The sequence below is a fragment of the Komagataeibacter saccharivorans genome (assembly GCF_004348195.1).
In the GTDB taxonomy this organism is placed as follows: Bacteria; Pseudomonadota; Alphaproteobacteria; order Acetobacterales; family Acetobacteraceae; genus Komagataeibacter; species Komagataeibacter saccharivorans.
On record NZ_CP036404.1, the window covers coordinates 65,001 to 122,671 of the forward strand.

General features: G+C 57.4%; 31 protein-coding genes, 1 tRNA gene, 2 rRNA genes, 12 pseudogenes and 1 other annotated feature (2 of these 47 cut by a window edge). Of the genes and pseudogenes, 31 read left to right on the top strand and 15 right to left on the bottom strand.

Annotation, left to right across the window (positions count from 1 at the left end; genetic code table 11):
* The 3 genes from KSAC_RS00300 to KSAC_RS00310 form a co-directional block, all read left to right on the top strand.
* Positions 1 to 2,127 (top strand): 23S ribosomal RNA (locus KSAC_RS00300) (it extends 612 nt beyond the left edge of the window).
* Between the two features lie 113 nt (positions 2,128 to 2,240).
* A 5S ribosomal RNA gene (gene rrf, locus KSAC_RS00305) occupies positions 2,241 to 2,356 on the top strand.
* 21 nt (positions 2,357 to 2,377) lie between these two features.
* Positions 2,378 to 2,454: transfer RNA gene (locus KSAC_RS00310), tRNA-Met, on the top strand.
* A 173-nt stretch (positions 2,455 to 2,627) separates the two neighbouring features.
* On the opposite strand, the gene KSAC_RS00315 is transcribed toward KSAC_RS00310, so the two are convergent.
* Positions 2,628 to 3,323: an O-methyltransferase gene (locus tag KSAC_RS00315; RefSeq protein ID WP_132303468.1), complete on the bottom strand. Its 696-nt coding sequence runs from the start codon at positions 3,321 to 3,323 to the stop codon at positions 2,628 to 2,630.
* On the opposite strand from KSAC_RS00315, the gene KSAC_RS00320 reads away from it, so the two are divergent.
* The 3 genes and pseudogenes from KSAC_RS00320 (at position 3,322) to KSAC_RS00330 (ending at position 6,065) form a co-directional block, all read left to right on the top strand.
* Positions 3,322 to 4,005 (top strand): TetR/AcrR family transcriptional regulator, encoded by a 684-nt coding sequence (locus KSAC_RS00320; protein ID WP_132303470.1) that lies wholly within the window; start codon positions 3,322 to 3,324, stop codon positions 4,003 to 4,005. The two genes, KSAC_RS00315 and KSAC_RS00320, sit on opposite strands and share 2 nt — an antisense overlap.
* 188 nt (positions 4,006 to 4,193) lie before the next feature.
* Positions 4,194 to 5,380 (top strand): annotated as a pseudogene (locus tag KSAC_RS00325) (IS3 family transposase).
* Between the two features lie 304 nt (positions 5,381 to 5,684).
* The gene (locus KSAC_RS00330) at positions 5,685 to 6,065 is read left to right on the top strand and encodes a hypothetical protein (RefSeq protein WP_132303472.1); all 381 of its coding nucleotides are present in this window, start codon (positions 5,685 to 5,687) and stop codon (positions 6,063 to 6,065) included.
* 529 nt (positions 6,066 to 6,594) lie between these two features.
* Here KSAC_RS00330 and KSAC_RS00335 read toward each other — a convergent pair.
* Complete coding sequence (locus KSAC_RS00335; protein ID WP_132303474.1) at positions 6,595 to 7,785, bottom strand: PDDEXK family nuclease; 1,191 nt, start codon at positions 7,783 to 7,785, stop codon at positions 6,595 to 6,597.
* Between the two features lie 155 nt (positions 7,786 to 7,940).
* On the opposite strand from KSAC_RS00335, the gene KSAC_RS00340 reads away from it, so the two are divergent.
* From KSAC_RS00340 to KSAC_RS00355, 4 genes are all read left to right on the top strand, one after another.
* Positions 7,941 to 8,753, top strand: a complete 813-nt coding sequence (locus KSAC_RS00340; protein WP_132303476.1) for an IS5 family transposase — start codon at positions 7,941 to 7,943, stop codon at positions 8,751 to 8,753.
* Between the two features lie 156 nt (positions 8,754 to 8,909).
* Positions 8,910 to 9,239 carry a hypothetical protein gene (locus KSAC_RS00345; RefSeq protein WP_132303478.1) on the top strand — a complete coding sequence of 110 codons (330 nt, stop codon included), beginning with the start codon at positions 8,910 to 8,912 and terminating at the stop codon, positions 9,237 to 9,239.
* Positions 9,239 to 10,096: a hypothetical protein gene (locus KSAC_RS00350; RefSeq protein ID WP_132303480.1), complete on the top strand. Its 858-nt coding sequence runs from the start codon at positions 9,239 to 9,241 to the stop codon at positions 10,094 to 10,096. The genes KSAC_RS00345 and KSAC_RS00350 overlap by 1 nt, the downstream gene beginning before the upstream one ends.
* Positions 10,097 to 10,140: 44 nt before the next feature.
* Complete coding sequence (locus tag KSAC_RS00355; protein WP_132303482.1) at positions 10,141 to 11,523, top strand: tetratricopeptide repeat protein; 1,383 nt, start codon at positions 10,141 to 10,143, stop codon at positions 11,521 to 11,523.
* Between the two features lie 375 nt (positions 11,524 to 11,898).
* Here the strand turns inward: KSAC_RS00355 and KSAC_RS00360 are convergent.
* A pseudogene (locus KSAC_RS00360) lies at positions 11,899 to 13,085 on the bottom strand (IS3 family transposase).
* A gap of 47 nt (positions 13,086 to 13,132) precedes the next feature.
* Here KSAC_RS00360 and KSAC_RS00365 point away from each other — a divergent pair.
* From KSAC_RS00365 to KSAC_RS00410, 9 genes and pseudogenes are all read left to right on the top strand, one after another.
* Positions 13,133 to 13,810 (top strand): annotated as a pseudogene (locus KSAC_RS00365) (IS5 family transposase); the annotation flags it as partial.
* A gap of 10 nt (positions 13,811 to 13,820) precedes the next feature.
* A pseudogene (locus tag KSAC_RS00370) lies at positions 13,821 to 14,117 on the top strand (transposase); the annotation flags it as partial.
* Positions 14,118 to 14,172: 55 nt separating this feature from the next.
* Positions 14,173 to 14,608, top strand: a pseudogene (locus KSAC_RS00375) (transposase); the annotation flags it as partial.
* 366 nt (positions 14,609 to 14,974) lie between these two features.
* Positions 14,975 to 15,835 carry a WYL domain-containing protein gene (locus tag KSAC_RS00385; protein ID WP_132303486.1) on the top strand — a complete coding sequence of 287 codons (861 nt, stop codon included), beginning with the start codon at positions 14,975 to 14,977 and terminating at the stop codon, positions 15,833 to 15,835.
* A complete protein-coding gene (locus tag KSAC_RS00390; protein ID WP_165927254.1) occupies positions 15,819 to 17,993 on the top strand; it encodes a sigma-70 family RNA polymerase sigma factor in 2,175 nt (724 codons plus the stop codon). Before KSAC_RS00385 ends, KSAC_RS00390 begins: the two co-directional genes overlap by 17 nt.
* Before the next feature lie 40 nt (positions 17,994 to 18,033).
* Positions 18,034 to 19,500, top strand: a complete 1,467-nt coding sequence (locus KSAC_RS00395; RefSeq protein ID WP_207918715.1) for an ATP-binding protein — start codon at positions 18,034 to 18,036, stop codon at positions 19,498 to 19,500.
* Positions 19,497 to 22,364: a Z1 domain-containing protein gene (locus tag KSAC_RS00400; protein ID WP_132303492.1), complete on the top strand. Its 2,868-nt coding sequence runs from the start codon at positions 19,497 to 19,499 to the stop codon at positions 22,362 to 22,364. The genes KSAC_RS00395 and KSAC_RS00400 overlap by 4 nt, the downstream gene beginning before the upstream one ends.
* Entirely contained in the window at positions 22,348 to 23,352 is a 1,005-nt protein-coding gene (locus tag KSAC_RS00405) for a PD-(D/E)XK motif protein (protein WP_132303494.1), read from the top strand. Before KSAC_RS00400 ends, KSAC_RS00405 begins: the two co-directional genes overlap by 17 nt.
* Position 23,353: 1 nt before the next feature.
* Positions 23,354 to 25,159 carry an AIPR family protein gene (locus tag KSAC_RS00410; protein WP_165927255.1) on the top strand — a complete coding sequence of 602 codons (1,806 nt, stop codon included), beginning with the start codon at positions 23,354 to 23,356 and terminating at the stop codon, positions 25,157 to 25,159.
* Positions 25,160 to 25,220: 61 nt separating this feature from the next.
* Here KSAC_RS00410 and KSAC_RS00415 read toward each other — a convergent pair whose 3' ends face one another.
* Complete coding sequence (locus KSAC_RS00415; protein WP_132303498.1) at positions 25,221 to 26,756, bottom strand: DNA cytosine methyltransferase; 1,536 nt, start codon at positions 26,754 to 26,756, stop codon at positions 25,221 to 25,223.
* Between the two features lie 125 nt (positions 26,757 to 26,881).
* On the opposite strand from KSAC_RS00415, the pseudogene KSAC_RS00420 reads away from it, so the two are divergent.
* Positions 26,882 to 28,068 (top strand): annotated as a pseudogene (locus KSAC_RS00420) (IS3 family transposase).
* 67 nt (positions 28,069 to 28,135) lie between these two features.
* Positions 28,136 to 28,890: pseudogene (locus KSAC_RS00425) on the top strand (IS5 family transposase).
* Here the strand turns inward: KSAC_RS00425 and KSAC_RS00430 are convergent.
* A pseudogene (locus KSAC_RS00430) lies at positions 28,883 to 29,655 on the bottom strand (IS3 family transposase); the annotation flags it as partial. The pseudogenes KSAC_RS00425 and KSAC_RS00430 sit on opposite strands and share 8 nt — an antisense overlap.
* 64 nt (positions 29,656 to 29,719) lie before the next feature.
* On the opposite strand from KSAC_RS00430, the gene KSAC_RS00435 reads away from it, so the two are divergent.
* Positions 29,720 to 30,532 (top strand): IS5 family transposase, encoded by an 813-nt coding sequence (locus KSAC_RS00435; protein ID WP_132303502.1) that lies wholly within the window; start codon positions 29,720 to 29,722, stop codon positions 30,530 to 30,532.
* A gap of 32 nt (positions 30,533 to 30,564) precedes the next feature.
* Positions 30,565 to 30,681: a sequence feature (AL1L pseudoknot), on the bottom strand.
* Here the strand turns inward: KSAC_RS00435 and KSAC_RS00440 are convergent.
* Positions 30,666 to 30,959: a transposase gene (locus KSAC_RS00440; protein ID WP_132303504.1), complete on the bottom strand. Its 294-nt coding sequence runs from the start codon at positions 30,957 to 30,959 to the stop codon at positions 30,666 to 30,668. It overlaps the preceding feature by 16 nt.
* 631 nt (positions 30,960 to 31,590) lie before the next feature.
* Here KSAC_RS00440 and KSAC_RS00450 point away from each other — a divergent pair.
* The 6 genes from KSAC_RS00450 to KSAC_RS00475 are packed head-to-tail and all read left to right on the top strand — an operon-like array spanning position 31,591 to position 39,411.
* The gene (locus tag KSAC_RS00450) at positions 31,591 to 31,818 is read left to right on the top strand and encodes an AbrB/MazE/SpoVT family DNA-binding domain-containing protein (protein WP_132303506.1); all 228 of its coding nucleotides are present in this window, start codon (positions 31,591 to 31,593) and stop codon (positions 31,816 to 31,818) included.
* Positions 31,818 to 32,216, top strand: coding sequence for a type II toxin-antitoxin system death-on-curing family toxin (locus KSAC_RS00455; protein ID WP_132305994.1), 399 nt, complete (start codon positions 31,818 to 31,820; stop codon positions 32,214 to 32,216). Before KSAC_RS00450 ends, KSAC_RS00455 begins: the two co-directional genes overlap by 1 nt.
* 34 nt (positions 32,217 to 32,250) lie before the next feature.
* Positions 32,251 to 34,098 (top strand): type I restriction-modification system subunit M, encoded by a 1,848-nt coding sequence (locus KSAC_RS00460; protein WP_243705237.1) that lies wholly within the window; start codon positions 32,251 to 32,253, stop codon positions 34,096 to 34,098.
* The gene (locus tag KSAC_RS00465) at positions 34,095 to 35,402 is read left to right on the top strand and encodes a restriction endonuclease subunit S (protein ID WP_132303508.1); all 1,308 of its coding nucleotides are present in this window, start codon (positions 34,095 to 34,097) and stop codon (positions 35,400 to 35,402) included. Before KSAC_RS00460 ends, KSAC_RS00465 begins: the two co-directional genes overlap by 4 nt.
* Positions 35,399 to 36,346, top strand: a complete 948-nt coding sequence (locus KSAC_RS00470) for a GIY-YIG nuclease family protein (RefSeq protein WP_132303510.1) — start codon at positions 35,399 to 35,401, stop codon at positions 36,344 to 36,346. The genes KSAC_RS00465 and KSAC_RS00470 overlap by 4 nt, the downstream gene beginning before the upstream one ends.
* A 23-nt stretch (positions 36,347 to 36,369) precedes the next feature.
* Positions 36,370 to 39,411 (top strand): type I restriction endonuclease subunit R, encoded by a 3,042-nt coding sequence (locus tag KSAC_RS00475; protein WP_243705238.1) that lies wholly within the window; start codon positions 36,370 to 36,372, stop codon positions 39,409 to 39,411.
* 204 nt (positions 39,412 to 39,615) lie between these two features.
* Here KSAC_RS00475 and KSAC_RS00480 read toward each other — a convergent pair whose 3' ends face one another.
* A complete protein-coding gene (locus KSAC_RS00480) occupies positions 39,616 to 40,518 on the bottom strand; it encodes a ketopantoate reductase family protein (RefSeq protein WP_132303514.1) in 903 nt (300 codons plus the stop codon).
* Positions 40,519 to 40,663: 145 nt separating this feature from the next.
* Between KSAC_RS00480 and KSAC_RS00485 the strand changes: the two are divergent.
* Positions 40,664 to 41,050 (top strand): annotated as a pseudogene (locus tag KSAC_RS00485) (helix-turn-helix domain-containing protein); the annotation flags it as partial.
* 55 nt (positions 41,051 to 41,105) lie between these two features.
* On the opposite strand, the pseudogene KSAC_RS00490 reads toward KSAC_RS00485, so the two are convergent.
* The 5 genes and pseudogenes from KSAC_RS00490 to KSAC_RS17465 form a co-directional block, all read right to left on the bottom strand.
* Positions 41,106 to 42,448: pseudogene (locus KSAC_RS00490) on the bottom strand (IS1182 family transposase).
* A gap of 66 nt (positions 42,449 to 42,514) precedes the next feature.
* A protein-coding gene (locus tag KSAC_RS00495; RefSeq protein WP_132303518.1) for an IS5 family transposase occupies positions 42,515 to 43,269 on the bottom strand; the annotation gives its coding sequence in 2 pieces (ribosomal slippage) (positions 42,515 to 42,930 and positions 42,930 to 43,269; 756 coding nt in all).
* Positions 43,270 to 43,445: 176 nt separating this feature from the next.
* Entirely contained in the window at positions 43,446 to 45,386 is a 1,941-nt protein-coding gene (locus KSAC_RS00500; RefSeq protein ID WP_132303520.1) for a transglycosylase domain-containing protein, read from the bottom strand.
* Positions 45,387 to 45,460: 74 nt separating this feature from the next.
* On the bottom strand, positions 45,461 to 50,521 hold the full coding sequence (locus KSAC_RS00505) for an alpha-2-macroglobulin family protein (protein ID WP_132303522.1): 5,061 nt from the start codon (positions 50,519 to 50,521) through the stop codon (positions 45,461 to 45,463).
* Between the two features lie 79 nt (positions 50,522 to 50,600).
* Positions 50,601 to 50,768: pseudogene (locus tag KSAC_RS17465) on the bottom strand (IS3 family transposase); the annotation flags it as partial.
* A 146-nt stretch (positions 50,769 to 50,914) separates the two neighbouring features.
* Here KSAC_RS17465 and KSAC_RS00510 point away from each other — a divergent pair.
* Both KSAC_RS00510 and KSAC_RS00515 read left to right on the top strand, forming a co-directional pair.
* Positions 50,915 to 51,727: an IS5 family transposase gene (locus KSAC_RS00510; protein WP_132303502.1), complete on the top strand. Its 813-nt coding sequence runs from the start codon at positions 50,915 to 50,917 to the stop codon at positions 51,725 to 51,727.
* Between the two features lie 10 nt (positions 51,728 to 51,737).
* A pseudogene (locus KSAC_RS00515) lies at positions 51,738 to 52,019 on the top strand (transposase); the annotation flags it as partial.
* A gap of 116 nt (positions 52,020 to 52,135) precedes the next feature.
* Here the strand turns inward: KSAC_RS00515 and KSAC_RS00520 are convergent.
* The 3 genes in view from KSAC_RS00520 to KSAC_RS00530 are tightly spaced (at most 50 nt apart) and all read right to left on the bottom strand, a layout consistent with a single transcriptional unit that may run on beyond the window.
* Positions 52,136 to 53,383 carry a haloacid dehalogenase-like hydrolase gene (locus tag KSAC_RS00520; RefSeq protein ID WP_132303524.1) on the bottom strand — a complete coding sequence of 416 codons (1,248 nt, stop codon included), beginning with the start codon at positions 53,381 to 53,383 and terminating at the stop codon, positions 52,136 to 52,138.
* The gene (locus KSAC_RS00525; protein ID WP_132303526.1) at positions 53,380 to 55,404 is read right to left on the bottom strand and encodes a phosphocholine-specific phospholipase C; all 2,025 of its coding nucleotides are present in this window, start codon (positions 55,402 to 55,404) and stop codon (positions 53,380 to 53,382) included. Before KSAC_RS00525 ends, KSAC_RS00520 begins: the two co-directional genes overlap by 4 nt.
* 50 nt (positions 55,405 to 55,454) lie before the next feature.
* Positions 55,455 to 57,671, bottom strand: the 3' portion of a protein-coding gene (locus KSAC_RS00530) for a TonB-dependent receptor (RefSeq protein WP_408884567.1). 129 nt of this gene lie beyond the right edge of the window; 2,217 of the gene's 2,346 nt are visible here — the last part of the coding sequence; the start codon falls outside the window, past its right edge; the stop codon is at positions 55,455 to 55,457.

The window sequence follows — 57,671 nt, forward strand, 5'->3', positions numbered from 1 at the left end:
AAAGCGAGTCTGAATAGGGCGACGAGTTGCTGGCAGAAGACCCGAAACCGAGTGATCTAGCCATGGCCAGGCTGAAGGTGCGGTAACACGCACTGGAGGGCCGAACCCACGCCTGTTGAAAAAGTCGGGGATGAGCTGTGGCTAGGGGTGAAAGGCCAATCAAACTCGGAAATAGCTGGTTCTCCGCGAAATCTATTGAGGTAGACCGTCGAGTATTACCCCGGGGGGTAGAGCACTGGATGGGCTAGGGGGGCCCAAAGCCTTACCAAACCTAACCAAACTCCGAATACCCGGAAGTATGAGCTCGGCAGACAGACAGTGGGTGCTAAGGTCCATTGTCGAGAGGGAAACAGCCCAGACCACCAGCTAAGGCCCCTAAATCGTGGCTAAGTGGGAAAGGATGTGGGGATTCCAAAACAACCAGGAGGTTGGCTTAGAAGCAGCCATCCTTTAAAGAAAGCGTAATAGCTCACTGGTCTAATAGAAACCCTGCGCCGAAAATGTAACGGGGCTCAAGCCACGTGCCGAAGCTGTGGGTGCATTCTTTGAATGCGCGGTAGCGGAGCGTTCCGTAGGTCTGTGAAGGAGACGGGGTGACCCTCTCTGGAGATATCGGAAGTGCGAATGCTGACATGAGTAGCGACAAACAGTGCGAGAAACACTGTCGCCGAAAGTCCAAGGGTTCCTGCGCAAGGTTAATCCGCGCAGGGTGAGCCGGCCCCTAAGGCGAGGGCGAAAGCCGTAGTCGATGGAAACCGGGCAAATATTCCCGGGCCTGCCAGAAGTGACGAATACAATATGTTGTCGGGTCTTATCGGATTGATCCGGCTTTTGGAGTATTCCAGGAAATAGCTCTGGCATATAGACCGTACCCGAAACCGACACAGGTGGACTGGTAGAGAATACCAAGGCGCTTGAGAGAACGATGCTGAAGGAACTAGGCAAATTACTTGCGTAACTTCGGGATAAGCAAGACCCGTCAGTGGGCAACCATCGGCGGGTGGCACAGACCAGGGGGTAGCGACTGTTTAGTAAAAACACAGGGCTGTGCGAAGTCGAGAGACGACGTATACGGCCTGACGCCTGCCCGGTGCCGGAAGGTTAAGAGGAGGTGTGCAAGCACCGAATTGAAGCCCCGGTAAACGGCGGCCGTAACTATAACGGTCCTAAGGTAGCGAAATTCCTTGTCGGGTAAGTTCCGACCTGCACGAATGGCGTAACGACTTCCCCGCTGTCTCCAGCATCGGCTCAGCGAAATTGAATTCCCCGTGAAGATGCGGGGTACCCGCGGTCAGACGGAAAGACCCTATGAACCTTTACTGCAGCTTTGCAGTGGCATCAGAGACATTCTGTGTAGGATAGGTGGGAGGCTTTGAAACCGGGGCGCCAGTTCCGGTGGAGCCATCCTTGAAATACCACCCTGACTGTTTCTGATGTCTAACCGAGGCCTGTTAGCCAGGTCCGGGACCCTGCATGGTGGGCAGTTTGACTGGGGCGGTCGCCTCCCAAAGTGTAACGGAGGCGCGCGATGGTGGGCTCAGGCCGGTCGGAAACCGGCTGTCGAGTGCAATGGCATAAGCCCGCCTGACTGTGAGAGTGACAGCTCGATCAGAGACGAAAGTCGGCCATAGTGATCCGGTGGTCCCGCGTGGAAGGGCCATCGCTCAACGGATAAAAGGTACTCTAGGGATAACAGGCTGATCTCCCCCAAGAGTCCACATCGACGGGGAGGTTTGGCACCTCGATGTCGGCTCATCACATCCTGGGGCTGGAGCAGGTCCCAAGGGTTCGGCTGTTCGCCGATTAAAGTGGTACGTGAGCTGGGTTTAGAACGTCGTGAGACAGTTCGGTCCCTATCTGCCGTGGGTGTTGGAGACTTGAGAGGATTTGTCCCTAGTACGAGAGGACCGGGATGAACATACCTCTGGTGCACCGGTTGTCGCGCCAGCGGCACAGCCGGGTAGCTAAGTGTGGACGGGATAACCGCTGAAAGCATCTAAGCGGGAAACCCACCTCAAAACAAGGTCTCCCCAAGGGCCGTGATAGACCATCACGTCAATAGGCCAGGTGTGGAAGCGCAGTAATGCGTGCAGCTAACTGGTCCTAATCGCCCAATAGGCTCATTCCATCGCCCCCTCAAAAGGGCAACACACATGCACAGCAGTCATCCACTCTTCAACACAATAACAAAAACGCACCAACCCATCACATCCTCTCCCCATACCGGGGAGACTGGATGACCTGGTGGCTATGGCGGGGAATGATCCACCCGATCCCATCCCGAACTCGGCCGTGAAATGCCCCAGCGCCTATGATACTGTGCCTTAAGGCACGGGAAAGTCGGTCGCCGCCAGGTCTTCCAGTCTCCCCAAACAACCGCGGGGTGGAGCAGCCCGGTAGCTCGTCAGGCTCATAACCTGAAGGTCATAGGTTCAAATCCTATCCCCGCAACCATACGTATCCGTCTGAAAAGACTAAAGAAAAGCCACCCTTACGGGTGGCTTTTTTTGTGCCTGAATCACTCCGCAGGATGCACATAGGATGCAAATGGGAGTGAAAGCGCAGCGTAGGTTGGGCTGATTTCACGTGTGCGTGAACGTGGGAGCGAGGTTCTTTAGGCGGTCCGGTCAGACTCGAACCGCAATGTCGTGAGCAAAGTTTTGGCCAAGAGCTTCAGTTGTGATCGACGCCATACGATATCCGTTCGCCGGGTTGCTCAGATAGGCAAGGTAGGCACCGGCACAGCCGCCATCGCTCCCATCAAGATCGGCGCGATCGCTCACGACGAGGCCTCGTTGTCTTAGACCCGGTTCGAGCAGGCGAAGGATATCCAGATAGAGCCCTTTCGAGGCATCAAGCAGGATCAGGTCGATTGGCTGCGGCACATCGCGGGCAAGCGTAATCATGGCATCTCCGATGCGGATATCGACCAGATCAGCCAGCCCGGCCTCGTGCAGATTGGCTGCTGCGCTTGCGGCTTTCTGTGCGACAAACTCTGTTGTCACCAGCCGCCCGCCGCCGTTATCTCTTAGGGCGGCTGCCAGGAAGAGTGTTGAAACCCCGAACGACGTGCCAAACTCAACAATATGTCGGACACCGCTGCTGCGTGCCAGCACATAAAGCAGGGCGCCAAACTCAGGTGTGACTGGCATTCTGGCCTCAGCCATGGCCTGATAAAATCCGTGTTCTCCATCATGGTTCAGTCCTGCGGACTGCGCTTCTGCACGTCGAAAGGGATCCTGTTCAATGGTCTCGGAATAGAGACGTTCAAGAACCCGCTGGATAGCTGGTGTGAATTGTGGACGAAAGAGGTGATCGGTCATGGTAACTCCACAGACAAGACTGGATGCAGATAAAAATAATCCGTCGTTTTGTGCTGGCGTTACTCGCATTTTCACTGAAGATACCGACCTCGCTCTGGCTCCACGGAAATGGCCGCGTCAGGCACGTTCGCGAGCGACGATGGACGCCATTCTGGAAGCGACTGCTCTGCTTCTGGAGGAAGGCAAATCCTGCAGCACTAACGCTATTGCGGAGCGTGCGGGTGTTGGAATTGCTACCCTCTACCAGTATTTCGATGGCAGGGACGGGGTCATCGCGGCGCTCAGCCGTCAGGTGCGGGCAAGGCTGGCGCACACTGTCACCTCAGCGTTGGAGACTGCGTGCGACCAGTCATTGCGCGAGGGAGTGCGCTCTCTGGTTCTCGCCGCAGTTCAGGCTGACCGGGAGCGTCCGCTTCTCGCTTCGCGCTTGGATGAAATTGAAGCGAAACTGCCTCTCGAGACAGACCATCGCCGTATCATGACTGAACTCTGTACAGCGATAACGACGTTTCTTGAGCACCAGAATGTTGCTTATGGGGTGAAGGCGGAGACTCTTGCCGCTGATCTCTGCACAATCGCAGGAGCGCTTATCGACGCGGCACGGGAGCGCTCCGGGACGATAGAGGTTGATCAGCTTGCTCGTATCACAGGCCAGCTGTTGGCGATCATTCATGCTGAGTAGCCGGAGTAATAATTTCGTTTACGGTTAAGCGTTATGGCAATTCTTGCAGCAACCTGCCTGAAAGCATAGCAGAAACAGAGCGGATAGGCAGCAGTCGCCTTCATTTCAGACGCGCAGAAGGCAGAGGAGGCCCCGGAAAATCGGACAGGGTGATAAGCTATCCCCGGCCTGGATAAGGACAGGGACTGATGGGCAAGGTTACGAGGAAACGGTATTCGTGTGAGTTCAAGTCTCGTGTGGCTCTTGAGGCGATCCGTGGCGAGCAGACGTTGTCGGAACTGGCGTCGAAGCACGGTGTGCATCAGACGATGATTGCCCAGTGGAAGCGTCAGGCGATCGAGGGCATGGCAGCGACCTTTTCGGGCAAGGCCGTTGCGGAGCCTGCGACGAGTGCGGCCGAGGTTGAGAAGCTTCATGCGAAGATCGGCCAGCTTTTGGTGGAACGGGATTTTTTGCGGGATGCCTCTGTTCGCTTGGGCGTGACCAGAGGCGGGAAATGATCGACCCGCAACGTCCCCGCTTGCCGATTGTCAGGCAATGCACCTTGCTGAGGCTCAACCGATCTGGGGTATATTATCAGCCTGCGCCCGAAAACGCGTTCAACCTGATGCTGATGCGGTTGATCGACGAACAGTTCATGGAAACGCCGTATTATGGCGCCCGGCAGATGGCGCGGCACCTTCGCCGTCTGGGCCATGAGGTAGGCCGCAAGCGGATCGGACGGCTGATGGCCCGGATGGGGCTGGTTGCGATCTACCAGAAACCCAGGACGACGGTGCCCCACCCGGAGCATCGCACATATCCTTATCTCCTGCGGGACCTGACGATCGACAGGCCCAACCAGGTCTGGTGTTCGGATATCACCTACATTCCGATGCGCCGGGGTTTTCTGTATCTGACGGCGATCATGGACTGGGCGACGCGCAAGGTTCTGGCCTGGCGCCTGTCCAATACCATGGATGCGGACTTCTGCATCGAGGCCTTGTAGGAGGCGTTGGCCCGCTACGGGACGCCGGAGATTTTCAACACGGATCAGGGCCGCCAATTCACCACGCCGCGCTTCACCGAAGTGCTACAGGGCCGGCAGATCCGCATCAGCATGGACGGGCGCGGCCGCTGGATGGACAATGTCTTCATCGAACGGCTCTGGCGGTCATTGAAATATGAATGCGTGTATCTCCACGCTTTCGAGACCGGCTCGGAACTTCGTGCCGGCCTGGCGAAATGGATTGGTCATTATAATTCGCGGCGCCCACACTCGGCGCTCGCTGGACGCACGCCCGATGAGGTGTATCATGGATCCGCTCCGACACCGCTGCCGGGGTTAACCCCGGCAGCGGTGTCGGTCAGCAACAACGAGAAATTGGCGGCATAGCAACATCGGGCGATAGCTTATTCAACCCGCAAATCTGTCCGAACAAATGGGGCCACCTCTGGCTGCTCGGCCATTCGGTAAGCGGACTATGATCACAAGGAATAAATTATAGTTACCGTGTAGCTTCATGTCTTGGCTATTCAACTATCGTCGCTTGAGAGTAATTATGGTGATTAATACATGGTGATTGAAGATAGGATTCTGCAATGTCAGACAGTATAGCGTCTGCTATAATTGGTTTAGTTGGTGCGGTTGTGGGTGGGGTATATCCGCTTTAACTAATTATCTAATATCAAAGAATACATTGAGTCAGTATAAACAAGAGAAATCTTGGGAAGTCCGCAGGGAAGCTTATTCCACCATTATTAATGGTCTAACATTATCCAAAAACCAAGCCTTGAATATTCTTGAGGGTTATGACCCACACCAAGATGATTGGTGCGGATCTGATAGATATAACGAAACCAAAAGAAAAATGTTTGAGAATCTCAAAATCAGTTATGATGCGTTTCAGAAAAACCGCTTATTCCTTTCCAATGATTTCATCAAAAAATATGAAGCGATGCGAGACAAGATGAATGATGATACGAACCTATTTCCGCCAGACATTGACGAAAACATTTCCAATACACTTCAGAAGAATGTTCCGCTTTTAGAAGCGCTGGCGCAAGCCGGTATTCAGTAACGGCTTCTTATATATGCGTGACGCACGGTAGGACTTTGGTTCCGCCTTGTATCTCCATGTGCGCGGGAGGGGGAGGGATCGTGCGATCAGAAAAAGTCGACACAGAGGCCAGCAATCGCTGTTAAACCCTGCTTGTAGAAGCCCTCTCAGAGGCGTCTTTTTCCGGCGATGCCGTCAGCCAGCCAATACTCCGTCACAAAGGCTTAGAATGATGGCTTCGCCTGCAACCTTGACTCTCACAACGGGTCCGTTCCCTATTTGTCCCAAGCCCGATGGAGATACCATAATGGCTTACGCAGGAGACCGAATCATGGGCTTGGCCTGCACCCCTCCTTCGGTCGTCCCATCACATTATATTAAGGACATGGCCGAAGCCGTCGCCAGCTTTGCCGTCATCACGGTCGAAACTCAAGCGTCGCCGGCCCATCGAAAGCGGACATTCGAATCAACGTCGGCGACGGTAGCTTTCTGGTTCGTAGCTGACAAGCAGTCATCCTTATGGACACCAAAGTAGAAAGATAGAGGGTAGTTAAAATGATGCTTTCCACAGATGAAATTCTAGCCATTTTGCTTCTTCGAAAGCGCACAATGGAATTCCGCTACGAATTCCACGCACGATCCTCCGAATGATGCTTGGCACTGCATAACCAAATTGCACTGGGTTAAAAAGTTCTGTCATCGTCTCCACATCAAGATTTGGATACTTGGCTTTTAAATCAAAAGAATATCGGACCATTTCTGAGTGTTCATGTTTCGATATGAATACAGGAATGTCGCTTCCCGCTGGGTCAGGCAATGCCTGCGGGGCAATCAACCGAATTTTTTCCTTACCGGCAATGTCACATAGGTCCGGATCAATTTGCTGCTCGATAAATGAGCGAATTAGAAGTGGCGAATGCTTTTCCCAAACTATCCGGACATATTCACTTATGTCGGGATGGCCCAGGAGAAGCTTCAAGCCCGTGATGGTGCTCTCTTCATCCTCTGTGTGGATGTAAAGCTCTTCTCTATGCTTCACCACCATCTTGCGCCGTTCAAGCGATCGCGACGCCCCGGCTTGCAGTTTGCATATTTTCAGAAGTAGGTCGTCGGATTCCTGTTTGCGGAACGCAATGCGCCCCGCTGGAAACTCGCGGAAATCGTAAACTAATTCTCTAATCGCTACTGCAAGCTCAGCATCGTCTAACAGTAGTTTTGCTCCTGACGCTCGCCAGCTCGCTAGAAGCGGATTCGGTTGACCCGCTGAATATGCCCCAAAATGTTTTGCAGCGATACGCGGGTGCCGAGTGGCCCGACGCACTAGTTCACTCCAGCCGATAACATTTACAGTGAATAAGCCTGAAGAATTATGCTCGATAGTAAGATCGCGAGCATAATTCTGAATATTTTCATCATCAGGGCTAGTTGATACGAGGTAAAAGGCCTTGAGCGCCGGCTTAAAATTCTTGGCTTTTTCAACCTCGCTCTTAAGGTCTTTGCGGGATAATGTCTTAACAGGCCAAACAGATTTCTTCTTGCATTGGATACCGACGGGCCAGAGAGCGCCGTCGCGTCCGACTATGTCGACGCCATCCTGTGGCTGGCCGGCTCGGCCATGTCTAACTAGACCGGAATCACGCCATTCCTCCTGAAATACGTCGGCGCAAAGTTCTTCAAAATGATCCCAACTTCTAGGAGGCGCTTGCTCAAAGTGGACAAACTGCACGGGTTTATCTTCCAATCATTGTGACGTAATGAGAAAATCATCCAACTGATACTATGCTGTTAAGTTGAACGCTATTGTCTTCTCTCATTCATCCTTGGGCTGGTTTGCAAGTCGCTTTCAACTTAGAGGGTGTTATGTACTTTTTTGTGTAATTGTTGCAGAATATGTGGATGAATACTGCTCGCAAACCGTATCCGTCTGATATCAGTGACGAAGAGTGGTCTCTGATTGTTCCCTATCTCCTTCTGATGAAAGAGGATGCAGAGCAGCGACATCATGATCTGAGAGAGTTGTTCAACGGCCTGCGGTATGTGATCCGTTACGGTATAGCATGGCGCGCGATGCCGAACGATCTGCCACCGTGGACTGCGGTTTATCAGCAATCCCGGCGCTGGATGGACGCAGGATGTTTCGAGGTTGTCGTCCACGATCTCCGGGCCGTGCTGCGTCTGGCTGCAGGAAAGCAGGCCGAGCCGACAACGGCGATTATCGACAGCCGGACACTGCGCTCAACCCCTGAGAGTGGTTCACGCGCCGGGTATGATGGCGCGAAAAGAAAAAAGGGATCGAAGCTGCACATGGCGGTCGACACCCTAGGGCATCTTCTGGCCCTGCACGTCACCCCGGCAGACAGAGATGATCGGGCAGAAGTCGCTCCGCTCGCGCAAGCCATTCAGCAGGCAACAGACGGTAGCGTTGAACTGGCATGGGCTGATCAGGGCTATACCGGATCAAAACCGGCGAAAGCTGCCAGAGAGCAGGATATCACCCTCGAAATCGTCAGGCTGCCTCAGGCAAAGCGGGGTTTTGTGCTGCTGCCCCGACGATGGATCGTGGAGAGATCGTTCGCATGGGCGACACGGTGCAGAAGGCTCGTAAAAGACTACGAGCGCTGCGCCTCAACCCTCGCCGCAATGCACACCATCGCCTTCGCTGGCTTCATGCTCAGAAATGCCGCTCAACTGCTCGCCCAAAGTGTATAACACTCTCTAGGTGCTGGTCAAACAGGCTTGCCAGATACGCAACGGCGCAATACCCGACGAAAATTCAACGGAGAACGCCGTATTGACAGAAATTGCCCGATTTTGTACCGAAAAGAAAAATATGTATTTTAATATTTGGATAGAAAAGATAATAGAATGAGCGTTATTGCTGACTTACTTATCGGACTGGCATCAGCATTCCTTTTTGCCCTGCTGGAGCCCTATCTGTTGGGATTAGAGCCGCAGTGGAAGTGGGCTTCCGCTGTGGCAGTGCTTATTGGCGCTGGTGTAATTGCTCACCTGCTCAGGCGAGCCAAGCCGGATTCTCTCAAAAAAGCACGGAAGATTCTCACAGGGAATGACGCTGGGGAAGATATGGAGATCACCGCAAATAACGTAGACGCGACTGGCAGCCAAGGGGCCGTTCTTGCCGAAAACAAGGCTAAAGGTAACGTCAAGATTGATATTTCGGACAGCAAGTTTTGATGTTTCCTGTGGCAAGTGTCTTTCGTGTCGATTGGGCGGCTGAGTTCAATAGATTGCGTCCCTTTCTCGAAGGAAGAGGAGGGGTTATTCAGATCAATTTTACCTCAGAGGATGCAGCCCCCTCAAAATTCAATTATATTCTGAAGGAAGATTTTGGAGCACCTGACAATGGGAATTACCTGTCGCTCCGCGTAGATGATGCATGGAGCACGACATATACGGTCGACGACCAGATCGACGCATTCGCGAGGAAGCTGGCCGAAGGAGGGGTTGTTGTCGATTTTCCCGAGGTTACGCCCTATAGTGGAAAGGTTTTATCAGAAAATAGCGCAGGTGGCGATCTTACAATCAGCGTAACTGGACTGACGATTGTAAACGGATTCGATCAATCCCCTTACGCCCGAGGAAAAAGAATAGAGGCCGTCTGTGATGGGGTGCGTCACTTTGTGAATGGCGGTGGCCATTTCATGGTGGTGGTGAACGATATGACGCAGGACGAACAGGCGAGGTTCTGGAAACAGTTCTGGTATGGCGGACTAGAAAGGGCGGGCGAGCAAAGGCTGCTTCTCGTTTATTTTGTTGGCCCGAAATGTGGCAATCGTCCACACGCTGATGCACCGCCTCCAAACTTGTGTCTGACACTGCCGACGGCAATCGAAGGTGACGAGTTCAGAGAGAACTGTGTGTATGATGACATTCTTGATCTGTTCGAAAAGGCCGGATACATGCCGGATCAAGTGGCCGTGGCCGCAGATGGCATAATCTCGAGTCACGGCCACTCGGTTCTGGCTGTCCAAGAAGGACTCGCAAAGCTGTTCTTGAGGCTGCAAGCCAAGTCAAACAGGGCGCAGACTTGAGCCGCCTATCCTCCTTTCTCGATGGAGCGCCGGAAGGAACAGCGATGACGCTCGCTGCACTCGCCTGTGCCGAGAGTCTGACCGATGTCGTGGCGTTTGCCATCTATCAGAAGGTTCCTGTTCCAAGTCTAAGCGCTGAAGAGTTTATTGCGGGTTTCAAGTATTCCGGCCTGACCGAGCCTCGAAACAGTGAATGGAACCTCTTACCGGCGCTGAGAGAAGAGCTTGTCGGAAACAAGAGACTTCTGCCGAAAGCCGCAAGCGAGGAGATTCATAAGGAACTGCTTGCCCTCGGACAGTTCGAGGCAAATCGGCAGCGGGCAGGTGCAGAGATACCCTCTTATTTGTTTACCGAGGCAGGACAGGCCTATCATCTTGCCGGGACAGGCGCAGTTCAGACCGCCCTTGAACATTATAGTGCAGCATCAAGGGGACCATTCAATGGTGCTCAATGGCTTGGCGCGAAGCTGGCGGCAGAGCAGGAGCGTAATCATGTTATTCCCGAAGGCGCAGTGGAGACTACTTTCCTCCGAGCTTTGGTAATGCTGCGCGAAGGACACAAGCGTGATGCCATGCCGCTGTTCCGCCGGGTTGCGGCGACTAACCGTGAGATGCGGGAAGTGGCGATTTCATTGCATATCATTGGAAACGATAACAATCGCGGCCAGAGGCGCGAAGCCGAGCGCGAACTCCATCGCAGCATCGAGATCGGTAAAAAACTTCACCACGATTTTCATGTCGCCCAGACCCTGCACAGCCTAGCCAACCTTCTGGGTAGGCAGAACGGCCGGTTCAAAGAGGCCGAGGACGCCTATAGGGAAAGCATCGAGATCGGTAAAAAACTTCACCACGATTTTCATGTCGCCCAGACCCTGCACAGCTTAGCCAACCTTCTGGGTAGGCAGAACGGCCGGTTCAAAGAGGCCGAGGACGCCTATAGGGAAAGCATCGAGATCCTTAAAAAGCTAGGCAACGAGTTCGGTGTCGCCCAGACCCTGCACAGCCTAGCCAACCTTCTGGGTAGGCAGAACGGCCGGTTCAAAGAGGCCGAGGACGCCTATAGGGAAAGCATCGAGATCGACAAAAAGCTAGGCAACGAGTTCGGTGTTGCCCAGACCCTGCACAGCCTAGCCAACCTTCTGGGCAGGCAGAGCGGCCGGTTCAAAGAGGCCGAGGACGCCTATAGGGAAAGCATCAACCTAGGCAAGAAGCTTCGCAACGATAATCACATGGCGCAGGTTCTACGAAGCTACGGTCTAGCGATCGAACAGCATTCGCCAGATGAGGCGCTGCTGCTGCTGCTGCAGTCGCTCAGAATCAATCGGCGGCACAGGAAATGGGAATTTGTCAGGCGGCTAGAGAGAGACATCCGCAATGTGGAAGCACGGACCACGAGTCGACTTCCGCCCCCCCCCCGCCAATCCTGAATTCAGACCTAGCTGATAATGCTAGCGCTACTCAATCTACCTCTGCGGACGATTACGTTACAAATTAGGCGAATGGGATTTTGATGCACCTGTCCTGTTATTACTCTTCGACCATAACCGGCGACTGCTTTTGCAGCGATCGCCGAGAGATCACCAATTGGCAGCCTTTGGTAAATTTCCACTACGGCGTGTCGTCAGTTAAGCTCTGAATATGGCATGTGAGGGTTGTACTTTGTGTCTGCGTGTGCTGACTGTTTTCCCGTTTTTTGAGGGAGACAGACAGATGCGGCGCTATAGTTTACGCGATGACCAGTGAGAGGTGGCCCCATTTGTTCGGACAGATTTGCGGGTTGAATAAGCTATCGCCCGATGTTGCTATGCCGCCAATTTCTCGTTGTTGCTGACCGACACCGCTGCCGGGGTTAACCCCGGCAGCGGTGTCGGAGCGGATCCATGATACGCCTCATCGGGCGTGCGTCCAGCGAGCGCCGAGTGTGGGCGCCGCGAATTATAATGACCAATCCATTTCGCCAGGCCGGCACGAAGTTCCGAGCCGGTCTCGAAAGCGTGGAGATACACGCATTCATATTTCAATGACCGCCAGAGCCGTTCGATGAAGACATTGTCCATCCAGCGGCCGCGCCCGTCCATGCTGATGCGGATCTGCCGGCCCTGCAGCACTTCGGTGAAGCGCGGCGTGGTGAATTGGCTGCCCTGATCCGTGTTGAAAATCTCCGGCGTCCCGTAGCGGGCCAACGCCTCCTACAAGGCCTCGATGCAGAAGTCCGCATCCATGGTATTGGACAGGCGCCAGGCCAGAACCTTGCGCGTCGCCCAGTCCATGATCGCCGTCAGATACAGAAAACCCCGGCGCATCGGAATGTAGGTGATATCCGAACACCAGACCTGGTTGGGCCTGTCGATCGTCAGGTCCCGCAGGAGATAAGGATATGTGCGATGCTCCGGGTGGGGCACCGTCGTCCTGGGTTTCTGGTAGATCGCAACCAGCCCCATCCGGGCCATCAGCCGTCCGATCCGCTTGCGGCCTACCTCATGGCCCAGACGGCGAAGGTGCCGCGCCATCTGCCGGGCGCCATAATACGGCGTTTCCATGAACTGTTCGTCGATCAACCGCATCAGCATCAGGTTGAACGCGTTTTCGGGCGCAGGCTGATAATATACCCCAGATCGGTTGAGCCTCAGCAAGGTGCATTGCCTGACAATCGGCAAGCGGGGACGTTGCGGGTCGATCATTTCCCGCCTCTGGTCACGCCCAAGCGAACAGAGGCATCCCGCAAAAAATCCCGTTCCACCAAAAGCTGGCCGATCTTCGCATGAAGCTTCTCAACCTCGGCCGCACTCGTCGCAGGCTCCGCAACGGCCTTGCCCGAAAAGGTCGCTGCCATGCCCTCGATCGCCTGACGCTTCCACTGGGCAATCATCGTCTGATGCACACCGTGCTTCGACGCCAGTTCCGACAACGTCTGCTCGCCACGGATCGCCTCAAGAGCCACACGAGACTTGAACTCACACGAATACCGTTTCCTCGTAACTTTGCCCATCAGTCCCTGTCCTTATCCAGGCCGGGGATAGCTTATCACCCTGTCCGATTTTCCGGGGCCTCCTCTGTATAGCATGGCGCGCGATGCCGAACGATCTGCCACCGTGGACTGCGGTTTATCAGCAATCCCGGCGCTGGATGGACGCAGGATGTTTCGAGGTTGTCGTCCACGATCTCCGGGCCGTGCTGCGTCTGGCTGCAGGAAAGCAGGCCGAGCCGACAACGGCGATTATCGACAGCCGGACACTGCGCTCAACCCCTGAGAGTGGTTCACGCGCCGGGTATGATGGCGCGAAAAGAAAAAAGGGATCGAAGCTGCACATGGCGGTCGACACCCTAGGGCATCTTCTGGCCCTGCACGTCACCCCGGCAGACAGAGATGATCGGGCAGAAGTCGCTCCGCTCGCGCAAGCCATTCAGCAGGCAACAGACGGTAGCGTTGAACTGGCATGGGCTGATCAGGGCTATACCGGATCAAAACCGGCGAAAGCTGCCAGAGAGCAGGATATCACCCTCGAAATCGTCAGGCTGCCTCAGGCAAAGCGGGGTTTTGTGCTGCTGCCCCGACGATGGATCGTGGAGAGATCGTTCGCATGGGCGACACGGTGCAGAAGGCTCGTAAAAGACTACGAGCGCTGCGCCTCAACCCTCGCCGCAATGCACACCATCGCCTTCGCTGGCTTCATGCTCAGAAATGCCGCTCAACTGCTCGCCCAAAGTGCATAACACCCTCTAGGCGGAACCGCTTCTGGAAAACATCGACCCAGATGCTTTCCTCGCTGACAAGGCGTATGACGCGGACAGGTTGATCGATCGGCTGATACAGCGCGGGATTACCTCGGTCATCCCGCCAAAACGCAACAGAACGACACGACGGAAAACCGATTTTTCTCCCTACCGCGAACGGAACCTTGTTGAGAGGTTCTTCAATAAACTCAAGCAGTTTCGCGCTATCGCAACCCGCTACGATAAACTGAAATCGACCTTCCTCGCTGCCGTGCAGTTCGCCTCAATCATCATCCTGCTTAACTGACGACACGCCGTAAGAGCCTGTTTGGAAAATCGGTCTGATGTGATTCAAGCGCTGGATGTGGACGCCAGAGCAGAGGGGCCGGATGGCTAGGATCAACCGCAAGACGAAACGCTACCCATCTGACATGACAGACGAGGAATGAGAGCGGATTGCGCCATTGATGCCAAGCCTTGGGCGTCGTGGCCGTCCACGGGAGGTCGAATTCCGTGAGGTGATCAACGCGGTGCGCTATCTTGTTCGTTCAGGCTGCTGTTGGCGGCATGCTGCCGATCCATTTCGGACACTGGCGCACGGTCTATGGCTGGTTTCGGGAACTGGCGCGACGGTTCCTGTTCCAGACCATTCATGACGTTGAACTGATGCTCGACCGGGAGCAGACAGGCCGTGAGGCCAGTCCGATAGCGGCGGTAATCGACAGCCAGAGCATCAAGGCGCCTCATGCAAAGACAAGGGGTTACGATGCCGGTAAGAAGGTCGTCGGACGCAAGCGCTGACAGCTAGCCGTCGACTCGGATCTGGGCCGGATGCTGCAGTGGGCAGAGTCACGGTTGGCCGAGCTTGACCGTCAAACCGGACTGGATGCTGCGAAATCCCTTGCGGGCGAAGGCGATCTGTTCCCGGTAGTCGACGAGCTTGAAGATCCGCTTGGCGATCCCCCCCCATCAGCTCTGGCTGGGGCTACTGAGTGCTTCTCCTCTGCCCAAAGCCTTTTATGGCCGCTGTTCGCTTAGGTCGAGATTGATGCTGCAAGGAGAAGCATTTCCATTGCCAGATCATCATCCCTTGGCTAGCCTCACGACAGCCCAGAAAATGGGCGCGCATAGTTACCATGCGCATCAGAGGGCTGGGAGGCCACGGTGGACAACAAGAGGTCCGAACTTCGCTGGGGCGTCGAGCAGCGTCTCGAGTTCATAGAGTTCCGCGTGTTCTGGGAGGGACATGTGAACCGCAGCGACCTGATGGACCAGTTCGGGGTCTCGGTGAACCAAGCGTCCACCGATCTAAACCGCTACATCGGCTTCGCGCCCGACAACATGATCTACGACAAGAGCGCGCGGGCCTACCTCCGTGGCCCCGAGTTCAAGCCCCGGTTCCTCGAACCCGACGCAAGCCGCTACCTCGCCCAGCTTCGGTCGGTGGCGGACGGGATCCTCGACCGCGAGGACTCGTGGATCGCCGATCTCCCACCCTACGCCTCAGCTCCGCCCCCTGTGCGCGGCGTCAATCCGGTGACGCTCCGCTCCGTGGTCGGCGCCATACGCCGGTCCGAGGCGATTGAGGTGAAGTACCAGTCCCTGTCCAGTCCGGAGCCGCGCTGGCGCTGGATCGCTCCGCACGCCATCGGGTTCGACGGGTTCCGCTGGCACACACGGGCGTTCTGCCTGACCGACGAAGCATTCAAAGACTTCCTGCTCTCGCGAATGCTCGAGATTCGAGAGTGTCGGGAAAGTGATGTGTCCGCGACGGACGACCGCGACTGGAATACTGAAGCCACTCTGGAAATCGGGCTCCACCCCGCCCTTCCTGAAACCCAGGCCAAGGTCATCGCGCTCGACTACGGGATGCGTGGCGGCAAGGCGAAGATCAAGGTCCGGCGCGCGCTCCTGTACTATGCGCTCAGGCGTCTGGGGCTTGATACTGATCCCGGCGCGAGGAAGCCGCAGGACCAGCAGATCGTGCTTCTCAACAGGGAGGTCATTCATGAAGATCATGGATAGACTGTCCCGCATCCTCGGCAGTTGCGACCAAACGGCGAGCGAACCGCAAAGCCATGTTCTTGCGCCTTTCGAGATCCGGATGATCGCCGAAGGGAAGCTCGAGAGGCTTGCCGAATTTGCGGAATCTTCTCGCCTCCACGCTGCCGACCCGAAAGGAGACACACCACTCCACCTTGCCGCGCGCATGGGCAATCTGGCCGTCTGCGATCTCTTCATTCGGTCGGGTGCCGACCCCGGCGCACTGAACCACGACCGACAGACACCTGCGGATGTGGCATTTGCCGAAGGTCACGGTCTCGCCGCGCAGCTTCTGTCTTCGCTTGTTACGGGGTCTCCGGAGACGGTTGGCGAGCGCGAGGTTTCACTTGTGGTCGAGGATGTCGTCACCGGGCCCGATGGAGTTCCTGAGTATCGTGTCGCCGTTTTTCAGGAGACGGAGCCAACCGATAGGACCGACGACCTAGATGACCTGCTGGCTTTCGAAGCTGAGGTAGAACCAGAGGAATTCTTCGATCAGTACGCGGACGATACGGCATCGGGGGCATTCGTAGCGCTCATAAGCTCGTCACCAGTGGTTTCGGATAACGAGGACGGGGATTGGGATCTCGACCTTTCAGCTGCGCCGATTGCTGGGGAAGGCATCGGCTCCAGTGCCGCGGTGACGGCCGACCATGGGGCAGAGAATGACTTCCTGAAAGTCCGGACCCGCGGCCGGCAATCGGTCAAACGCGCTGTCGTCCAGACCGGCACGCGGATGTCGATCGACCCGGAGTTCTGCTTCACTTGGGCAGAGGAGATTCTGGCAAAGGGTCGGTGCTCCCTCGACGATATCGACCACCTAGTCGTCCATTGCGAAGGGAATGGGGACCTCGAGGAACTGCGCATCAATCTCCAGCGCAACCTAGAAGCAGCGGGTTTCGATTTCACTCAGGCGACGGGGCATGATGCCGACCTCTGGGACGCCGTCTCGGACACATCGTCCGATGACCTTTCTGACGCGATAGAGGCAGCCCTTACGCGTCGGACGCGGCTTCCCGGCACACAGCGCTTCGTCATGGATAAATCAGAAGAGCTGCAGTTGCTGGAGCCCATGATGCGGGCCAAGCAGGAACTCCAGCTGGGCATCCTAGCCTCCGAGACCGCCGTCGAAACAATCCTCGACGTCATGGACCGCATCCGCGACGGTTCACGAGACCCCGGCTCGGTCTCCCTGAGAACGATCATTCCTTCACGCCCGGGTCATGCGGAGACGTCTGAAGTAATGGCCGCCGCAGACACCCTGAGGTCGTGGCACACTACTGGCCGGGTGATGGACGGCAAACGGCGAAGAGAGGCACTTGCTGCGCTCGAGGCATTGGATCTCTCGCTCGCATTTCACAAGGAGTTGGTCCGTAGACTGGAACAGTTCCCAGCGTGCCAAGCCGAGGCCAGTCAGCTGGAAGCCGAAATACTGATTTCCGAATCCGCTACCGAGCACCTAATCCGCGAGCATCTGCCTTACGTGCGGCGGTTTGCCTCGCGGAATGTGGAGGAAGGCGAGGATCCAGAGGATGTGTTCCAAGTGGCGGTCATGGGTCTGCAGCGTTCCACAAGGCGATTTGATCCCGAGCGTGGTTATCGGTTCCTCGTCTACGCTACCTACTGGATGCGACAGGCCATTACGCGATGGCGTTCTGATGAAGGCGCGGCGATCCGCATCCCCGTGCATCGGAACGAGAAAGTCACCAAGCTCGACTGCGCCCTCGAAAGGCTGGACGTTCGGGTCGGTGGTGCCGTCTCCGACATCGAACTCGCCGAAGAGCTCGAATGGACAGTCGAAGAGGTCAGACAGTTCCGTGGCATCCCGCGCGAAGCCGAATATCCCGCAAGCCTTGACGACTGGGACAACCTGCTGCCCGAGCCTTCAGAAGTGGATGTCTTCGACCAGGCAGAAACCGAAAGTATCGTGACGGACACACTGGCTGATCTGCCGGAACGTCAGGCTGATGTGATCCGGATGCGCTTTGGTATCGGGCGCGATTCTGACATGACCCTCGAGGAAATCGGTCAGATCTACGGCGTGACGCGCGAGCGCATTCGTCAGATCGAAGCGAAAGGCCTCGATCGTCTTTCCCATCCGGGTCGCAAGCGTCGGCTCCAAGAATTACTGTGGTTGTGACGGGATGGGTGTAAGAAATGCTCCTCCTCACGCCGGATCGATGCTCGAGTCCCTTCGAGGACTCGGCTACGCGCCTCCCACCGCACTTGCCGATCTGGTCGACAATTCCATCGCCGCAAAAGCGCGCGATGTCGCCGTTCATCTTGAGTGGGCCGGTCCAGAGAGCTGGGTAAGAATCGTCGATGACGGCGAAGGCATGGACGACGCGGCTCTGGAGGCTGGCATGCGCCTTGGCGCTCGCGATCCGAGGGCTGAACGCGCCGCCACCGACCTCGGACGCTTCGGGCTGGGCCTGAAGACGGCCAGCTTCTCTCAGGCTCGTCGCCTCACCGTCGCCAGTCGGAAGGAAGGTGGATCGGTCGTCTGCCTGCGCTGGGACCTCGATCTCATTGGTCAGGAATCCGGGGCTGATTGGCCGCTCTTCGAGGCGCCGGCGCCGGGATCAGAGCATCTGCTCGCGCCGCTGGACCAGATGGCCCACGGCACCGTCGTACTCTGGGAGAAACTGGACCGTATCGTGACCGATGGCTTCGCGGCCACCGACATGATCGAGCTCGCGGATCGCGTGGAGGCGCATCTTGCGATGACCTTCCATCGCCTCATCGATGGCCAACTGCCCATGCTGCGCCTCTCGCTCAATGGCAGAGGATTGAAGCCTTGGGATCCGTTCCTCATCGGTCATCCCGGCAAGGCGCTGGAAAGCCTCGAGTATCGGATCCTCCACACCATTGGTGTGACCGTGCAATGCCACGTCCTTCCGCATCGCGACATGCTCAAGACTGCCGAACAGGAAGCGGCGGCGGGGCCCGGAGGATGGACGCAGCAGGAGGGCTTCTACGTTTACCGCAACAGGCGTCTCCTTCTCGCTGGGGGTTGGCTTGGCCTCGGCGATGGCGGCAAGCCATGGCCGCGCGATGAAGCTCACAGGCTCGCTCGTATCCGACTCGACATACCGAACAGCGCGGATGCCGATTGGAAGATCAATGTCCTGAAATCCACGGCCAGCCCCCCGGTGCGCCTGCGATCCCAGCTTCATCGTCTCGCAACAGAAACACGCGACACGGCGCGGCGGGTCTTCGCCCACCGGGGACACGTGACCCCGGCCTCAGGCACACGCCCGAACGCGGTCGCTGAAGCCTGGCAAGTGCGGCGCTCGGCACAGGGAACGTCTTACCGGATCGCTCGTGACCATGATCTTGTCGCCTCGATCCTCGATCGCGCAGGCCCACTCAAGCCCGACATTCTCGCTCTTCTGAGGCTGATCGAAGAGACAGTGCCCGTGCAGCGTATCTGGCTGGATACGGCGGAAGACAAGGAGACGCCGAGAACTGGTTTCAGCGGAGCGACCGACAACGAGGTGACGGAGACCCTGTCCTCGATGTTTGAAGCGCTGGTGAAGTTCCGCGGGCTCAGCCCGACTGAGGCGTGGGAGCGGCTCGGTCGCACGCCCCCATTCGACCAGCACCTCGACCTGGTTGCAGCCCTTGAAGCGAAAGACACGCAATGACGATTTCAAACCAGAAGGCCTTCGATTCAATCCTTTCCATGGCCCAGAACATGCTCCGCCTTGCTGCGGAACGCGCTCAAAGCCCTGTCACTCCGGAAATGATCGAGAAGGAGCTGACCAAGCTGTCGATCATGATGGAGGACGATTTCGCATTTGTTGATCGGGACGCGCTGGTTGACGAACTGATCCGCCGTTCAAGCCGCACGGTGGGCGAGAACGCTACCTTGTCGAGCGGTGAGGACCATGTCGCCTGGCTTGATGCAGAAAGGAAGAAGGGCTGGACCTATTGGCAGCGTTACTCGGAGTACATGGAAGCGCGCATTCCTTGGACGGCCCTCGATGCTCTCGACGTCGCCACTGACGAAGTACTTTCGCAGCTCGAGGATCCGACCCGGGAAGGCGCCTGGGATCGTCGCGGCTTGGTCGTGGGCCACGTCCAGTCGGGGAAGACAGGCAATTATACCGGACTGATCTGTAAGGCCGCCGACGCCGGCTACAAAATCATCATCGTGCTTGCCGGCCTGCACAACAACCTGCGAGCACAGACCCAGATCCGCCTAGACGAGGGGTTTCTCGGCTTTGCCACTATCGCGGATGCTGACGAGCTCCCGGCAGTGGGGGTCGGACTGATCGACAAGGACATGTCGGTCCGTCCCAATGCTGCAACGAATCGGAGCGACAAGGGCGACTTCAACACGGCCGTTGCCGCGAAGATGAACGTCAGCCCGGAACAGCGACCGTGGTTGTTCGTCGTCAAGAAGAACAAGACGGTGCTGGAGCGCCTGCTGCACTGGATCCGCAACCGTGTGGCCAATCATGTCGATCCCGAAACAGGTCGCAAACTCGTCACCAACCTGCCTCTCTTGGTGATCGACGACGAGTCCGATCACGGATCTGTCGACACTGGTGAAGATGTCGTGGACGAATTCGGCAACCCGGATCTCGAGCACGAGCCCAAGACGATCAACAGATTGATCCGGTCGATCCTCCACCATTTCTCGCGGAAGGCCTATGTCGGTTACACGGCGACACCCTTTGCGAACATTTTCATTCATGACCGCGGGGAGACTCAGGAGCACGGACCGGACCTCTTCCCCGCAGCCTTCATCACCAGCCTTGCGGCGCCATCGAATTATGTCGGACCGGGTCGTGTCTTCGGATCAGCTTCCAGCACGCCGGAAGACCTGCCTCTGGTGCGCCCACTTTCGGACGGTGAATTCCAGCCGTGGATGCCGCCACAACACAAGAACGGCTACCGACCGCGATGGCAGGGGGAGGACCGTGTGCCGGACTCGCTCGCAGAAGCGATCCGCTCCTTCGTCTATGCCTGTGCCGTGAGGAAGCTGCGCAGACAGGGCAGCAAACATTCTTCGATGCTTATCCACGTTACCCGCTTCACCTCGGTACAGAACGCTGTCGTCAACCAAGTCGCAGAGTACGTGCGGGATCTGAAGGGCCGCTACACCCGCGGCATCGAACTCGAGAACCTCGAGGCGTCCATGCGCAAGGAATATGAAAAGACCTTCCTGCCAGGGATGCAGCTTATCCGTTCTGCCCTCGTCGAAGGCGAAGCGCTGGAGGACTTCTCGTGGGCCGACATTCGCGCTGTCCTCCCCGACGTGCTGTCCGACATTCGCGTTCGCGAAATCAACGGGACGGCGAAGGACGCACTCGACTACGCCGAGAATGATGGCACCGGCCTCAAGGTGATTGCCATCGGCGGCGACAAACTGGCGCGCGGTCTGACGCTCGAAGGTCTCTGCACGAGCTACTTCCTTCGAACCGCACGCATGTACGACACACTCATGCAGATGGGGCGCTGGTTCGGCTACCGTGACGGCTACCTCGACGTCTGCCGCCTCTACACATCGCAGGAAATGGTGGAGTGGTTCGGCCATATCGCCGATGCCGCCGAAGAGTTGCGTCAGGAGTTCGACAACATGGTCGCGGCCGGCGCCACGCCCAAACAGTTCGGCCTGCGTGTAAAATCGCACTCCGTTCTGACCGTGACTTCGCGGGCGAAGATGAGAAACGCTCGAGCGATGCAGCTGACCTATTCGGGCGACCTGCTGCAGACTATCGTGTTCCCCAACCGCAAGGACGACATCAAGGCGAACTTCAAGGCCACGGATCGGTTCATCAACGCACTCGGTCCATCGACGGATTTGAATGATCAGCATTTCGTTCCACTAGGTCAGAAGTGGAACGGTCACCTTTGGCGCGCTGTACCAGCCCTGACCGTCATCTCATTTCTGCGGGATTACAGAACCCACCCTGCCAGTTTTCGAATCATGAGTCCGCTGATCGCGGACTTCATCGAGGAGATGAACAAGGATCGTGAACTGATGAACTGGACGGTCGCACTGATCGGAAAGGACACGGGCCCGGACGACAAGTACCGTAAGGTCGGCGGCTCTTCGGTCAACATGCTGAAGCGGAGAAGAACGACCGAACATGCAGATCGATATTCTATCAAGACCCTGATTTCGCCTCGCGATCAGGCTATCGATCTGACGGAAGCAGAATGGAAGGCTGCGCTCGGCCTCAGCCAGAAAACGTGGCGCAACGATACCGCTCGTAACGACGGCAAGGAGCCTCCGTCAGAGCCGAGAGGTCCGCAGATCCGTCACATTCTCGGGGAAGGAGACACCGAAGCAGGCGTCCGAGCCCGTCGGGAGCGTGGTCTCCTGATGCTCTATCTGCTCGATCCCGAGGGTGCCGAGGTCGAAAAGCTAAAGGATGTCGATCCCGTCGTCGCCTGGGCAATCAGTTTTCCGTCGAGCACTTCCGAGAGAAGGGTGTCCAACTCGAGGTACATCGCCAACAGCGTACTTTGGGGAGGCCTCAATGACTGGGTGGACTGAAGATGGGATTGTACGCGCTTGGCGAGCGCTCGCACGACAGGAAGGGGCGGAAGACTGGCGATTTGTGCATCTCACCGATATGGGCGCCGTCTCAGTCGAGGCGGGGTGTCACTTCCCCCTCGGACGGGAGGCGTTGATCGTCTCCTTTCCGGGATCGTGGCCGGTGAACCCGGCAAGGCTTCCTGAGGGCAAGGGCTTCGACGTATCCTGCATCGAAGGTCAGTCCGTATTCACAGACAAGACGGGGATTGCTCTCGTCAGGCGGCCGGAGGGTTCCCCCGACATCTTCGCCATCATGGTTGTGGATGTCTTGAGAACTCTGGAGACAGCAGCCAAAAGCTCGGGTCGCGATGTTATGGAGACCTTCCTCGAACGGGTCAGGGAATGGCAGACTTTCATGGCCCGAACTCACCGTCCTCTTTCGTCCGATGTGCAGATCGGCCTGCTCGGCGAACTCTGGATGCTTAGGCTGCTCACGGACACCTCCCTCGGAGCAGATGCTCTTGAATGCTGGCAGGGACCGTTACGGGCTGCACAGGACTTCCACGTTCGGGGTGGCGCGATAGAGGTGAAGAGCACGGTCAGGACCGGCAGCTTCCTCGCGCGGATCAACAGCATCGAGCAACTGGACGGTGACAGGGCGCCCATCTTCCTCTGCGCCTTCCGCTTCGAGGAAAATACGGATGGGATCTCGCTTGCCGATCTCGTGTCCGAACTCCGCAAAAGGTTTGGACTGGCCGGAGTTCAGCGCGGCTTTGAAGCGTTGCTCATGGTGATGGGATATCTCGAAGAGCATTCACCGCTCTACAGCCGAACGCTGACATTGAAGGATGCAAGGACATTCCGCTCGGAAGGTGACATGCCGCGCCTTATACGTGCTTCCCTGCCAGCCGCCATCCGTTCTGCCGCCTATGAACTCGACCTCGATGCCTTGGAAATCCCCTCTATTGGGATTCTGGAGCTGATCGACGAATTTGGACTTGACTGACATGAGCCTCGACGATTTTCACCGCAATTTTCGTTCCCATCTGCAGACCACCATCGCCGAGCGCGTAGAGGCCGGCGAAGGCCCATTTCCTTCGGATGAGCTCGTTTTTGCGGAAATGGTTATGGAGCACGTCGCGGAAACTGGGATCTGCGAGGCACCAACCGTTTGCCACTGGAGCGGCAAGGTCGGCAACGCGAAACTCCGCATTACGGGCTATGCGCTCAGCTCCGATGAAACGGCTCTCGACCTCTTCGTGACCCACTATTTCGGGTCAGAAGAACTGAACGATCTCAGGGACTCGGATGCTACCGCAACTGCAAGCGAAGGCGTTCGCTTTCTCTTTCGAGCGGCAAGCAGCAACCTCAACGCAAGGATCGATCCGACTCATCCCGTCAGGGATCTGGTCGCCACCATTCGTTCTCGCTGGGGCGACATCGACCGACTTCGAGTATTCGTGATCACCGATGGCAAGACCAAGACCAAACGGTTCTCGAACAAGGAGGTTCACCAGAAGATGGTGGCCGTCGAGGCCATGGATATGGAGAGGCTGTTCCGCCACACCGAGGGCAAACCACGAGACGAACTGGCCGTGAGTTTCGTCCAGTCGATCGGTCGGGCACTTCCCTGCGTACATGTCCCAGACCCTGACGCTGACTACGAGTATGCCCTAACCGCCATTCCCGGGCAGCTCATCCGGGACCTCTATCTGCGCTACGGGACGACGCTGCTTGAAGCCAATATTCGCACCTTTCTGGGGAACAAGCGCACGGTCAACAAGGGCATCGTCGAAACGCTGCGGAAGGAACCGGAGCACTTCCTCGCCTTCAACAATGGCCTTGTGCTTGTCTGCGACGAAGCGGCCTTCGAGCGGACCGACGACGGTAATCTGGGCCTGTCCTTCCTGAAGGGTCTGCAGATCGTGAACGGCGGCCAGACAACCTCGACCATCTACTTCTCATCCCGCGATGATCGTATCATCGATCTCAGCCATGTCATGGTCCCGGCCAAGATCATCATCCTCAAGGGATCGCAGGACGAAGCGCGCGAGAGACTGATCAGCAACGTGTCACGGTATGCGAACAGTCAGAACGCGGTGAAGATGTCCGACCTGTCGGCAAACCGCCCGTTCCATCGAGAACTTGAGAAACTCGCGAGCGACATGTGGTGCCCCGATGGAGCAACGCGATGGTTCTATGAGCGCGCAGCTGGCGCCTACAACATCATGCTGCTGAGGGAAGGCACCACGCCCGCGAAGAGGCGGAACCTGAAAGAGATGGTCCCGCCGAAACGCAAGCTGACCAAGAACGACATCGCGAAGTACCATGAAGCGTGGCGCGGCAAGCCGAACCAAGTCGCCATGGCTGGCGAGAAGAACTTCGCGGCCTTCATGGCTGCACTCGATGATGATCCGACTATTGTCCCGAGCCCGCTCGATGCCCGTTGGTATCGGGCGATGATCGCCAAAGTCATTCTGTTCAAGGCGGTCGAGAGTATGATCAAGACGAAGGAGGCGAAAGAGGTGTTCCGCCAAGGATGGGTGAACATCGCCACTTACGTCGTATCGGTGGTTGCCGATCGACTTGGTGACCGGCTCGATCTCGAGCAGATATGGATGTGGCAAGGGATTTCAGATGGCTTGCGGGATCTGCTCTGGGACTGGGCCGTCGTCGTAAACGCCGAGTTCAGCAGGATCGCACCGGGCCAGCAAATTTCGGAGGTGGCGAAGCGCGCGGACACCTGGGCGAAGGTGAGAGCCGCTGAATTCCCAGTTCCGCGGGGTTCAATCCAAGAGGTGCGACAATCATGATGCCTGACATCGGTGTTATCGCATTTAATGCGTCGAACACCTCATGACAGATCGGTAGTGTTCACCGTTTCAGCGTAGATAGCATGAGCGCTGCAATCTGCCTTGCAAGAAACGGCGGCACGGCATTTCCAACTTGGACATATTGCTGCGTTCGGTTGCCGAGAAACAGGTAATTGTCGGGAAAGGTCTGCAGACGAGCGGCTTCGCGGACCGTCAGGCTACGGCACTGGATCGGATCGGGGTGAATGAAGTAGTGGCCATCCTTCGAGATGTGGCTCGTGACCGTGGTCGATGCCTCGTCCGCCAGCTGAACCCGGAAGCGGTCATTGAAGACACCACTGTGCCAATTGCGGTGATCGGGGCTGAGCACCAGAGGGAAATCGGCCGCTTTCGGGCTGTAGCCATGGACGGTTCCGAACACGGCAGCAAACAGGTAGCGGCCCAGATCCGACGCCATGTGCCCACGCGTCTCGTGCTGGGCGATCGCGCGCAGCTCCGGTCGCTCGATCCACTGCAGTAGCTCATCGTTCGAAGTGCCGTAGCCGTCTGGAAACCGTGACGCAGCCCGAACAGTCGGCGGGTTTTCCTCCACTTGCTCTGAAACGCTCAGGAATGCCTCACGGAGCGCCCGGTTGTCCTCCCCCTTGGAAATGCCAGCCAGCATGTTTGCGGCTTCGAGGACTTCTCCTCGCCAGGCTGCGGCGTCGTCGAGCCCGCGGCTGATGCCGCTTCGCAAGGCGGGCATCGTTTCGATGACATCGCGGACAGTACGTGCCATCCCCGATACAGCGATCTCCGCATCGGCGGCACGTCCTGCGAGATCAGAGCGGATGCCGACGATGATCACCCTGTGGCGACGCTGCGGGACTCCGAACGCCTCGGCGCGCACGATGAAATCCGAGGGCTGCGCCGCCTCCTGTAGGCTGGCCTTGCCATCCTCTACCCGGACGGCACGAAGTTCGTAGTGATGGGCGTGACCAGTGCCGAGCGAGGACAAATCCTCCATCAGCATCTCGAAGACAAGCCGGCTTTCGACTGTCGACGAAAGCATGCCCTTGACGTTTTCCATAACGAAGGCGGCCGGGCGAAGCTTGTCGAGGACCCGGATGTACTCCCGAAAGAGGTAGTGCCGCGCATCCTCCTCCGGGACGTAGCCGACCTTGCCTCTGGAGCGGACGCGCCCCACTAGGGAATAGGCCTGACAGGGCGGCCCGCCGATCAGGATCGTGTCGTCGTACTTTGCTTTCAGCGTCGCGATGGCGCCATCTATGGCGGTCGCCGCAGCCCCGGTGCCGAGCTCAAGCGCACGAGCTTCGTCGATGGCATGCTGCCACGCTTCGGCATCGACGGCTGACCAGTCCGGTTCGGATACCAGCCCGGCATGGAAATCGATGAACTCTTTCGGCAAGACGCCATGACGTGCACGGTACTCGCGCAGAAAGGCACGTAGCGTCAGGGTCCGATGGGCCGACGCCTCCTTCTCGACTGAAATGCCGATCCGGAACGGCGCATGGCCGTCTTCGACGAGGGAAGCGAACCCCTCGCCAAGTCCGCCCGGGCCGGCGAACAGATCGACAATGCCGAAAGTGGAAGGCAAATCAGGCTCCTGACGAAGTTCATTCAGCCGGTGTATACTACGGCGTGTCATCAGTTAAGAGAGGAGGCCCCGGAAAATCGGACAGGGTGATAAGCTATCCCCGGCTTGGATAAGGACAGGGACTGATGGGCAAGGTTACGAGGAAACGGTATTCGTGTGAGTTCAAGTCTCGTGTGGCTCTTGAGGCGATCCGTGGCGAGCAGACGTTGTCGGAACTGGCGTCGAAGCACGGTGTGCATCAGACGATGATTGCCCAGTGGAAGCGTCAGGCGATCGAGGGCATGGCAGCGACCTTTTCGGGCAAGGCCGTTGCGGAGCCTGCGACGAGTGCGGCCGAGGTTGAGAAGCTTCATGCGAAGATCGGCCAGCTTTTGGTGGAACGGGATTTTTTGCGGGATGCCTCTGTTCGCTTGGGCGTGACCAGAGGCGGGAAATGATCGACCCGCAACGTCCCCGCTTGCCGATTGTCAGGCAATGCACCTTGCTGAGGCTCAACCGATCTGGGGTATATTATCAGCCTGCGCCCGAAAACGCGTTCAACCTGATGCTGATGCGGTTGATCGACGAACAGTTCATGGAAACGCCGTATTATGGCGCCCGGCAGATGGCGCGGCACCTTCGCCGTCTGGGCCATGAGGTAGGCCGCAAGCGGATCGGACGGCTGATGGCCCGGATGGGGCTGGTTGCGATCTACCAGAAACCCAGGACGACGGTGCCCCACCCGGAGCATCGCACATATCCTTATCTCCTGCGGGACCTGACGATCGACAGGCCCAACCAGGTCTGGTGTTCGGATATCACCTACATTCCGATGCGCCGGGGTTTTCTGTATCTGACGGCGATCATGGACTGGGCGACGCGCAAGGTTCTGGCCTGGCGCCTGTCCAATACCATGGATGCGGACTTCTGCATCGAGGCCTTGTAGGAGGCGTTGGCCCGCTACGGGACGCCGGAGATTTTCAACACGGATCAGGGCAGCCAATTCACCACGCCGCGCTTCACCGAAGTGCTGCAGGGCCGGCAGATCCGCATCAGCATGGACGGGCGCGGCCGCTGGATGGACAATGTCTTCATCGAACGGCTCTGGCGGTCATTGAAATATGAATGCGTGTATCTCCACGCTTTCGAGACCGGCTCGGAACTTCGTGCCGGCCTGGCGAAATGGATTGGTCATTATAATTCGCGGCGCCCACACTCGGCGCTCGCTGGACGCACGCCCGATGAGGCGTATCATGGATCCGCTCCGACACCGCTGCCGGGGTTAACCCCGGCAGCGGTGTCGGTCAGCAACAACGAGAAATTGGCGGCATAGCAACATCGGGCGATAGCTTATTCAACCCGCAAATCTGTCCGAACAAATGGGGCCACCTCTCAGACAGATGCGGCGCTATAGTTTACGCGATGACCAGTGGGAGCGGATAAAGGATCTTCTTCCCGGTCGAGAAGGCTATGTCGGCGGCACTGCGGTGGACAACCGTCTGTTCGTGGAGGCGGTGCTGTATCGCTATCGCGCGGGTATTCCATGGCGCGACCTTCCTGCCCGTTTCGGGGACTGGAAAAACGTGCACCGGCGTCTGCGCCGCTGGTGTGAAAGCGGCGTCATCGAACGGATATTTCGTTATCTGGCCGCTGATTACGACAACGAATACATGATGATCGACAGCACAATTGTCCAGGCGCATCAGCATAGTGCCGGAGCTCTCAAAAAAGGGGCACGGATCAGGCCATCGGACGATCACGAGGCGGGTTGACTACAAAGATCCATGCCATCTGCGACGCTCTGGGCAATCCGGTGAAACTCGGCATCACACCGGGACAGGATGCCGATATCACCTAGGCAGAACCGCTTCTGGAAAACATCGACCCGGATGCTTTTCTTGCTGACAAGGCGTATGACGCGGACAGGTTGATCGATCGGCTGATACAGCGCGGGATTATCCCGGTCATCCCGCCAAAACGCAACAGAACGACACGACGGAAAACCGATTTTTCTCGCTACCGTGAACGGAACCTTGTTGAGAGGTTCTTCAATAAACTCAAGCAGTTTCGCGCTATCGCAACCCGCTACGATAAACTGAAATCGACCTTCCTCGCAGCCGTGCAGTTCGCCTCAATCATCATCCTGCTTAACTGACGACACGCCGTAATGCATGCGATTTCTGTTGCGCATAAAAGCGTGCTTCAGCTTCTGCTGGCGGGATGTTTCCAATGGAGGACAGGAGCCGCCGATTGTTGAACCAGTCGACCCATTTAAGCGTTGCCATCTCAACAGCGTCCCTGTTTTTCCATGGCCCCTGCCGATAGATGAGTTCGGTTTTGTAAAGTCCGTTAATGGTCTCCGCGAGGGCATTATCATAGGAATCCCCAACACTGCCGACAGAAGCGACAAGGCCAGCTTCAGCCAATCTTTGCGTATAGCGAATGGACACATATTGACAGCCGCGGTCGGAATGGTGGGTCACTTTTCCCTCAGGCCGCCTCTGGCTCAAGGGCATCCAGCATGAAGTCGGTATGAGCCTTTGAGGAGACACGCCAGCCCACAATGAACCCGGGCAAACACATCAATGATGAAGGCCACATAAACAAAGCCCTGCCATGTAGAAACGTAAGTAAAATCCGAAACCCAGAGCCTGTTAGGGGCTGGTGCATGAAACTGGCGCTGCACCAGATCCTGTGGACAGGGCCGTGCCGGATCTGGCTGTGTGGTTCTGACCCCCTTGCCACGAATGACGCCTTTCAGTCCCATCCGGCGCATCAGCCGCTCTACCGTGCAGCGGGCGACATCCAAGCCTTCACGTTTGAACTGCTGCCAGACCTTGCGCGCTCCATAGACGCAGAAATTATCATTCCACACTCTATGGATGTCATCGCACAGCTCTTTGTCTTTCTGGCTGCGCACACAAGGATTTTTCTGCCTAGAGGGTGTTATGTACTTTTTTGTGTAATTGTTGCAGAATATGTGGATGAATACTGCTCGCAAACCGTATCCGTCTGATATCAGTGACGAAGAGTGGTCTCTGATTGTTCCCTATCTCCTTCTGATGAAAGAGGATGCAGAGCAGCGACATCATGATCTGAGAGAGTTGTTCAACGGCCTGCGGTATGTGATCCGTTACGGTATAGCATGGCGCGCGATGCCGAACGATCTGCCACCGTGGACTGCGGTTTATCAGCAATCCCGGCGCTGGATGGACGCAGGATGTTTCGAGGTTGTCGTCCACGATCTCCGGGCCGTGCTGCGTCTGGCTGCAGGAAAGCAGGCCGAGCCGACAACGGCGATTATCGACAGCCGGACACTGCGCTCAACCCCTGAGAGTGGTTCACGCGCCGGGTATGATGGCGCGAAAAGAAAAAAGGGATCGAAGCTGCACATGGCGGTCGACACCCTAGGGCATCTTCTGGCCCTGCACGTCACCCCGGCAGACAGAGATGATCGGGCAGAAGTCGCTCCGCTCGCGCAAGCCATTCAGCAGGCAACAGACGGTAGCGTTGAACTGGCATGGGCTGATCAGGGCTATACCGGATCAAAACCGGCGAAAGCTGCCAGAGAGCAGGATATCACCCTCGAAATCGTCAGGCTGCCTCAGGCAAAGCGGGGTTTTGTGCTGCTGCCCCGACGATGGATCGTGGAGAGATCGTTCGCATGGGCGACACGGTGCAGAAGGCTCGTAAAAGACTACGAGCGCTGCGCCTCAACCCTCGCCGCAATGCACACCATCGCCTTCGCTGGCTTCATGCTCAGAAATGCCGCTCAACTGCTCGCCCAAAGTGCATAACACCCTCTAGAAACGGTTGCATAATAGACAGATGGTGCAATCGGCAGGATCTTGCAGATTGACCCGACACCATATGTCTGCCGGTGCTCATCAATGAAGCGCGTCATGGCCTGAACCGGCGGTCGAGTTCCGCCTAGGCAAGATACGCATAAGCCTTATGCAGTATTTCATTGGCCTGCCGCAATTCGCGGTTCTCTCGCTCCAGTTGCCTGATCTTCTCTCGATCAGGCAGGTCACTCACCGCAGGTGCATTGGCCCGCTCATGCAGACGGGTCCATTTTGACAGCGTGTCAGGGTGAATATCCAGCTTTGGAGCGATCATCATCACCGCAGACCACCGCGAAGGATGGTTCTTCTCTTCCTCCAGAACCATGCGGGCTGCACGTTCACGAAATTCAGGCGGAAAACGCTTCGATTTATTGCTCATGAATTCTTCTTACCTCACGGGTCTTTCTGTCTCCACAACACCCGGGGCAATTCAGATCGGGGAGGGGCTACATCGTCGCGCGATCATAGACCCCATCCGTTTCGCAGAGCGGCTGCAGGCGAAGCGAATCTGAACCCGGTCAGGCCAGTAGCGGGCTGATCTCCATTCCTGAAAACGAATCTACAACGAGACAGTTGGCCAAGACAGGCCTTACGGCGCGTATACGCCTCATGCCGATTAGTGTCGTGCCTGTGGTTTATGTGTAAAGGCCTTTCCCGAGCAGACCATCAAACTTGCGAAAGTCTGACGCGTAGAAAGAGGCGGCTGGTTCACGAAACCATGTTCTGCAGGCATAGTCAGCCTGACACAGAGCGATAACATCGAGTGACCTTTAGCCGTAATCAATGTCCGGTTACGGGCAGGCTCTCAAGGTCAATGAATGTCTTAAATGAGGCGACTGCCGTCTGTCTGCTCCTGTGTCACTGAGCGGACAGGCAGATCAGGGGGGGGAGCGGAAGGTCCGGTTTTGGGTGGACGAGCGTAATAGCTGACGCAGTGACAACTCGATTTTGCTTGCTGCTCTTAAGTAAGCTCAGCTACGTATTACGACACGTAATACGGAGCTGAGTCCATGGAAACGGTCGTCGTTCGCAAACAGGGTAATTCTGTTGGTGTTACCCTTCCGGTGGAAACACGTATCCGCCTTGGCCTAGAAGTCGGGCAGGTACTCACGCTGGTCGAAATGGCCGACGGAATCAAGCTGGTGAAGCGCAATCTCAAGCTTGAACGCCAGATGCAGATGGCGCGCGAGACGCTACGTGAGCAGGCTGACGTTCTTCAGGAACTGGCCAAGCGTTGATGCCGGATCTGCCTGAGTTTCTGGAACCTGATGCGGTGCTGTTCATGCACGATCAGGCTCTGAAGGAATATGGTGGGACACATGGTCTCAAAAGCGAGAACCTGCTGCACAGCGCGTTAGCTCGCGCCGAAAACCGCTGGCACTATGCTGAAGTCCCAGCGCCGGACACCGCGACTCTGGCGGCTGCCTATGCTTATGGCATTGCGCGTAATCATCCCTTCAATGACGCCAACAAGCGGACAGCCTGGAGTTGCTGCGTCCTTTTCGTTCGGCTGAATGGAACTTGTGTGCAGGTCAGTGCCCTAGACGCCGTCGAGGCCATGGTGACTCTTGCGTCTGGCGCAATGGAGGAAGACGCGTTCGCGGCGTGGCTTCGGCTGCATTTCCAAAATCAGTGATTTATATATTTTCGACATCGGACCAGATTTTCTCATGAGCACGACACCCCGCACGGCCTCCCTGTCCTCCATGATCTGGCAGGTCGCCGATCTCCTTCGAGGCGATTTCAAGCCAGCTGAATACGGTCGGGCCATCCTACCCTTTACCGTTCTGCGCCGCCTTGATGCCGTTCTGGCTCCGACCCGTGACAAAGTGCTGAAGGAAAAAGAGAAGTGGGAGAGCAAAGGGATCGACCCAATGCCTTTCATGGAGAAAGCCGCAGGTCTGCGGTTCGTGAACACGTCTGACTTCACACTGAAAGGCGTGCTGGGCGATCCGGATAACCTGACCCAGAACCTGTCCGCCTATATCAATGCCTTCTCTCCCGCCGCCCGTGATATCTTTGACCACTTCCGCTTCACCGAACAGACAGACCGGCTGGCCAAAGCCAATCTCCTCTATCTGGTGCTCGAAAAATTCATCAGCTTCGATCTCAGTGATAAAGCCGTTGATAACCACCAGATGGGACAGGTGTTCGAGGAACTGATCCGCAAATTCTCGGAAGCCTCCAACGAGACCGCTGGTGAGCACTTCACCCCGCGCGAAGTCATCAAACTGATGGTGAACCTTATCTTCGCTGAGGATGACAGTCTGCTGACCCCCGGCAACGCTGCCGTCCGCACCATCTATGACCCCACCGCTGGCACCGGCGGCATGCTCTCTGTCGCGGAAGAGTTCCTGCTCGACCACAATCCGGACGCCCGTCTGACCATGTTCGGGCAGGAACTGAACCCGGAATCCTACGCCATCTGTAAGGCTGACATGCTGATCCGTAATCAGGATGTCAGCAACATCCGCCTTGGCAACACGCTCTCCGATGATGAACTGGCGGACCACAAATTCGATTACATGCTCTCCAATCCGCCCTTCGGCGTGGAGTGGAAGAAGGTCGAGAAGGCCGTCCGGGCCGAGCATGAAAAGCTGGCTTATGATGGACGCTTCGGCCCCGGCCTGCCGCGTATCTCGGACGGCTCCATGCTGTTCCTGCTCCACCTTGTCCACAAGATGCGCCCGTCGAAGGACGGCGGCTCACGCTTCGGCATTGTGCTGAACGGTTCCCCCCTGTTCACGGGCGCTGCCGGTTCCGGCGAGTCCGAAATCCGCCGCTTCGTGCTGGAAGAGGATCTGGTCGAAGCCATCATCGCACTACCGACCGATATGTTCTTCAATACCGGCATCGCCACCTATGTCTGGGTGCTGACCAACCGCAAGCCGAAAAACCGTAAGGGGAAGGTGCAACTGATCGATGCCTCCTCCTTCTGGCAGAAAATGCGCAAAAGCCTCGGCTCCAAACGCAAGGAAATGGGGGAGGACGACATCACCCTCGTCACCCGGCTGTTCCGCGATGCGCAGGAGGCGCAGCTTGCCACCATCACCGCCGCCGATGGCACGCAGACGGGCGCGGTCGTGATGCAGGGCGCGGAACCACCACAGGCCCCGGAAGGCGGCAAGGCCAAACTCGCGCCGCTGAGCCGCATTTTCCGTAATGAGGATTTTGGCTACCAGACCATCACCGTGGAGCGCCCGCAGCGCGACGAGGACGGCAATATCGTCCTCGGTCAGCGCGGCAAGGCGAAGGGCAAGCCCGTGCCCGATAGCAGCCTGCGCGATACGGAAAACGTGCCTCTGAATGATGACATTCACGCCTACTTCAAACGCGAAGTCCTGCCCCATGCCCCTGATGCGTGGATTGATGAGGACAAGACAAAGATCGGCTACGAAATTCCGTTCAACCGGTATTTCTATGTGTTCGAGCCCCCGCGACCGCTTGAGGAGATTGATGCGGATCTGAAAGACGTGACGGCGAAAATCATGACGATGCTTGGGGAGCTTTCAGCATGAGTTTCCCGAAGTATCCGGCTTATAAGGACAGTGGAGTTGAGTGGATCGGAAAGATTCCGAGCGGGTGGTTGACCGCTCCTTTACGTGCAATTTGTACAGAAAAAACAGCAAAAAATGATCCTGAAATCACCAAATATTATCTATCACTCGTAGCAAACATTGGGGTCATCCCTTATGCCGAAAAAGGAGATGTTGGAAACAAAAAACCAGAAGATTTATCAAAATGTAAAATTGTGTCGGAGAACGATTTTGTAATAAATAGTATGAATTTTGGAATAGGTTCTTTTGGTCTATCTAAATATAATGGGATATGTAGTCCCGTTTATATTGTTCTAAAGGTAAATGATCAATTCCATATTAATTTTTTTAGGTATGTATTTGAAAACAAAACCTACCAAACTTACTGTCAGTCATTTGGCAATGGTATTTTAGCTCATCGTAGCGCTATATCTTGGGATATACTCAAGGGCATTGAGCTTCCTTTCCCGCCACTCCCCGAACAGCAGGCAATAGCCCACTTTCTAGACCGCGAGTGCGGGAAGATTGACGCCCTGATTGCCGAACAGGAACGGCTGATTGCCCTCCTTGCGGAAAAGCGGCAGGCCGTCATCTCCCATGCCGTCACAAAAGGCCTGAACCCCAACGCCCCCATGAAGGACTCTGGCATCCCGTGGATCGGGATGGTGCCGGAAGAGTGGGAGGTTGTGCGGTTTTCACGATTGGTAGCGATCGCAGAAGGGCAAGTAGATCCCAAAAAAGAGCCATATTTGTCAATGATTTTAATCGCCCCAAATCATATTGAATCTGGAACCGGTCGTTTACTAGAGCTAACCACAGCTGCAGACCAAAGAGCTGAAAGCGGCAAGTATATTTACGAAGCAGGAGCTGTGATCTACTCAAAAATTCGACCAGCCTTGGCAAAGGTAGCACTCGCGCCTCTGAGCGGTCTCTGCAGTGCAGATATGTATCCATTGACCAGTCGAGGACGGCTTGATCAAGCATATCTTGCTTGGCTTATGCTTGCCCCAAGTTTCACTGCATGGGCGATTCTGGAGTCAGACAGGGTCGCGATGCCCAAAATCAATAGAGAGAAACTTAATGAATTAATGCTTCCTGTTCCCCCTTTATTGGAACAAATAATTATTGCTGAATATATCACAAACGAGACCATTAAATTTGATGAGCTGGTGGCGACTGCCAACTCCGCCATTACCCTCCTCAAAGAACGCCGCGCCGCTCTCATCTCCGCAGCCGTCACTGGCAAGATCGACGTTCGCGCCCAGAGCAAGGCCCTCGCAGCATGATCGACACCAAGGGCCGCTCTCTGGAGCTTTTCTATATCGACGGTCATCCGGACGGCATGGTGACCGCTGAACTCTTCAACTGGACGGGGCATGTATTCGTCACCCCGCGCACGCGCCTGACCGAAGCGCTGCGACGGGAGGAAGCCGGTTACGCAGGCGTGTACCTGCTGCTGGGTGAAAAGGACGGGCAGGATTTCGCCTATATCGGCGAGGCCGAGGACCTCAGCACGCGACTGAAGCAGCATGCGGCGGCCACTGACAAGGATTGGTGGGAAACGGCCGTGCTAGTCTCGGCCAGCGCAAATCGGCTAAACAAGGCACATGTGAAATATCTGGAAGCGCGGCTGGTCACGATGGCGCGGGAGATCGGACATACACCGCTGCATAACGGCAACTCGCCCTCCCTGCCGGGACTGACGGAAGCCGATATTGCCAAGATGGAGGCCTTCCTTGCCAACCTGATGGTTGTCCTGCCAGCCATCCGGGTGGATATGTTCATCCAGCGCAGCCGCCCAGCGGGGTCGTCGCGGCCAGTTCCAACTTTTGAAGCGTCGGAAGCTGGAACGCACCCCACCACAACAGAGACGGCCCGCTTTTTGCTGCACAAACCACGCATTGATCTGACGGCAAAAGCCATCTTTCAGGACGGTGAATTTGTTGTAGAGGCAGGGTCTCAGGCCAGGACTGAATGGCACGGGGAAGGCACATATAAACCGCTGCATGAAGAACTGGTACGCTCCGGCATTCTGCAGATGGCTGGCGAACATCGAGTGTTCATCAAGGATTATGCGTTCAGAAGCCCAAGTGCAGCGGCTGCCGTCGTATTTGGCCACGCCGTAAGTGGACCTGCCGCATGGAAGCTGGAAGATAACCCGGACATCACATTCCGGGACTGGCAGGCGCAACAGCTGGAGGTCATTCCTGACGAGGGGGCCGACTTATGACAGACCTCCACAAGGAGCACCATATGGAATCCGAAATCTGCGACTATCTCGGCCGTTCCGGTTGGCTTTATGAGGAAGGGTCTGCCAGTCGCTACGACGTCACCCTGTCCCTTTTCCCCGAAGACCTGCTGGCATGGGTGCGCGAATGCGAGCCCGAGGCGTGGGAGGCGCTGGAGAAAACGCATGGCGGCTCGGCTGGTGCTGTGTTGTGCCAGCGTGTGCGGGATGCGCTGAACACGCGGGGTGCGCTGGTTGTTCTGCGGGACGGGCTGGACATTATCGGACTGACGAAGACGCTGAAAATCTGTCAGTTCCGTCCGGCCGTGACGATGAATCCGCATCTGCGTCATCGCTATGACGCCAATCGCCTGCGCGTGGTACGGCAGGTTCGCTATTCGGCCAGCAACGGCAATAAGCTGGATCTGGTGCTGTTTCTGAATGGCGTGCCGGTTGCAACAGTTGAGCTGAAATCGAACTACACTCAGTCCGTTCAGGACGCAGTGGAACAGTATTGCACCGACCGATTGCCGAAGCCGCCGGGCAGGCCAGCGGAGCCGCTGTTGTCCGTGCCCGGCGGGGCAGTGGTGCATTTTGCCGTCAGCAACACCGATGTGATGATGTGCACCCATCTGGACGGCGCGCACAGCCGCTTTCTGCCGTTCAATCAGGGGAACGAGGGTGGGGCGGGCAATCCCGGCACCACGGCGTATCTGTGGCGGGAGGTCTGGCAGCCAGATTCATGGCTGGATATTCTTGGCCGCTACGTCATTCCGGTGAAGAAAAAAGGGAAGATCTCGGGCTGGATCTTTCCGCGCTATCATCAGCTTGCCGCTACACGGCTGCTGGTCTCCACTATTCTGGAGGAAGGGCCGGGGCAGCGTTACCTGATCCAGCACTCTGCCGGGTCGGGCAAGACGAACTCCATCGCGTGGACGGCACATTTTCTGTCCGACCTGCATGACGTGCACAATCACAAGCTATTCGATACGGTCATCGTGGTGTCGGACCGCACGGTTCTGGACAGGCAGCTTTCGGAAACCATTGAGAGCTTCGAGCGCACGCGTGGGGTGGTGGCGTCGATCTCTGGCAACGGGGGCAGCAAGAGCCAGGAACTTGCAGCGGCTCTACATACCGGCAAGAAAATCATTATCTGCACGATCCAGACCTTTCCGTTCGCTCTGGAGGAAATCCGTCAGCTTGCGGCGACAGAGGGCAAGCATTTCGCCGTGATTGCTGATGAGGCTCACTCCTCGCAAACCGGGACATCGGCCAGCAAACTCAAGGCGGCTCTTTCAGCCGGTGAACTGGCGGAGCTTGCGGACGGTGGAGAGATCAGCACGGAAGACCTGCTGGCGGCGGAAATGGCGCAAAGGACTGCGGCAGACGCAGGCATTTCCTTCATTGCGTTCACGGCTACGCCAAAGGCCAAAACGCTGGAACTGTTTGGGCGCCTGCCGCATCCTCAGCCTAAGGGCAAGGACAATAAGCCTGAGGCGTTCCATGTCTATTCCATGCGGCAGGCTATCGAAGAAGGCTTCATCCTTGATGTGTTACAGAATTATGTGTCCTGGAAACAGGCGTTTCGCCTGAGCCAGAACGGGCAGATTCTGGATGACACAGAAGTCGAGGCTTCGGAGGCAAAGAAAGCGCTGATGAAGTGGGTGCGCCTGCATCCCACCAACATCGCCGCGCGCGTGCAGATCGTGGTGGAGCATTTCCGCCAGAATGTGCAGCCTCTCCTTGGCGGCAAGGCGCGCGCTATGGTCGTGACGGCCAGCCGCAAGGAGGCCGTGCGCTGGAAACTGGCTATGGATCGCTATGTGAAGGAAAAGCATTATCCATTCGGGCTTCTCGCAGCGTTTTCGGGTGAGGTGGATGATCCGGAAAGTGGTCCGGAGCCCTTTACGGAAAGCAACATTAACCCCGCGTTGAAAGGGCGCGACCTGAGGGAGGTCTTTGCCGAAGATCCATGGCGGATTCTGATCGTGGCGAACAAGTTCCAGACGGGTTTCGATCAGCCATTGCTGTGCGGCATGTATGTGGACCGGAAGCTCGGCGGCATTCAGGCCGTGCAGACGCTTTCGCGCCTGAATCGCTGCTATCCGGGCAAGGACATGACGTTCGTGGTCGATTTCGAGAACGACCCGGAAGACATCCTCAAGGCATTCCAGCAATATTACACGAAGGCCGAACTGGCGGATCTCAGTGACCCGAACTGCGTGGTAAACCTGCGCCACAAGCTGGATGATGCCGGGTTGTATGATCAGCCTGAGGTGGATCGGGTGGCTCATATCCTCACAAATCCGAAAGCGTCACAGCAGCAGCTTGATGCGGCCATTGTGCCGGTCAGTTCCCGTGTGCTGGGCCGCTATCGCGAGGCGCGGAAAATCATTCAGGACGAACCGGAAGGCTCACAGGAGCGGAAGGAAGCAAAGGAGCTCATTGACGGACTGATCCAATTCCGGAGTGATTTGGCATCCTACGTGCGGATGTATGAGTTTTTCAGCCAGATGCTGAACTACGGCAATCCGGACTATGAAAAGCTATACTTGTTCGCGAAAATGCTATGGCCTCTCCTGAAGTTCGACCGTGAGCGTGAGACCATCGATACGACGACACTGCGTTTGACGCATCATCGAATGAAGGACCTTGGCAAGCAGAAGCTTGGGCTAAAGCACGAAGCAGGTGACGGGCTAGAACCCATAAAGGAAGCCGGTTCGGGACAACCGCAGGACAAAGTGAAAGTTCAGCTTTCCCGCATCATTGAGGCGATCAATGACCTGTTCGAGGGAGATCTGACGGATGGTGACAAGGTGGCGTTTGTCACCGGATTGGAAACCAAGCTAGCAGAGTCAGAAAAACTACGGGAGCAGGCAAAGGCCAACACCAGAGACCAGTTCGCCAACTCACCAGATATTCAGGAAGAAGGGCTGAATGCGACCATCGAACTTATGAAGACACATGAAAAGATGGGCAAACAGATGCTGAACAATAGTTCGCTGTTGCGTGCTGTTATTGCCGCCATCGTGAAGCAAGGTGGGTTATGGGAAGGGATGCAGGGATAACGATAGCCTACAACGATCTAAGAACCGCGAACCTTTTATGTTTCCGACTGTCCGCTTCTTGGAAAGGAAACAGGGTTTGACACGTCCGACATGGAGGCGATTACTGCCTGTCCGGTATTGATCAAAATTATCCGCAAGTGGTCATGCGCACGACAGCATGTGTGGTAACAGCCTGAGACCCCATATCGGAAAAAAATCATGTTATCATTCTGGTTTCATCGCGCAAATGGCGTTGGCCTCGACTGACTGGGCAGCTGTGGGCGCTGATTCCAGCATGTCGTCCACAAGAGCGCAGCACTCGGCTTTTCCAGTCGCTAGGAGTGTCCGAAACGCTGGAATGCGTGACAGCCCCCACAGCATTCCGGCCACGATGAAAACTGGTAGCTTTTCCAGTCTTGCCTTGTCCTTCGGGTAAATCTCATATCCTTGGCTCCTGATCATGGCAAAGCAGGCCCTTACACCAAGAGCCAGGGTCCGGGCACGGCTCCATGAAGCTCCCCTGCCACGCTGCACCGCAGCAACGGCAACGCTTTCGAAAGCGACACCCAGCGGAACATGACAGCGAAGCCACAGGTCCATCCGGGGCTCATACCGGGTGGGCAGCCCCGCAGCCCTGAAAAGATGTGCCCATTCCGGGTCGTCGGTCAGCGTCTCGCGCTTTCCGACGGACATCTTGAAGTGGCCGTTCGCATCGAAATCGGACTGGAGAAACGGCATACCGAACGCAGCCCGGTCGGGGAAGACAGCCTGTTGCAGATGATCCGGGTTGAACGTCATGAACATGAAATGGATTTTCCGGGCTGCACAGCGCGTCAGCGCCGGTAGAAGCGCTCTCACTTGGTAGTCCTTGACCGTCACGAGAACGAGATCATACGGGATGTTTTCATCCAGCGTGTCGCAGATGATCGCTGAGGCGTGCTCATGCGTCGTTGTCACGATCCCTTCATCCCGTTGCAACTGTGCAAGGCGCGCAGAATTCGGACGGGCAATGATCGTGACCTCATGCCTCGCGTTTCGCGCGAGATGAAAGGCGAAAGCGCTGCCGATCCGTCCGCCACCCAGAATGGCGATGCGCAGTGGTGAAGACTTATCGGAAGATATGCTCATGTGCTGTGCCCCTACGTCTCCCGGAAACAAGATCCAGCCCGACTCAGGATTGAGATCCGGACAGTATTCCCGAAAGGGGACAGACTGAATGGTATCAGATACACTGGTAAAGCCGTGAACTTACAGGGGTATAGGAACTAACAGGATGAGCAGCCTGCATGCCAGTGAGAAGGCGCTTGGTCTCTATCTTCGCAATGCACGTCAGAAACTTGATCCTGCCGCACTGGGATTCCCGGCAACCCGCCGGCGAACCCTGGGCCTGCGTCGCGAGGAGGTGGCGCAGCGCGCGGAGCTGAGCGTGACATGGTACACTTGGCTTGAGCAGGGCCGGGGCGGCATGCCGTCGGCTGCGGCTCTGGAGCGTCTTGCTGGTGCCTTGATGCTGACCGACGCCGAACGTGAGCATCTTTTCCTTCTCGGGCTGGGGCGATCGCCCGAGGCGCGTTATCGGCAGGACACGGATGTCACGCCGAGACTTCAGCGCGTGCTCGACAGACTTGATCCCAGTCCGGCGTTCATCCGCACCGCAACCTAGCAGCCTGTCGGGTTGGGCATTTTGCGGCTGATAACACCGAGGCTGACCCGGCTTATGCTGCGTGAAGCCGTGCCATTCTTTTGCAGTTGTATGCGAGAGCGACGAGTGTCCATTCGGTCGTGACTTTTGCAAGGCTGCGCAGACTGAATCTTCTGAACCCCATGATGCTTTTGATAATTCCAAAGACCGGTTCAACGGTCTGTTTTCGTAGTCTGTAAACATCTCCGGCATCTGTGGTTTCCAGCCTGTCCTTCATGGCAAGCCGCCAGGGTTCGGTTATCCGGCGCGGCTCCCTGTTTTCAGGAGGGGGCCGGAAATCATATGGTCTGCGGGCGCGAGGTCGTCCGATGGCGACCAGCGGATCGATGCCTTTTTTCCGCAGGTCCCGGACCGCCTGCCCGTTGGCGTAAGCGGTGTCGGCGAGCACTGTATTTGGGAGACCGATCGTGTTTTCCATCGACAGCACGGTGCTGGCAAAGGACGGCGCGTCCGCTGACGTGGCGACAACGTCGGTTGTCACGATCAGCTGACTGCCTTCGGCGCAGACCACGGCCTAGGCATTGTAAGCCTGCCGGAACTCGTGGGCGTCCGAACGCCGCATGAGGCGGCTGTCGGGATCGGTCAGGCTGATCTGCCGCTCAGGTAGTGGTTCATCATCAGGCGGTTTGGGCGCCCGGCCGCGACGCCCTGTTTTTGCGTCATACGCGCCTTCTTTTTCTCGTATGCCGGACGTGCAGCTTCGGCCTGCGCCTTCGCATCTGCTTCCAGCCGGGCGCAGGCTTCGTCCAGCTTCGCTTTCAGTATTTCCCGTCGGGCCAGCTCTTCCGGCAATGCCTGCGGATCGCTATCTGTGGCATCTGCGTGCTCCGCCTGCTCCAGCAGTTTCGCGATATCCACCGCCAGCTGTTTGCGCAGCGCCCTGATCCGGTCGTAACGCAGGGAACGGTATTTCGAAGCGTCGGCATCGATTTTCGTGCCGTCGATCGATACGACACCCAGACGCAGCAGACCTGTCTCGCGCGTCAGAAGCAGGACCTGCGCAAATGCAGCTTCAATGGCTGTCCGGTTCGTCCGGCGGAAGGTCGCAATCGTATCATGATCCGGATGCAGGTTCGCCGCCACGAAGCGCACACCGATGTCGCGATATGTCGCCCTCTCGATCCGGCGTGAGGAAAACAACCCGTTCGCGTAACTGAAGATCAGAAGGGCCAACATCAGGCGCGGATGATACTGCGCCTTGCCTCCCGTGCGCACTGGCACGCAGAACGCATTCATCGGAACCCGCTCAACGGCTGCGACAATGAAATGCGCCATATCATCAGCCGGAAGCCACGACTTCAGATCAGGTGGCAGAAGATACGGCTGAGACCGGTCAAACGGGATGAAGCTGCTCATCTCACCACCTTACAACCTCACCCCTTCACAGGGTACCCCAACCCGACAGGCTGCTACGGCGTGTCGTCAGTTAAGCAGGATGATGATTGAGGCGAACTGCACGGCTGCGAGGAAGGTCGATTTCAGTTTATCGTAGCGGGTTGCGATAGCACGAAACTGCTTGAGTTTATTGAAGAACCTCTCAACAAGGTTCCGTTCACGGTAGCGAGAAAAATCGGTTTTCCGTCGTGTCGTTCTGTTGTGTTTTGGCGGGATGACCGGGGTAATCCCGCGCTGTATCAGCCGATCGATCAACCTGTCCGCGTCATACGCTTTGTCAGCAAGGAAAGCATCCGGGTCGATGTTTTCCAGAAGCGGTTCTGCTTGGGTGATATCGGCATCCTGTCCCGGTGTGATGCCGAGTTTCACCGGATTGCCCAGAGCGTCGCAGATGGCATGGATCTTTGTAGTCAACCCGCCTCGTGATCGTCCGATGGCCTGATCCGTGCCCCTTTTTTGAGAGCTCCGGCACTATGCTGATGCGCCCGGACAATTGTGCTGTCGATCATCATGTATTCGTTGTCGTGATCAGCGGCCAGATAACGAAATATCCGTTCGATGACGCCGCTTTCACACCAGCGGCGCAGACGCCGGTGCACGTTTTTCCAGTCCCCGAAACGGGCAGGAAGGTCGCGCCATGGAATACCCGCGCGATAGCGATACAGCACCGCCTCCACGAACAGACGGTTGTCCACCGCAGTGCCGCCGACATAGCCTTCTCGACCGGGAAGAAGATCCTTTATCCGCTCCCACTGGTCATCGCGTAAACTATAGCGCCGCATCTGTCTGTCTCCCTCAAAAAACGGGAAAACAGTCAGCACACGCAGACACAAAGTACAACCCTCACGTGCCACACTCAGGGCTTAACTGACGACACGCCCTAGCCCACATCAGGCTGATTGGCTGGGAAATGGAAAACTTGTTATAAAATAAATTGACAGTGCAAGAGGGTTCCATTTTACCGTATACGAATATCAATAGTCGCATGGGCGTTTTGCGCGTCCGCAAGAGTGATGTGGGCAAAGCCAGGTGCATCGGGCGTCCAGGAAGGTTGCGCACCGGGCGGCACGCCCAGCGGAATGCCATTGATATACCAATGATAAGGCGGACGGCCGCCTGAACCTTCCAGCCCGACGGGAAGCATCGTGCCCTCGGAAGAGCGGCTTTCAATTTCGGAATGATTGCGCGGAAAGATGATCTGCGGTGCCTGCCGTTGTTGCAGGGTGCGCAGAGCAGGTGACAGGACTGCAACAGCACGATGAGGTTGGGCATTGGCTCGCGGGGCTGATATATGCGGGGGTGAAGAAAGCAGAGAGAGGAGAACTGCCAGCACTGGCCCTGCCGTATCCCGTCCTGTCAGCCCGGGAGAGGCGGTGCCGTCCGGGCGTCCGGCCCAGACACCGACTGTTGCCTGCAGGGTGGAGGCCATCGCCCATCCGTCACGATTGCCATAGGATGTGCCTGTCTTGAAGGCAATTCCCTCCCATGATGCTATGCCAGCCGGTGGAGCGGTGCCCCGCAGGATTGTACGAATGTCGGCATTTGCTCTGCTGGACAGCAGGACTGTCCCGGGTGCAGGGCCTGCCGATTTCAGACCTGTCGGTTCACGATGCAGGGGGGCGACGTGACCATCATGATCGAGTGCCGCATACAGCATTGTCAGGTCATGGAGTGAGATGCCTGCTCCCCCGAGAACGATCGCGAGGCTCGGCGCGCTTTGTGTGCCATCCGGGTTTTCTGGCAGTCGCAACCGCACACCGCAGGCGGAGAGGCGGTCCATGAACCGGGAGGGGCCAACCCGCTCCAGTGCCTGAATGGCAGGCACATTGAGTGAAAGCTGAAGGGCTTCACTCACAGTGGTTTCACCCCGGAAAGCATGGTCAAAATCCCTGGGGGCATAGCCACCAATGGCAAGTCGGCTATCGCGCACACGTGTGCGGGGTGTCATCCAGCCTTTTTCGAACGCCATGCCATAGACAAACGGCTTGAGTGTGGAACCGGGGGAGCGGGGCGCCAAAACAGCATCTATCGCATTGCCCGGAGCCTTATGCTCGGCCCCTCCGACCCATGCAACGATCTGCCGTTCATGGTCGACAATCAGTGCTGCAAATGTTCCACGCAGCGGGGCAGGGTGGCTGGCAAGTACTTGCCGTGCGTTGCGCTGGAGCCTTGCGTCAAGCGTGGTCACCACCACGCCGTTGCGCCCTGCGCTGAGAAAATGACCGGCGAGTTCAGGGGCGTCATGCGGTACGCCGCGTGTGTCTGGTGTTGGCCATGCAACAGGTCGTAATGAAGTGGCGTGTTGCAGTGTGCGGTGCGCCGCGTTCAGCAAGGCGTCAGGATGGCGGTCCGGGCGGAGTGCGGCGGGCCGCCGGGGTAAAGTTACAAGAAACGCGGCCTCGGTGGGTGTCAGATGGCTGGGCTCATGCCCGAAATAGAGCAGGGATGCCGCACGGATGCCTTCGATATTCGTGCCTTCAGGAGCCAGCGTGAGGTAAAGGTTCAATACACCCCGGCGCCCGAAATGCCATTCAAGCTGAAGGGCGCGCAGGATATCGCGCAGCTTGCCGCCCCATGTATGACGGTGCGGGGTAAGGAGGCGGCTTGTCTGCATGGCCAGCGTGGAACCGCCCGAGACAATATGACCACGCCGGCCCAGTTGCCAGATGGCGCGCGCAAGGGCCTGCGGATCAACCCCCGGATGGCTTTCAAAGCGCTGGTCTTCCGTCGTCATCAGGAGTGTGATGTAGGTCGGGTCAACATCCCGGCTTTCAACCGGCAGACGCCAGAAGCCATCGCGGCTTACATGGCCGTCAAGCAGTGTATGGTCGCGGGCTTGAACAAGAAGGGCGGCTTGCTCGGCCCGATGCAGGTCTGGCGGATTAAAACGGTCGGCCACCAGCAGACCAGCCGGAATGAGGCTGGTGAGCAGCAGGCCGAGTGTACAGTTTCTGATGAGGCGGGGGGAAGCCCTCAATGTGCGGTGATCTCGACAGTCCCTGATGCCGTGCGAGCCATCAGGCTTGGAAGACGCCGTGCGCTGACCATCGCTTCTGGCAGAGTGAAGCGGCCCGGCGTAATGGCGCGGACGATGTAGGCGACATGGAAACTCCGCGTCGCAAGATCTGGAGACTGCGTCGTGAAGCGCACCGCAGCACTGAAGCGATCATCCAGCGCGGCAGCATGTTCAGTGTTGCTGAGTGTGCCCAGAAAAGCGTAAGGGGGCTGTGCGCGGTCGTTTTCAGTGTCGTCCATGTCATGCTCGTCAGATGCGGCATCCTCAGGAGACACAATGCTCTCGACTTCCCATCCGGCAGGAAGCAGGCTGGTGATGCCCACCAGATACTGACCCGGGTGGAGGGCCGTGCCTTTGAGACTGACGATAAACCGGTCATTCTGTTGCATGTGTGTCAGGTCAAATGGCTGGCCAGTCAGGGTAAAGCCCTGCATGGCCAGTGTCAGTCCGTTGGTGAGAGGTTTGACATTCCCGGCTGGCTCGCCTTGCACGGTCAGGGTGCTGAACAGCATCTTCCTGCCGGTATTTTCAACCTGAAGACCCTTTTCGAGTGCGGCGGAATCAAACGGATAGGCAAGCGGCAGGCGAAGCGGTGTGGCGTTGGAGCGCCCCTGCACACGCACGCTTCGCCCGTCAGTATCCTTGTTCAGGGCGCTGGCAGCTTCGAGCAGCGCCGTTCTGGTTGCGGTTGTCAGCATATCAGGCGACAGAGTCAGCTTGCCAAACCGCCCAATGAGCAGGTGGGTGCGCCGGTCGTCATGCGCTTCGGCTGTCAGGGCAGCAAGCCCGGCCAGGTCGCGCACGTAAGTCCAGTATCTGTAATCCCACAAATCCGGCTTTCCGGTGCGGGGTGGCCCGAGTGCCGAGATGGCTGCGTCCAGCAGTGCTTCTGGTGATGTCGCGCTGTTGTCCTCCGGTGCATCGTCCATCGCGAGTGCGACAGCGAGATGCCCAAGGGCCAGAGGATAGGCCTGTGCGTTGGAGCCTGCCATGCCAGCCCAGACATAGTTGACGCGGGTACCATCCTGCCGCGCGACGAGCGAGGCCGCGAGAGTGTGGACTGCATCAGGGTGGAGGCGACCAGCACGGGCCAGCACGTACGCCGCGTAAGCGCGTGTATTCAGCAGTTCTGCCTGCCTTTCACTGTCCTGTTCTTCATCATCGACGCTCTGAGGCTGGAGCTGCTCGCTTTCAATATGGTCGAGTAGCAGGCCGAGCCGGTCATCCGGCACGGTGTAGCCCGCGGCTTTTGCCCGGATCAGGAAATCGGCAAGATAGTCCAGATCGTCGGGAAGACTGAGACCATCGGAGCGGTCCCACTGGCCAATCTCACCTGAGGGGTTCTGGCGATCAAAAAGCGTATTGATGGCCGACTGGATGGATTTGCCCGGAGTGTCTTTGTGGTCGTGAGTTTCGGAGAGGGCCGGGTTGCCCTGTTGCAGCAGCGCACGGGCCTGAGCCGCCAGTGTATCAGAATCCCCCCAGACGCTGGATTGCAGGGATTCTTGCAACCCGACTGTATCAAGACCGTCCGATGCGGAGATGTTGAGGGTTATCCGCGCGTCTGCCGGGTTGAAGCCCGCAAGTTCCGTGCGGTCCCATGTCTTATGGCTGCCGGGTGGGAGCGGGGCAGTCCGGCTGACGGTAAGCGGAACATGCGCCAGTCTGATGCCGATGGGCCAGCTTCGCGTCAGCAGCACTTTTGATGAGCCGGATCGGCGCAATGTGAGATGGATATGCGCAATGGCGGTACGGTCTGGCAGGGTGGGGGTGGCGGCCAGCGCAACACGCAGGTCAGCGCGCCCACCGGGTTTGACAGGGGCGCTGAGTGTGCCGGAGCCGAGAACACGGAGCGGTCCATCCGTGGTGACCTGGACCTCGTAAGGTGCTGATGGCGCATCAACATTGATAATGGAGACCTGTGCCTGTGCCGTATCTCCCGGGGCGAGGAACCGTGGCAATCCCAGGTCGGGGAAAACCGGGTCTCGTGCCGTGATGTCTGCCTGCGCGTTGCCAACGGCATCTTTGCTCCAGGCTGAGGCCATCAGGTGAAGCTGGCCGTCAAAATCCGGCACATCGAACGAGAGGGTGCCGTGTCCGGTGCTGTCGAGTGCGACAGGGCCATCGAACAGCGCGACGCTTTTCGTTGTCCGCACGGGCGGGCCGTCCGCGCTGCTGTCATTTGACCCTGCATCTCCCCCAGACCGGATCCGGCCATTTTTCGCATCACTCAGCAGAAGAGACCCGTAGTTGTCCAGCATGTCCAGCCCAAGACGGGGGCGACCGTAAAGGGCATCAAACAGGTTGAGCGGCGTGAAATGCGTGAGGTTGAGAATACCCTGATCGACCGCGGACACCGCGACCTGCACATGCCCCGCCGGAAGACCCTGACTGGCCTGAACTGTCACGGGAACGGTGATGCGATGGCGCGGCGTGACGGTGTCGGGCACATCAAGCGTTACGTTCAGCCGATGGGTGTCCTGATTGACACCAATCCATGTGACACCAACCGCCCGCACAGGGTCATGCGGGCGCAGGCCGGAGGGGCTGTTGAGGGGGCGATAGAGAGTGACCAGCGCATAGGCGCCGGAATGCCAGTCCGGTGCGGCGGTTACCGGCACGTCCAGCCCTTCTTTCGGAACGTCCACGAAGCGCGTGTTCAGCACACGGTCTGTTGCAAGCGTTATCTGGGCCTGTCCGGAAAAACCGCCGCCAATGTGGATGACCGTGCTGCCGCCTGGCACGATATGGGTATCGCGCACGCTGAGCGGCAGATGGTCCGGTGTGCTGGCATTACCGCTTCCACCCCAGCCGACCTGAAAGCGGAGTGAACTGCCTGTTACGCCGCCACTTTCGCTCGGGACGGCACTCAGGCGATATTCGCCCCAGTCCAGCGTTGGGGTGATCCGCGCTGTACCTTTGGCATCTGTTGCAAGATCGCCCGAGCGCATGGGCACGTCCACAGTGTGGCTGCTGAAGGTCCAGCCATTGTCGGGCGTGTAGGACCAGTTATAGATCCGGTTGACGCGTGACAGGGTCCAGTGAATCTTGCCGATGGCAACCGGACTGTTGTCAGGCGCAAAACTTGCGAGATCAATGGGGATAACAGCACTGCCCATGCTGGAGGAGGCATCTGTCGCGACACGGAGGCCGATCAGCGGTGCGGTGCGGCGGACGGGAATTGAAAAGTGTTCGCCCACGCGCCGCCCCATGGGGTCAAGAAAACCGGCACGTATATCAAGGGCGAGCGGCCGGGTAAGGCCCTGAGGAATATCCGGCGTGAAGGTCAACTGCGTATGGCCTTCATGATCGGTTGGATCTGCGCTGATGTCGCCGCTGGCTGATGGTGTCTCCTCGTTCTCAAACCCGAAAGCCCAGCCTGTGTGGTCAGGGATCGGATCGGTCGAGGGAACAAGCCTGTAGGAACTGTCACTTTTAAGGCCCGCACCGGGCGCGCCGTAGAGAAAACGTGCCGAGGCATCAATCACAACGGCCTGTCCGGCGGTTGCGGAGGCTGGTGGCCTGAAACTGGCTTCGATACTGGGTGGTACGAAATCCTGAACGCTGAAACGGGCCGAACCGATGGCAGGCAGGGAAGGGTCGAGCAGAATATCGGCCCGCCACAGGCCCGTAGGTGCGCTGGCGCTCAGGGGCAGGGTGATGGCGTAGCCGCCCTCTGCCGCACCTGTAAGCGGAATGCGCCGTTCTTCCATCATATCGGGACGGTAAAGAACAAGAACCGGGTGCGCGTCTGGAATAGCCTGTCCTGCCCGGTCACGCAGGAGAGTGAGGAGATGCACGCTCTCACCGGGACGATAGATCCCGCGGTCAGGCTGCACGAGTGCGCGACTGCTCCCCTGAAAGGGGCTGACGGCACCTTCCAGATGCTGTTCTGAAAAATCGAACCATTGCCGGTCAAGATGCAGAAAGCCGAAATCCTCTCCCTTGCTGGCCAGCAGGACCGAGGAGCGGTCTGCCATGGTACCACGGAGCAGGGGGGCATCAAAATGTCCGAGGCCACGCGCATCCGTTGTGACTGTTGCCAGAGTGCCGCCATCACGGGCGCGCAGTGTCAGCGTGACATCAGGAGTAGGCTGTCCGCTCATCAGGGAGCGGGCACTGACTGTCAGCCCGTCTTCACCCCGCAGCATGGTCAGCCCAAGATCGCTCAGATTAACCCAGTGGGCAGAAATAGCCTTGTTTTGCAGAAGATCGGCGTTGATGTTCCCACGTTTAAGCGCGGTTTCCACGGGGCTTTTTTCGGGCGGCGTTGCGGCGTCTTCAACCGTCACCAGATAGAGGCCGTTCTGTCCTGCGCCAATTGTCTCTGCCAGCGGGAAGCCAGTCGTCACAGATCGGTCTGGAGCATGATCGATCGCCATGGTGCCGTGCCAGATTTCACGCATGGTCGTGTCCAGCAGGTTCTGGAACGTATAAGGGTCAAAACTGGTCTGGTTCAGATCAGGCAGTGTGCTGTCGATCTGAGCTGTGCCGGGAAATTGCTGATACGCAGCAACCCGAAAGACGTGGAGACGAACCGTGGAGACGTTAACAGTTTCGATAGCGAGGGCAGGCGTATGCCCGGTCGTGCGTCCGGGCAGGATAAAGCCGTCTCCTGTCAGCCCAACGTGTGCATCACGACGCCCAAAACGGGCGCTGAGCGTGAGGGGGGCGGCGAGATTCTGGCCATCGGCTGAAGTAAAATCCGGGTCGACCTTCATTGTGTAACCCTGCCCGAAGGCAAGCTTGCCAAGGCAGAATGTGTCATTCTCAACACGCGATGTGAAGGCGCTTTCTGGTGAGAGATGGACCGAATGGGCCAGTGTTGATGTTTCTCGTGCGTTCAGGTTCTGATTGAAATGCAGGCAGATTTCAGGGTGTTCGCCTGTTGCATCGAGAGAGGTGCGCTGGAACGCGAAAGGCGAGGACTCAGTGGAGGCCGCCCGACTGCATGGCGCGAGGTACAGAACCGGAAGGACAGCAAGGCTCAGGGAAGAAAGCAGAAGGCGTAGAGACAATATCTTGAACCCTGAACAGTTTATGCTGGATTACGCGATGTAAACAGTCCCAGGATTGGCGGGGACCGGGTTTCACAAATTACGCGGCTATGAGAATTTGGTCCATAGCAGCATAAAAATGTTGTTCGGCCTCGGCTGGCGTGATGTTGGCGACAGGCTCAAGGATACGGCGGTTGTTGAACCAGTCTCCCCCTTGGAGGGTGGCGTATTCGACGGCCTAAAACGATCGCCATGTGCCGAATCGATGCTTATGATCGCTTCTTAGAGTCTGACCGAAAATGAGTTGAGTGATTTCAGCTGGTTATGATTCATGGGTTTGCGAGAACCTGATGAGATCAAGATGGCCTAGAGGGTGTTATGTACTTTTTTGTGTAATTGTTGCAGAATATGTGGATGAATACTGCTCGCAAACCGTATCCGTCTGATATCAGTGACGAAGAGTGGTCTCTGATTGTTCCCTATCTCCTTCTGATGAAAGAGGATGCAGAGCAGCGACATCATGATCTGAGAGAGTTGTTCAACGGCCTGCGGTATGTGATCCGTTACGGTATAGCATGGCGCGCGATGCCGAACGATCTGCCACCGTGGACTGCGGTTTATCAGCAATCCCGGCGCTGGATGGACGCAGGATGTTTCGAGGTTGTCGTCCACGATCTCCGGGCCGTGCTGCGTCTGGCTGCAGGAAAGCAGGCCGAGCCGACAACGGCGATTATCGACAGCCGGACACTGCGCTCAACCCCTGAGAGTGGTTCACGCGCCGGGTATGATGGCGCGAAAAGAAAAAAGGGATCGAAGCTGCACATGGCGGTCGACACCCTAGGGCATCTTCTGGCCCTGCACGTCACCCCGGCAGACAGAGATGATCGGGCAGAAGTCGCTCCGCTCGCGCAAGCCATTCAGCAGGCAACAGACGGTAGCGTTGAACTGGCATGGGCTGATCAGGGCTATACCGGATCAAAACCGGCGAAAGCTGCCAGAGAGCAGGATATCACCCTCGAAATCGTCAGGCTGCCTCAGGCAAAGCGGGGTTTTGTGCTGCTGCCCCGACGATGGATCGTGGAGAGATCGTTCGCATGGGCGACACGGTGCAGAAGGCTCGTAAAAGACTACGAGCGCTGCGCCTCAACCCTCGCCGCAATGCACACCATCGCCTTCGCTGGCTTCATGCTCAGAAATGCCGCTCAACTGCTCGCCCAAAGTGCATAACACCCTCTAGCTTCGCCATCTGATCGGTTACGGGGGATATGCTGGCGAGAGGTTGCGTGGTGCGCTGGCTGAACTCGGCCGATGGACGATCGAGATCGTCAGGCGTAGCGATCGCGCCGAAGGCTTCGTCGTCCTGCCCAAACGCTGGATCGTGGAGCGCAGCTTTGTATGGCTCGGATGCTGTCGTCGCCTCACGAAGGATCTCGAGGCAACAATCTCGTCATCCCACGCGTGGTTGATGATCGCCCATATCCGCAGAGTTCTGAGGAAAAATAATCAAACCGCTTTCTAATTCAGGCCCTCAGACCCTATAAATACATCTGCAGGATCTGGACTTCAGAGCCAGAAAGATTCATCATAAAACCCCGGGACTAAACATCCAGACTCAGGCCCCTAATCAGTATGGTTTCAGGAATGGACAACCAATGCAGGCAATCGTGAGCCTAAGGGAATACTCTGTTCCGATGGTCGCCATTCGCCGGTATTTTCATCGCGGCCCTGCAGGATAAAGCGTGGTTGGGGGGCGGATAGCTGTGCTACAGCCAGACTTGCTATAGTACCAATTGGACCGGAAGGCAGCCGGTTGACCACCAGACCAAGGCGGGTGTCCGGAAATTCGGTCAGCATGGCGTAATCTCCGTCACTATCCCCACACACCAGTAAAGGTCCATAGCCTCGCGGCCCTGCCAGTGCCTGACGTATGGCGCGCACTTTGCCTGCGCGATAGGTTACGGGCCAATGCGGCGCGGCATCAAGTCCCAGCTTGCCACTAGACCAGTCCATACGAACGCCAAGGACATTCTGGCGGGGCAGGTCGTAACCATAATCGGGATCGGTGGCGAACACGGCCACGACGTCTTCCAGTGATGCGGAACAGACATGGACGTCAATACCTGCCTGACGCAGTACCCATTGCAGGTCCGCGATCTCCGGGGTCAGGCGTAGTCCGGTCTGGATGGGGCGCGCAACAATGCCCGCCTGCCCGGAACGGGTGGCCGGAGTGATCCATGTTTCCTGTCCCATGCCCTGAGCCAGATGCCATCTGTTGGACGCCCTGGCCAGCGCCACCAGTCCGGCTGCATCATGACCGGCCAGCAGGCGGATGATCCAGCGGCAGGCTACGTCCCCATTGCATGTGGCGTTGATGGCATCATAGGCAAATACCAGCTTGGCACGCAGGCTGAGCAGTACCGGGTCCGTTGGTGCAGGGGGCATGGACCGGGCAGACAGAAGGGCATAATCCGCGCACAGATCGGCATGAAGGTCCTTGAAGCGGACATTTTGTCCACATACGGTCCGAAAAGGACCTGTAAACGTATGTGCAGGTACGTCACGCGCCGTTGCCTGGGCAAAAGTTTCGGCTGACATCGCGAATGCAAAATGGTTGGCCGTATAATGCAGCAGGCTTTCCTCGCAATCGCCTGCGATACAGGTATTGTCCCAGTCGAATACGGCATACGGGCGTCGGGCAGGGTTATAGCTGGCGCTGGCGCTGCCGTATGTGGCGATCAGGCGTTCGATCACGCGGCGCGTGCGGGGCGCCCATTTCAGCGGTGCCAGCACCGGGGCGCATCCTTCAGCCCATGCAGGCAGGGATGGGCTGATGCCAGCCGCGATACTGGCGGCCAGCACGTTGCGGCGGGTCAGGACTGTCATGCGCCGGTCCGGCCCATATGGGGATCCGTACGGCTTGGCCTGCCATTCTCGATATGTCCCGCCAGTTGGATCAGGCGGTGCGCGTGATTCGGGTCCTGAATGGTCAGGTCATACCAGTGGTCGGATACAGCGATCGGCCATATGGTGTCGGTTGTCGCATTGGGGGGCAGTTCAGTTTCGTGCGTGGTATGGGTATAGGCGTTCTCAATCCGGACAGTGCGGGGCGCATGGTCATGGTTATGCAGCGACAGCACCGCCACCTCACGGGCGGGGTCGTAACGCAGGGTCACGTCCGGCAGACCCTTGCCCAGAAACTGGCGGAAAAAACCGTTGGGTCCATGAACCGTTACGGGCAGGCTGTCATTGGCCGTGACTGGTAGGGTCATATCGGACCCGGCGCCCAGCGTATAATGGCGTGTCACCTTGCCATCACGGATACGCAGTACCGCCCCCTGACTGCCTTCATTCGCAATATGGAGGTGTCCCGGCGCCATCAGGTCCACATGCAGCCGGTAGGGCAGGGCGCGGGCCGGGCGTTGGCCGGGTTCCTGCTGCGGCAGGGACTGCCGGGCGGGAATGGTGGGCTTGGGCAGCATGCATGACTGACGTGTTTCCGCCAGATAGGTATCCGTCCGCGGCAGGTGTGCGGTCCACCGGCGATCTGTTTGCGCGAAGTCGAAAATGGAGGTCATGTCCCCGCATACGGCCCGTCGCCATGGGGTGATGTTGGGGACCTCTACACCAAAACGCGCTTCAAGAAAGCGCAGGACGGACGTATGGTCGAATACCTGTGAATTGACCCATCCGCCCTTGGTCCATGGTGAAATTACGATTGCAGGCACGCGTGGCCCCAGTCCTACTGGGACGGTGTGATAGGATTCCCCCGTGGTCGCGACCGTACTGCCGCCATACCGTGGGTCAGGTGCGGGGACCGGCGGGGGAACGTGGTCAAAGAAACCATCATTTTCGTCATAATTCAGGATAAAAACCGTTTTGGCCCAGACATCGGGATGACGCACAAAGACATCCATCAATTGGGAAATCAGGTGTTCACCGTAACCGGGCGGGGCGTCAGGATGTTCCGACAGGGCGGCTGGTGGCACGATCCACGAAACCTGCGGCAGCCTGCCATGGGCGACATCATCTTCAAAGGCGGCGACAAGGTAGCGGCCTTCGGTATCATGCATGTTGGTGGCAGTTGATCCCGGCACGATCATGCGGGCGCGCTGGTATTCCCATGACCGGGGATCAAGGTTGCGGAATTGTGCAAAGGACGCCAGCGGGTTGTCGCCAAAATTGTCGTATTCCTGATAAACGCGCCACGATACGCCCGCCGCCTGCAGTTTTTCGGGATAGGTGGTCCAGCGGAATGGTTGAAAATCGGCCCGGTCATGCGCCATGTCCGCCGACCAGTTGCCATCATCGACATTCTGTATGGCCTGTAATCCGTCATTGCCGACCGCCAGTCCGTTCGTGCCGGTGAAAAGGAACAGACGGTTGGGATTGGTCGGCCCGAAAATGGAGGCATGATAGGCATCACATACCGTAAAGGCATCGGCCAGCGCGTAATAATACGGGATTTCCGCACGGGTGAAATGGCCCATGGTCATGGCCGTCTTGTGTGGCACCCATGAATTCCAGTCATTCCATGCCGTCTGTGTGTCCTTCCAGCTATGATCAAGGCTGGCAAGGCAGGCGCTGGAGGTATGTGCGGTGTTGAACAGGAAGGGCATGACATGGCCGCCCTTCCCATCCGGTTGTGCAAAGACGCTGCTGCCGTCAGGCAATTTTTCAGCGCGGGGATCACCATATCCCCGCACGCCCTGCAGGCAGCCGAAGTAATGATCGAATGACCGGTTTTCCTGCATCAGGATAACCACATGCTCCACGTCCTGTATCGTGCCGGTCACCCGGTTGGGGGCGACCGCCAGTGCCCGTTTCAGGTTTTCCGGCAGTGCCGCCCCGATGGCGGCGGCGGCGCCAAATTTCAGGAACTGACGGCGATTGGCGATATCGGACATGGTGTGGTCATCCATAGGCTGCAGGAGGATTGAAGGCCGGCGTGCCGCAATCAGAAAAAGTGCTTGCGCAGGGTAAAGAACACCATGCGCGGCGCACCGGCCTGCAACGTCTGCAGGCTGCCCGTGGGGTCGCTGACAGCAAAGCCCGTGCTGCCGACTGTTGCAACGTAGCGTTTGTCGAACAGGTTGGTCACGTTGATCTGTGCATCCAGACCATGCAGCGCCCAGTTATGGCTGTGGAAGCGGTAGCCGACATTCAGGTTGAAGATGTCGTTCGGCTTGATCCACTGGTCATTGGTGTAGGTATAGGTCCGGCGGCCCTGATACTGCATGCCGATATTACCCCAGATCGTACCATCATCATAACTGATCTGGACGTTGGCCAGGTTACGCGGCATGCCAACCACGCTCTTGCCACGGGTGGCGTAGGTTATGCCGCCAGTCGTCAGGTTGTCGTCATACACGGACTGGTTGTAGGCATAGGACGCATACAGCGACCAGTTATCCGTAAAGCGATAGTTGAAAGCCGTATCAATACCACGCGCGGTCACGCCGCCGACATTGGTCAGGATGCTGGCATAGCCCTGAACGTTCGTGCCGCTGGATACGGGTGAGATGGATGCCAGACGGTCCTCGAATTCGATATAGTAACCGGTAATGGACGCCTGAATGCGCCGGTTGTGGAAGCGGTAGCCGATTTCCTCGCTGTAGGACATTTCCGGGTGCAGCGTTTTCTTGGATGCGGCGTAGGCGGCGGATGTCATTGCAAACGGGCTGGTGGCACCCGTGGTCGAGTTGTCAAAGGCGGCCATGTTCCGGGCAAAGTCGGCAAATATTTCATTATGGCGGTTGATGCGGTAATTGGCGCCAAGCTGCGGCAGGAAGCCGTTGGCCGAAGTAATGGAACCCGATGCATATGTATTGGCCACCGGTGTACCCATGTAGTTGCCTTCGAGCTGGCGGCCCCGATTATCAACAACCAGCGACTTGAAACCGTAATTCAGTTTCAGGGCCGGGGTGATCTGCCATGTATCCTGAATATGGAACTGGTAGGTCTTGGTGTTGAAGGCGCTCTGCCATTGGGTTTCGAACGGGTTGTTGCGGAACCAGTGGACGGAGCTGCCGGTATATTTGTCCGCGCTGAGCGGATAGAAGCGACGTGCCTGCTCAAAATCGTTGTTTTCAAACCAGAAGCCGCCTTCGATCGTATGGTGACCGAGCTCGTAGGACAGGCTGCCTATAAAACCTTCACGATGGATGTCATATTCCGTGGTACGGACGGAGAGTGGAGAGCCGCCAAGGGATGCAGGCGTTGCCGTATACGGCGTGGCGTAAATGCCTTCACCCGTATTGGTATGGCCGTAAACAGTGGCGAAGCCCTTGAGGTGGTCAGTCAGATGGAAATCGAACTTGCCATATCCCAGCACGTCCTGACGGAGGCCGGCTGAGTTGTAATAGGACTGGTCCTGATTGGCGATGCCCGCGGGGAAGGGTTTGCCAGTCTGGTAAGCCGTCGCGATCTGCTTGGCCAGGCCATAGTTGTTGGTAATGTTATCGACGTTATAGCCCTTGGTCTGGATCATCTGCAGCGAGAGATCCTGATAATCATTTTCTGCGCGCTGGCTGTAATCACCGAACAGGGTCAGCTTGACCTTGTCACCCAGCGGCTGGATGAACTTGGCATTGGCCTGCTGCTGCTGCTGGATGCCATCGCCCTTCCACTTGTTGGCATCCTGATAGTCATAGGAAACATACAGCCGCCCGCCACCGGGCAGGGTGCCGGAATTGATGCGCCCGAAAGTGCGCCACGTGCCATATGATCCGACAGTACCTGCGACATCGACGCCAAATTTCTTGCTTGGGTCGATGGATGTGAATTCCAGTGCGCCACCAAGGTCATTGGATGCCGCGACACCGACCGAACCCGCGCCCTGCGCCAGGCTGGCGGGGCCGTTGTTTTCGGTCTGCAACGCACGACCAATGGAAAGGCCGTTATCATTACCATAGGCAAGGTTGCCCAGCGGGATGCCATCCATGGTAAAGCCAAGGCGGCTTTGGTCAAACCCGCGGATGATGATCTGCTGCGACCATTCGTAAGATCCCAGTGGATCGGAAGAGGTAAACATGACGCCAGGCAGCTTGGACAGGGTCTTGAGCGGACTGGTGCCAGGCGCAACTTCCTGCAGCGCGCGGTGGGACAGCGACTGTGTTTCACGCGCGGCACCCGCGCCCATGACGATGATTGATTCCGCCTTGGTGGCGGTAAC

What these genes read in the sequence shown, in the direction of transcription:
- KSAC_RS00320 (WP_132303470.1), top strand. Translation starts at nt 3,322, where the DNA reads ATGGTAACTCCACAGACAAGACTGGATGCAGATAAAAATAATCCGTCG.
- KSAC_RS00315 (WP_132303468.1), bottom strand. Translation starts at nt 3,323, where the DNA reads ATGACCGATCACCTCTTTCGTCCACAATTCACACCAGCTATCCAGCGG.
- KSAC_RS00340 (WP_132303476.1), top strand. Translation starts at nt 7,941, where the DNA reads ATGAATACTGCTCGCAAACCGTATCCGTCTGATATCAGTGACGAAGAG.
- KSAC_RS00345 (WP_132303478.1), top strand. Translation starts at nt 8,910, where the DNA reads ATGAGCGTTATTGCTGACTTACTTATCGGACTGGCATCAGCATTCCTT.
- KSAC_RS00350 (WP_132303480.1), top strand. Translation starts at nt 9,239, where the DNA reads ATGTTTCCTGTGGCAAGTGTCTTTCGTGTCGATTGGGCGGCTGAGTTC.
- KSAC_RS00355 (WP_132303482.1), top strand. Translation starts at nt 10,141, where the DNA reads ATGACGCTCGCTGCACTCGCCTGTGCCGAGAGTCTGACCGATGTCGTG.
- KSAC_RS00390 (WP_165927254.1), top strand. Translation starts at nt 15,819, where the DNA reads ATGAAGATCATGGATAGACTGTCCCGCATCCTCGGCAGTTGCGACCAA.
- KSAC_RS00395 (WP_207918715.1), top strand. Translation starts at nt 18,034, where the DNA reads ATGCTCGAGTCCCTTCGAGGACTCGGCTACGCGCCTCCCACCGCACTT.
- KSAC_RS00400 (WP_132303492.1), top strand. Translation starts at nt 19,497, where the DNA reads ATGACGATTTCAAACCAGAAGGCCTTCGATTCAATCCTTTCCATGGCC.
- KSAC_RS00405 (WP_132303494.1), top strand. Translation starts at nt 22,348, where the DNA reads ATGACTGGGTGGACTGAAGATGGGATTGTACGCGCTTGGCGAGCGCTC.
- KSAC_RS00410 (WP_165927255.1), top strand. Translation starts at nt 23,354, where the DNA reads ATGAGCCTCGACGATTTTCACCGCAATTTTCGTTCCCATCTGCAGACC.
- KSAC_RS00435 (WP_132303502.1), top strand. Translation starts at nt 29,720, where the DNA reads ATGAATACTGCTCGCAAACCGTATCCGTCTGATATCAGTGACGAAGAG.
- KSAC_RS00440 (WP_132303504.1), bottom strand. Translation starts at nt 30,959, where the DNA reads ATGAGCAATAAATCGAAGCGTTTTCCGCCTGAATTTCGTGAACGTGCA.
- KSAC_RS00450 (WP_132303506.1), top strand. Translation starts at nt 31,591, where the DNA reads ATGGAAACGGTCGTCGTTCGCAAACAGGGTAATTCTGTTGGTGTTACC.
- KSAC_RS00455 (WP_132305994.1), top strand. Translation starts at nt 31,818, where the DNA reads ATGCCGGATCTGCCTGAGTTTCTGGAACCTGATGCGGTGCTGTTCATG.
- KSAC_RS00460 (WP_243705237.1), top strand. Translation starts at nt 32,251, where the DNA reads ATGAGCACGACACCCCGCACGGCCTCCCTGTCCTCCATGATCTGGCAG.
- KSAC_RS00465 (WP_132303508.1), top strand. Translation starts at nt 34,095, where the DNA reads ATGAGTTTCCCGAAGTATCCGGCTTATAAGGACAGTGGAGTTGAGTGG.
- KSAC_RS00470 (WP_132303510.1), top strand. Translation starts at nt 35,399, where the DNA reads ATGATCGACACCAAGGGCCGCTCTCTGGAGCTTTTCTATATCGACGGT.
- KSAC_RS00475 (WP_243705238.1), top strand. Translation starts at nt 36,370, where the DNA reads ATGGAATCCGAAATCTGCGACTATCTCGGCCGTTCCGGTTGGCTTTAT.
- KSAC_RS00480 (WP_132303514.1), bottom strand. Translation starts at nt 40,518, where the DNA reads ATGAGCATATCTTCCGATAAGTCTTCACCACTGCGCATCGCCATTCTG.
- KSAC_RS00510 (WP_132303502.1), top strand. Translation starts at nt 50,915, where the DNA reads ATGAATACTGCTCGCAAACCGTATCCGTCTGATATCAGTGACGAAGAG.
- KSAC_RS00520 (WP_132303524.1), bottom strand. Translation starts at nt 53,383, where the DNA reads ATGACAGTCCTGACCCGCCGCAACGTGCTGGCCGCCAGTATCGCGGCT.
- KSAC_RS00525 (WP_132303526.1), bottom strand. Translation starts at nt 55,404, where the DNA reads ATGTCCGATATCGCCAATCGCCGTCAGTTCCTGAAATTTGGCGCCGCC.